This window comes from Amycolatopsis sp. NPDC006125 (assembly GCF_040614195.1).
In the GTDB taxonomy this organism is placed as follows: domain Bacteria; phylum Actinomycetota; class Actinomycetes; order Mycobacteriales; family Pseudonocardiaceae; genus Amycolatopsis_E; species Amycolatopsis_E tucumanensis.
Map to the genome: position 1 here is coordinate 56593 of NZ_JBEXTZ010000011.1, position 56533 is coordinate 113125.

The window sequence follows — 56533 nt, forward strand, 5'->3', positions numbered from 1 at the left end:
CACGACCTCGACCATCTCGACGCGTTCGAACGCGGTGCGCGGCTCGTCCTGGCGGGCCAGCTCGACGAGGTCGCCGATGAGCTGGGTCAGCTCGTCCAGCTGCGCCTTGATGTCGGTCTCGATCTCCGCGCGGTCCTTCTCCGACAGCGTCGGCGCCCCGGAGCGGCTGGCGGACAGCAGCAGCTCCAGGTTGGTGCGCAAGGAGGTCAGCGGCGTGCGCAGCTCGTGCCCTGCGTCGGCGACGAGCTGCCGCTGCCGGTCCTGCGACTCGGCTACGGCGCCGAGCATCGTGTTGAAGCTGTGCGTCAGCCGGGCCAGCTCGTCGTCGCCGCTGATCGGGATCGGCCGTAGGTCGCCGGTCCGGGCGATGTGCTCGGTCGCCGACGTCAGCCGTTCCACCGGCCGCAGCCCCGTGCGGGCCACGGCCGTCCCGGCGAGCGCGGCGACCACGATCCCGCCGCCGCCGATAAGCGCGAGGACAACCGCCAGCTCACGCAGGGTCTGTTTGGTCGCGTCGAGTGGTTGTGACAGGACGAGCGCCACGCCCGGCTGGTAGCGGTAGGGCACGGCGAGCACGCGCGAGTCGGTGTTCTGGTCGGTGCGGATCGACGACGGCTTCTGGCCGCTGGCGACCTCGCGCTCGTCCAGCCCGATCGGCGGCCGCATCGACGGCTCCGACTCGAACGCGGACGAGCCGTCGGCGACGATCAGGTCGAACCGCACGTCGACCAGCCGCGTGATGTAGGTGGGGATGCGCAGGCCGCCGGTCTGCACGACCTGCGGGTCGTTGATCACGCTGTTCGCCTGCTGGATCAGCTCGTCGTCGACCTGCTGGTACAGGTTGTTGTAGACCGTGATGTAGGCGCCGAGCGAGACCAGCGCCAGCACCCCCGCCACGCACGCCGCGGCCAGCAGCGTGACGCGTGCCCGCAGCGACACCCTCCGGGGGGCGGGGCCGCCTCCGTTGTCGACGCGGATCACGGGCACCGGTTCGGTCACGACATGGCTCACGGCGGGGTTTCCCGGAGGACGTACCCGACGCCGCGGACGGTGTGGATCAGGCGCGGCTCACCACCGGCCTCGGTCTTGCGACGCAGGTAGCCGACGTAGACCTCCAGCGCGTTGCCCGAGGTCGGGAAGTCGTAGCCCCACACCTCCTCGAGGATGCGGCCGCGAGTCAGCACGTGCTTCGGGTACGACATGAACAGTTCGAGCAGCGCGAACTCGGTGCGGGTGAGGCTGATGTCGCGCTCGCCGCGGCGGACCTCGCGGGTGCCCGGGTCGAGGGTCAGGTCGGCGAAGGTGAGCTTCTCGGCGTCCGGCGGCGTCTGGGCCTCGCGGGAGGCGCGGCGCAGGAGCGCGCGGAGGCGGGCGAGGAGCTCCTCCAGCGCGAAGGGCTTCGGGAGGTAGTCGTCGGCGCCCGCGTCCAGGCCGGAGACGCGGTCGGAGACCGTGTCCCGGGCGGTGAGCACGAGGATCGGCAGGTCGTCGCCGGTGCTGCGCAGGCGGCGGGCCACCTCCAGCCCGTCGAGTCTGGGCATCATGACGTCGAGGATCATGGCGTCCGGCCGGTCGGCGATGACGCGCTCCAGCGCCTGGGCGCCGTCGCCGGCGAGCTCCACCTGGTAGCCGTTGAACTCCAGCGACCGGCGGAGCGACTCCCGGACGGCCCGATCGTCGTCGACAACGAGAATGCGCATGTGGACAGTGTTGCGGACGGTGCTGAGACCCGCCTAAGAAGTCACTGGTCCAGCAGCCCGCCGCGGTAGGCGAGCAGGGCGGCCTGGACGCGGTTCGCGGCGCCGATCTTGGACAGGACCGCGGAGACGTAGCCCTTGACGGTGGCCTCGGACAGATGGAGTTTGCCGCCGATCTCGGCGTTGGACAGGCCCTGCCCGATGAGGCCGACCACTTCGCGCTCGCGGTCGGAAAGTGAGGCGAGCAACTTGCGCGCGGGCTGCGCGGCGCGTTGCCCTTCGCGGTGGGCGCGCACCATCCGCGCCGCGACGCCCGGGTCGAGGACGGCGCCACCACGCGCGAGGTCCCGCACCGCGCGGAGCAGCGCCGCGGGCTCGATGTCCTTGAGGAGGAAGCCGTTCGCGCCGAGCCGGAGGGCCAGGCTGACGTACTCGTCCATGTCGAAGGTGGTCAGCATCGCGGCGGCGGGCGGGCTGGGCAGTTCGAGGATCGCGCGGAGGGCGCGGATGCCGTCGTCGGGGGCGCGCATCTTGATGTCGAGCAGGACGACGTCCGGGTGCAGCCGACGGGCGGTTTCCACTGCCGAGCGCCCGTCGTTCGCCTCACCGACCACCTCGATGTCCGGCGCGCCCGCCATCATGCCGCGCAGGCTGGAGCGCACGAGATCCTCGTCGTCGGCGAACATGAGCTTGATCAACCTAAGCCCTCCGAACGGTCGGTGGAGCGGGGTTTCCGCGTCCCGGTCACGGAAGGTTACCCACTGGTAGCGCCGGCGTCGATACGCTGATCACCCGGGGCGGTTGCGCCTTTCGTCGGTTGATCGGTGCCCGCGTCGCCGGTGTTCGTGGCCGCTCGGCTGGGCGAGGCCGAGGTCACGCTCATGGCCTGCGGCCGGACCCGCTAGTCTGGGGCAGCCAGCCCTCGTAGCTCAGGGGATAGAGCACCGCTCTCCTAAAGCGGGTGTCGCAGGTTCGAATCCTGCCGGGGGCACTACACAGACGGTCCCGCTGGGGAGGTCATGCTGCATCTCCATGGCGGGACCTTTCTGTTTTGGGAACGGGATGACCACCGCCTCCTGGGTCGTGCGGGAGACGGCGTTGATGGTGTCGCCCAGCAGCGTCACGCGGCACGTGGCGGTGCGTGTCTTCGGGTCGTAGTGGATCTCCAGCCGGAGGGCCTCGAACAGCCTGCGCGAGAGTTCGTCGGGAAGCTCGACAAGGTCGATCGGAGTGACCGGCAAGTAGTCGAGCAGCGTCGGGTTCGGTGCCCGCTGTACCTCATCCTCGGCTTCGGCGAGTTGGCGCTCCAGGTCCTCCTTCTGGGACCGGAGCTCGGCGCGCCGCTCGTTGATGTCACGGATGAAGGCTTGGTCGACATCGTCGGCGATCTCCAGACTGCGGACGAGCCGCTTGCTCTTGGTTTCGGTCTCGGTGATCGAGCGCCGAAGCGCGATGATCCGCGCCTGACGTTCCTGGTTAGCGTTGTCGTCGATCGTTCGAAGACTGGCATCGAGCAGCTCACGTCGGTACGGGCCGAAGACCTGGGCGGCGAGGAATGCGGTGAGCCCTTCGAGCAGGTTGCGCTCCCGCACCCAGTACGTGGAGCTCGGGTGGCCTTCCGGAACCCACGCCTTCTTCGGCGCACAGACGTAGTAGGCGTGTTGCCGTTTCGTCTTGCCATACAGCCGTCGGCCGCACCACACGCAGAAGATATAGCTGCGGAGCTTGTAGATCCGTTTGGCCTGCGGGTTGCGGCTCCTGCTGGCGGTGCGAGATCGCTCGCGTCGTTCCGCGACTTGCTGCGCTTGGACGTAGGTCTCCAAGTCGATCAGTGCCTCATGGGCCGGCTCGGGCGACCAGACCCACTCCGACACCGGGTTCATCCGGTTCCTGCCACCGCCCTTGCGGGCCCGGCGGTTCCACACCATGTGCCCGGTGTGTTTCGGGTTGGTGAGCATGTCGCGGACATTGGAGTAGGTCCAGATGCCGACGGCCCGGTCCGGATCGATCGGGATCGGTGGCGGGTTGGTCACGAGGTCTTGGTTGAGCCGGTCGGCGATCGCTTGGTAGCCGAGGCGCTCGACGACCCGCCAACCGAAGGACTTGCGGACGACCGCGCCTTCGACCGGATGGACTTCGAGCAGAGTCTTCTTGATGCCCTTTGCGCGCTTGGCGGGCACTGGGTGAGGAATCTTCTTGGCTCGGTACCCGTAGCACGGTTTGCCGACGTTGTAGCCCTGCTCGGTGTGGGTCTCAAAACCGTCCCAGCTCTTTTCGAGCATCTCGATGACGTACCACTCGGCCACGCCTTGCTTGACCCGACGCGTCAGGACCTGCGTCGAGGTCTTGGTGCGACGCCCCGTGTTGTCCAGCCGGAACGGCTCGTCTGCGGCGATGAGCATGACGCCGGCCTTCTCCAGCCGGTGCTCGATCTCCGTGGAGGCGTACGAGCGGCGGCCGACGCGCGAGATGTCTTCACAGATCACGACGTCGAATCGTCGGTCCGGCCGATCGGCCTCGTCGAGAAGATCTTGGATGCCGCCGTCGCGGGGAACGGGGATCTGGAACAGCTCGTGCGCTTGCCCGCGTCCACGGTCGGACAGATCCTTGCGCCCGGATTCGATGTCGTAGAAGTGCGCGACGATGACGGCGGTATCCGGGAGCACGCCGTGGCAGGTACGCAGCTGCCGCGGGATCGACAGCGTGGGGTCTTGCTGGTCGTAAGTCGAGGTCCGTCCGGCGAAGGCAACGCGAATGAACGATGGCTCCGTGCGTGTCGCCGGCCCGGCGAGCGCATGCGCGCGATCTACGCGGCGCGGTCCTGCCCATGCGCGGATCGCCTCTGGGCCACCCATTCCGTCACCTCCCACAGCACTCGTGCTTGTTCCAGCCTCAGCCGCTCGGCCTCAGCGCCTTCCACGATTTGAACCTCGAACACCATCTCTGGCGGCTCGTCCGGAACGAGACGGTCTGAGTGTTCGTGCCGCCGCAGTCGGTCAGCCGCCATCACCCCGCACCTTTCACCCGAGCAAGCAAAGCGCTGGCCATGGCGTAGCGATCCTCACCCAGCGACTTGGTGACCTGCCGCCACAGGCGGTCGAAAGGCGTGGCGGTTGCGCCGCAGACGTTGTTGTAGCCCCAAGATGCATGCCGCGCGTTGCCCGGTGCTCCATCAGCGGTTCGGTCCATCTCTCGTTCCCCTTCGGCGGTACAGACCCCGCACGCGCGACTCCATGCCATCGACGGCGCGCCGCGTTGGCTGCGAGCGCGACCGCGGGCTCCGTATGACGGGAGTCGCCTCCCATTGAGTAAGGTAATGCCTAAATAGTATAGGTGAAACCTAAGAAGGTTAAGTCCTGCGCGTGTCGCGTAGTGCCATGGTTGAACACGCCATGAGGTCCGTCGGGTTTCTGGTGCCTATCCGGGAGACTGAGCGGCGACCGGCCCAGGCAGGGCGCGATGACCGGCGAGTGCGGGAAGGCGTGGCGGTGGAACTTCGATGGCGGCTTAGGCAGGTAATGGCCTCGCGCAATGTGTGGAAGGGCACAGAACTGCAGGAACTTCTCGCCCGACGCGCCAACTTCAACCTGTCCCTGCCGTCAATCTCCGCGCTGATGAACAACCAGCCGGTCCAGATGAAGACCGAAACGCTGCAGGCGTTGTGTACCGCCCTGAACTGCACGCCGGACGAGTTGTATGGGGTTACGCCTCCACGCGAAACCGCACTGGCCGACGAGCCTGGGGTCAACGATTCTCCGGCCAGCTGGTGACGAGTATCACTGAGAGCTGCGGTCCCATTTCACGCGACCTGAACCTCGTTGTCGTGCATGTCGCGACGTAGAAGGTCGTCCAGCATGAGACGGACGGCGAACTCTGCCTGTTGAGGAACGACGCCGTTGCCCAGTGCCTTCAGCTGGGCGGCCCGAGGTATGTCGGCAGCGGTTACCCAGCCTGGGTCGAGGCCCATGAGCCATTCGACGAACAGTGGTGACAGGCGGGGACGGCTCCTCGTGCCAGGTTCCGTTGGATGCGGAGCTGCTATGCCGCGGATGAGTTCCCATCGCCGAATTGCTGGCGCGTAGGGGCCCCAGTCGACATGCGAAGCCTCCGGCTCGACATGACGAGCTTCTACGGTTCGGGAAGCACGGGGAACAGCGGGAGAACCTCCTGGGACAAGGGGGGACGGAAACCTGCCCCTGCTCTCCTGCCGGCTGTGCCCGTGTCGCTCGCTCGTGGCGTTGGCAGCAGCCTCACTGCGATCGATAAGGGCATGCCCATTCCGTTGCCGTTGATGCCCCGGGCACGGTGATGTGCCTGGCGCTGCAGCCAACCGGCGGGGTCCTCGCCATCGTTGGGGTTGCTGCTCGCTGGCGTCGGCAGGAAGGTCGTGACCGTATCGGTGAGGTTCACCTGATGTCCCCCTGCCCGACGCGACTCGGGCGAGGATCCGCCGCGCGTGTCGTCCCGTGCTTGTGGTGTCGGGAGCAGCCTGACGGACTCGGATGGATTCGGGCTGGGCCGGGCTGCCGTCACCGTCGCCTTCTGTCGTGACCGGCTGCGCGGTGAAGGTGGTCTCGGCTGGGTAGGCGAGCAGGAACACCCGCTCGCGTCGGTGGGGTGCGCCGATGTCGGACGCTCGAACGCTTGTCCACTGCGCGTCATACCCGACTTCGGCCAAGTCGCCGAGAACGATGTCGAGGCCGCCTTGACGCCAGCGGAGGGCGGCGACGTTCTCCACGACGAGGAGCGCCGGTCGTAGATGGCGAACGGCTGTGACGACCTGGTGCCAGATCCCACTGCGGGTTCCTTTCCTGATGCCGGCTCGGCGGCCGGCTGCACTGATGTCCTGACACGGGAATCCGGCAGTGAGGACATCGACGGGCTCGACCTGTTGCCAGTCGACGGTTGTGATGTCGCCCAAGTTGGGCATGTCCGGCATGCGAGCGGCGAGGACCTTGCTCACGTGTGGGTCCGGATCTGCCACCCACATCAATCGTCCGCCGCCAAGCGCAGTTGCGACACCGAGGTCCAGGCCCCCGTATCCGGTGCAAAGCGAGCCGAACGTGAGGTCGGGTTTCGCCCGTGCGGAGAAGTGGTCAAGCTGCACTGTCATGGCCACCTTCCCCAGCCACGCGCTTGGGCTGTGCTTGGTGGAAGGTGCGCTCGTCGACCAGCGGCTCGTGCACCTTTGCTGCCGAGGTGACCCACTGCTCCATCGGCGCAGGGCGGCCGGCGACGGTGCGGGCCCAGACCTGGCGCCCCGTGTACTTGGCGTTGGTGACGATGCGACGGACGGCCTTGGCGGTCCACCGCCCGTTGGGCACCGGTGCCGGGTACTGGCGTGGGTCGCTGTTGAGTCGTGCGGCGATGGCGGCGAACGTCAGGCCGTGGTCGGCGCGCCAGGTGAAGATCTGCTTGACGACCGCGGCGGTCTGCCAGTCCGGGACGAGGACTGCCCGCAGCTTGCTGTGTCCGCTGGGGTCGGTGACCCGGATGCGCAGGGCGCGGTAGCCGTAGGGCGGTGGCCCGATCTGGTAGCCGGCGCGGACGAGTTCGACCATCGCGGCGCGGGCTCGGCGGGTGGTCTCGGCGTGGTGCGCGGCGAGCGCGGCCCACTGGATGCGGTTGCCGTGAGCATCGACCAGTACGTCGTCACCGGACTGGTCATCCGCTCGTGCGTCGGTGTCGACGGCGCGAGTACCCGACTGGTTTGTCCACAGGCGGGACCACCATGGTGGACGGGTCTCGGCCACCGGTGTGCCGGTGCAGTGGTGGCGTGCGGCGGCGCGGAGCGCGGCGCGCTTGCGTCGGAACTCGGGGTGCCAGCCGCACTCGCGGCAGTACAGGCGGGTGGTCATGCCGATCGCCTCCAGCGGGGGTAGGTGACGCCGTTGATGGCGGGTCGGATGACCTCGTCCTCGGTCGGCCACGGGATGCCGGCTGCCGCGGCAGCAGCGAGTTCGGCGTCGTGGGCGAGTTGGAAGACGAGTACCTCGTGGTGCGCGGTGAGCGCGGTCGGCGTACCGGCGACGCGGGCGCGGGCGGCGGCGCGCCGCTCGGCGAGTGAGGCGCGGGTGACCAGTCGACTGCCACGCAGTCCGGCGGTCAGCGCGATGCACCGCTCGACCGGCGCCAGCCCGGCCGAGATTCCGGCGGCGATGAGCGGAGTTGTCAGGTCGACCAGCGAGCCGTCCGGGTTCCGCAGGGGTCGCGTCACGATGGCGACGTGTCCGCCGGAGCGCAGCAGCGGCTCGCAGTAGAGCAGCGTCGTAGCGAGGTCTACGAGAGCGGACTCGACCGGGCCGCGGTCCGGACTGCTCTCTCGGTCCGCGGTGCGCAGGGTGGTCAGGACGAGTCCGACTCGCCCGATCAGCCCGGCGGCCCGGACGGTCGCGAGCACCTTCGGCCGCGCGTCGAGGACCGAGCCGTCGCGCCACGCGCCCGCGGTTTTGGCGGCGGTGACGTTGGCGCGAGCGAGGGTCCACCACCGGTTGCGGGAGGTCAGTCCGAGCGCGTGACGGCCGGTGCGCAGCGCCTCGACGAGGACGGTGCCCACGCCGCAATCCGGGTCGAGAACGAGGTCGCCGGGGCGGGTGTAGGTGGCGATCGTGTGGGCGGCGACGGCGGGCGGAATCCGGTCGAGATCGGTCTCGGTGCCCGGCACACAGCCGGCGTCGCGCAGCTGCGCGAGCGGGTCGCGCTGGCCGGTCGGCCAGACCGACATTGCCCGCATCGGCGGCTCCTCCCCCGGCGGCAGGGGGAGCGGCCAGGGCGACGTGGGACGGTCAGTCACCAGAGGTCTCCTCTCCGTCGACGGCGTCGGTCAGGGCCGGCTGGCGGGTGAACACCAAGAGGTCGTCATGCACCTGGGTGTGGCGAGCGGGCGTCGTGAGCGGTCCCGCTGGCCCCTGCGGTCGGGCGTGCGGGGCCGGGGTCGTGACCGCGAGGGCGCCGCCGCGGACGGGGACGCGCAGCAGGGCGATGCGATCGAGGTAGCGCAGCCCGGCGTGCTGCGCGGCGCGCACCAGCGAGCCGGCGGGGTCGGTGAGCCGACCACGGGAATGGTCACCGTGAGTGATGACGGTGAGCATGCCGGTCGGGGTGAGCAGACCGGCCCAGTCGGCCGGGCGGAACCAGTTCAGAGTGCGCGAGTCGGCCGCGGTGATGACGAGGTCGTAGCGGTCCGGACCGGTGCCGGTCGCAGTGGAGTCCGGTCCGGGACGGCGGTGTGTCGACGGTCCGGCGGGCTGGTCGGTGGTCGGACTGTCGGTGCGCGGTCGGAGTCCGGACTCGGACTCGACCGACGCGTCAGCGGAGTGTTCGTCGACCGGGTCGGGGTGCGCGACGGCGGTCTGGGTTTGGACGCCGCGGCCGAGTCGGACCACGGTCCAGCCCGCTTCGTGCAGTCCGGCGTACGGGCCGGGCCGGGACTGGTTGCGGCCCCCGGCTGGCGACCACGATGAGGGTGGGGCGAGGTAGGGCGCGGGGTCGAGCAGGAGCACCCGCTGGCCGGGTTGGGTGTAGGTGGTGACGATCTTGATCACCGCGGTCAGCAGCCAGTTGGCGAGCAGTCCGGTGCCCTCGCGGAGGTCGTCTTGAGCGCACGGCCAGACGGTGCTCGGCCGGGCGGGACGCGGGTGGCGCAGGGTGCGCAGGCGCGATGTTCGCCGCCGCTGCGGGGGCGGGAGCGGGTCGGTCGGTGGGTCGGTCGGGCCGTGCTCCTGGAAGCCGTCTCCCGGTGAGCCGTGGCCGTGTGTCGGGGTCATCGCGGGGTCTCCTCCGACGGATGGGTGCCGTGCGTTCTGACGCCCCTTAACTCCGTATTTCGACCCCGTTTTGGACACGCCCCGCCAAATTTACTTGCGCCGCGCCGACTCGGATCAATCGCGACTCGACGCGATTCGAATAGTTCTGCCGAATCCGCGCATAAGGAATCGCTTGATCGGCCACCTCACGTCGCTGCGGGCTGCTTCCTGGACTCAGTAGTGGCCAGATTTTTCAAGATCTTTTCGGGAGTGATACGTGGATCTTGTCGCCGGTCCGCATCGGAGCCCGCGGTGACTACTAGCGCCGTACTAGCGAGCGACTATAACAGCAGTTCAAAGGCTACTAGAGTTGATCAACTCTCGTAGTTGACCAAGCTCATTTTTGATCTTGACTCGACGCGTTCGCGGGGTGAAATAGTAGTTCGCTAGTAGTCCCGATGTGGTTTGCGTAGTTGGCGCCTAGTAATAGCGTGGTATTTCCGTGGTATCGGTCGTGGCTTCCTGATGGCGTTGTTGTTCGCATCGACGCCGTGGGAGTTACGACATGGCAGCACAATCCGTTTTTCGTCGCGGTAGCGACGAGGTTGTCCCGAACTCGTTGGATATCGCGCGGGACACGTTTACCTGGTTGGTGACCGGGCCGCATCCGGTGTCGCTGAACGGGCGGCTCTTCCCCGGCCTGCCCGACCGGTACATCCCGCTGGACGAGGTCCGCGACCGGTTGCTGGCGCGCCGGTGCCCGCAGGCGACGCGGGACGCGGTGTGGGCACATTTGGTGCTGCGCTCGCGTACGGAAGGAGCGACCTGGACGGTCGCCGCGGTCGGGGTCGCATTGCCCGCGCTGACCTCGGTCGCGGCTACCCTGTCCGACCGGTTCGCCGGCGATCCGGCCGATGTCCACGCCGAGGTGTTGCGCGGCTTCCTGACCGCGTTGTCGACCATCGATCTGCGTCCGCCGCGGATCATGCTGCGACTGCGGTGGGCCGCCTACCGGTCCGGCTACGACGCGCTCGCCGAAGCCCTCTCCGGTCCGACTCCGGTCGCGCCGGGCTTCCGCTCCACCCCGCCACACTCGCCATGGGGTCACCCGGATCTGGTCCTCGCTCGCGCGGTCGCGGACGGAGTCCTGACCCAGACCGAGGCCGCACTCATCGGTGCGACCCGGTTGGAAGAGGTGCCCGTCGCGGACTGGGCCGCGGCGCACCAGACCGGCGAGTGGGCGGTCTACAAGACGCGCAAACGCGCCGAGCTCCGGCTCGCCGCGTACCTGCGCGACAGCGCCGCCGAGACCGATCCGACCGACCCGCTGACCGACCAGGTGGCCACCGCGGTGGCCCTCGCGCGCCCGGTCACGTCCGACCGCGACGTGCCGCGGTCGTCACTGTCCGTGTCTGTCGCTGGGGTCGGATCGGGGCAGAAAGTTCAGGATCGCGTGTCCAAAACGGATGCGAAATCCGGAGTTCAGGGCTGCGGGACACACCCGCGCTCAGCCCGACCTTCGGAGGTGCCGCAATGCGCCTGATCCATCGTTTCCACCGCGCCGTGAGCGGGCCGCGTCATATCCGGTTCCAGGGTGATCCGCAGCCGCCAGCCCAGGCACGGCGCTGTCGGTGCTCGCACGTGACGCTGGTCGTCGAACTAGCGGTTGTGGCGTTGCTGACATCGGCGTCGGCGGCGCACGCCGACACGATGGTCGTCGCCCTTGCCGGCTCGGTCACCGATGTCCTGAACAACGTCCGCAACTGGATCATGGGCATCTTAGCTGGCTTGGCCACAGTATTCCTGTCCATCGGCGGCGTCCGCTACGTGATGGGCGGCGGCGACCCCGGCGAGATCGAGAAGGCCAAGACCGCGTTCAAGTCCGCAGGGTGGGGCTACGGCCTGGCGGCACTCGCGCCGCTGGTCGTGGAGATCCTCAAAGGGATCGTGGGGGCCTGACCGATGGCCGTCAGCACTCCGCCTACGGGGCACCCGGGCCGCCGTCCCGGCGGCCCGGTCGCGACCCCCGCAGTCGCAGACCGAGCGACGCCCTTCCCGGTCTCCGATGCTGGTGCCAACCGGCCGCCGGCCGGTCTGCGGCGGCGGCGCTGGCCCGCGGGCTGGATGCTGGCGCTGAGCATCGCCGTGCTCTTGGTCGGCGCCCTCGTTGTGAGCGCGTGGGCCGCACCCGCCGCCCCGCGGCAGCCTTCGCCGCAACCACCTGTGCCGATCCCGACCGTTGACCCCTGCACGCCGGATTCGCCGCTACCGGTGTGTCACCTTCCCGCGCCGACCACGAGCCAACCGCTTCCCACCGGGCCACTGACCCAACCGACCGGGCTGCCCGCGCCGACGACCTGCAGATTCCCCGGCCAGGTCGGGTGCTCCTCGTCCACGCTGACCACGACCCCGAGTCAGCCCTGCACGGGTGAGGACTGCATCCCGCAGCCGACCTCGCCGCCGCCAAGCACGGGGCCGGAGCAGCCGGACATCGGCAGCGGCGAGAGCGACTCGGACTGCGGGATCACCGACCTTGGGGCGTGTATCACCGAGGCCATCAACTCGGCGTTCCGCGGAATTGTCGACGCCGCGCTCTCACCGATCCTGGAATTGATCGGGCACACCGCGCTGTCCACGCCGACCATCAGCGACCTGCCCGGGATCGGCGAGTTGTGGAACAACTCCTGGGAGATCGTGGTCGCCGCCTACGGCCTGCTCATCCTGCTCGGCGGCATCGTCGTGATGAGTCACGAGAGCGTTCAGGCGCGCTACTCGATCAAAGAGATCGGGCCGCGGATCCCATTGGCGTTCATCGCGTCGGCACTGTCGCTGTTCGCCGTCGACAAGTTCATTCGGCTGGCCAACGGCCTCACCCTGGGAGTCCTCGGGGATGGGGTGAACGCGCCCTCGTTGGGCAACACCCTTCAGGACGCCGTTCAGGGCATCGCCGCCGGCGGCTTGTTCATCATCCTCGTCGGGCTGGTTCTAGTGGTGCTCGGCCTCGCGCTGCTGGTCGTTTACGTCGTTCGGATCGTTATCACCTTGGTTCTGATCATCAGCGGGCCGCTGTTCTTGATGTGCCACGCACTGCCGCACACCGACCCCTTGGCGCGCTGGTGGTGGAAGGCGATGACCGCGACCCTGGGTATCCAGGTCGCCCAAGCGCTGGTGCTGATCACCGCGGTCCGCACGTTCCTGTCCGGCGGCGTGCACCTGTTCGGCTCGACGCTGTCCGCGCTCGGCACGCTGGTCGCTGCGATCGCCCTCTTCTTCGTCCTGTTCAAGATCCCGTTCTGGCTGTTGAAGGCGGTCAAGGTCAGCTCCGGCCATTCCTTCATCGGCGGCTTGGTCCGCGCCTACGTCGCGGCGAAGACCTTCGGCATGGTCGCCGGCAAGACCGGTGCGCTCGGCAAGGTCGGTGCCGGCGTCGGCGCGAAGAGCGGTGGCGGAGGTGGTGGCCGCGGAAGCGGGTCGGCGGATCCGCCGTGGCCTGCTCAGCCGCGCCTCGCACCCACTCCGGAGATGGTCAACAAGCGGCTCAAGGCGGCCCATGATGCCGAGCGCGCCCGCGCGGCCCGCCGGTCGCGGCTGCCCTCGCAGGCGCCGCAGTTCCTGCAGCCCTCACCCCAAGACACCACCCACGACCCCGCCGTCACCCCGGCGAACCAGGGACCAGCCATGCCTCCTGAGTTCAGTTCCGCACCCACGCCCGCCACTCCGGTATCCCCGCCGCGGCGGGGGCCGCGGCCGGGATCGGCACCCCAGTTCCAAGCCGCCGGAGGACCGCGTCGACGCGGCGCCACCCCACCGCCGGCTCGCCCGATCCGCACCGCGTCGGTGCCGCCGCAGTTGCAGTTCCGACCCGCCACGCCGCCAGCGCCGCAGCCGTCGTCGCCACCCAGGCCGGCGTCCGCGCCTGCCGCGCCGGTGTTCCGGCAGGCGCAGCCCGAGCCGCGCATCGGCGACGCCTACCGGCGCACCCACACGGTTCCGCCGCCGGTGTTCCGCGCACCGAAACCCGCTCCAGGAGGTGAAGGGAAATGAGTCAGCCGGTAAGGATTCCCGCCGACGTCGATCGCGAGGACCGCGTGATCGGTCCGCTGACCGCGCGGCAGCTGCTCATCCTCGCCGTCACCGGGATCGTGCTGTACGGGGCGTACACGCTCACCCGCGAGTTCGTGCCGCTGGTGGCGTTCCTCATCGTCGCCATCCCGATCGGGGTGACCGCCGCGTTCCTCGCGCTGGGTCAGCGCGACGGCATCACCCTCGACCGGTTGGTGCTGGCGGCGCTGCGGCAGCGGATGAGCCCGCAGCACCGAGTGGCCGCGCCGGAAGGCATCCGCCCGGCTCCCGAGTGGCTGGGCAGCCAGGTCGCGAACACCAGCAGCAAGGGCCGCGCCAACCGGAAGGACGGCGCGGATGCCGCGGCGTCGGCGGTCTCACCGGCCGCGCTGCGGCTGCCCGCCGAGGCGGTCACCGACACCGGTGTCATCGACCTCGGCAAGGACGGCGTCGCCGTGGTCGCGGTCTGCTCCACGATCAACTTCGGGCTGCGCACCCCGGCCGAGCAGGAGTCCCTCGTCGCCTCCTTCGGTCGGTATCTGCACTCACTGACTGCACCAGTACAGGTGCTGGTGCGGGCGGAACGACTCGACCTGTCCGGACAGATCGCCGAGCTCCGCGACCAGGCCGGCGGTCTGCCGCACCCGGCGCTGGAACGGGCGGCGCGCGAGCACGCCGAGTACCTCGACCAACTCGGCCGCGCCACCGACCTGCTGCGCCGCCAGGTCTTGCTGATCCTGCGCGAACCACTGCTCACCACGCGGCCGACCGACGGGCTCGGAGGAGCCTCACCGCTGGCCGCGTTGACCGCGAAACGCCGGGCCGCCAAGCAAGCCGCCTCCGTCGACGACGCCACCCGCCGTGCCGCCGAAGCCCGCCTCATTCGCCGGCTCGGCGAGGCAGTCGAGCTGCTATCCCCGTCGGGGATCGTGGTCACCCCGCTGGACGCAGGCCAGGCCACCGCGGTGCTCGCCGCGGCCTGCAACCCCGACAGCGTGATCCCGCCGAACTCCGGTCTCGCCGGCTCGGACGAGGTCATCACCACCGCCCCGGATGAGGGCTGGGACGCAAGCGCGTTCGGCCGTGCCGCGTTCCCCGACGACGACGCGTTCGGCGAGGCCGAGGACGCCTGGGACGACGGCTTCGACGACACCGCCGAGCACCCCGACGACTACGCCAGCTCTGCGGGGAGGTACCGCCGATGAAGACCACAGCCAAGCGCCGCGGCCGGAAGACTCAGGCTGTGCAGCCGCCGCTCGGGCGGGCCAGCGCGTTCACCCCGGACGCCATCTCCGTGCGCCCCCGCGCGCTGGAAGTCGGCGGCGAATGGGTCGCCAGCTTCGCCGTCGTCGGCTACCCCCGCGAGGTCCACCCCGGTTGGCTGCAGCCGCTGCTGACCTACCCCGGCAGGGTCGACGTCTCCCTGCACATCGAGCCGATCGACCCGGTCACCGCGGCGAACCGGCTCAAGAAACAGCTGTCGAAACTGGAGTCCGGCCGGCGGCACACGAGCGAGAAGGGCCGGCTGATCGACCCGCACGTCGAAGCCGCCACCGAGGACGCCTACGACCTGTCCGCACGCGTGGCCCGCGGCGACGGCAAGCTCTACCGGCTCGGGCTGTACCTGACCGTGCACGCCCCCACGGAGGAAGCCCTCAGCGACGAAGTCGCCGCGATCCGGTCGCTGGCGGCGTCGCTCCTGCTGGACTGTAAACCCACCACCTACCGCAGCCTGCAGGGCTGGATCACCAGCCTGCCCATGGGCCTCGATCTCGTGGGCATGAGGAGGACGTTCGACACCTCGGCCCTGTCCGCGGCGTTCCCGTTCACCTCGCCCGATCTGCCGCCACCGGACCCGACCTCGGTCGGCGCGCCGAGTGGCGTGCTCTACGGCTTCAACGTCGGCAGCCAGGGCCTCGTGCACCATGACCGGTTCGCGCTGGACAACCACAACAGCGTGATCCTCGGCCGCTCCGGCGCAGGCAAGAGCTACCTGGTCAAGTTGGAGCTCCTCCGAAGCCTGTATCGCGGGATCGAGATCCACGTCATCGACCCCGAGGACGAGTACGCCCGGCTGGCCGCCGCGGTCGGCGGGACGTATGTGCACCTGGGCGCCGAACAGGTCCGGCTCAACCCGATGGACCTGCCGATCCACACCCGCCCGGACGGGCGCCGCACCGCGCCCCGCGACGCGCTGATCCGGCGGTCGCTGTTCCTGCACACCGTGATCTCGGTGCTGCTGGGCAGCGAGCTCGAAGCGACCGAACGTGCGGCGCTGGACCGGGCGATCACCGCGACCTACCAGCGTGTGGGGATCACCTCGGATCCGCGGACCTGGACGCGCCCGGCGCCGCTGCTGGCCGACCTCGCCGAGGTCCTCGCCGGGACCGGTGACCCCGCCGGGGTCGAGCTCGCGGCCCGGCTGCACCCGTACGTCACCGGCGCGTTCTCGGGGCTGTTCTCTGGCCCGACCTCGACCCGCCCGGAAGGGCACCTGGTGGTGTTCTCGCTGCGGGATCTCGCCGACGAGCTCAAGCCGATCGGCACCCTGTTGACGCTTGACGCGGTCTGGCGGCAGGTCTCCAACCCGGCCATCCGCAAACCCAGGCTGGTCGTGGTCGACGAGGCGTGGCTGCTGATGAAGGAACCCGCCGGTGCCGAGTTCTTGTTCCGGATGGCCAAGGCGAGCCGCAAGCAGTGGGCGGGCCTCACGGTGGCCACCCAGGACACCGCGGACGTCCTGGGTTCGGACCTCGGCAAGGCCGTCGTAGCCAACGCAGCGACGCAGATCTTGCTGCGGCAAGCCTCCCAGGCGATCGACGAGATCACCCGCACCTTCGACCTGTCCATGGGTGAGCGCCAGTTCCTGCTCTCCGCGGACCGCGGCCAGGGGCTCCTGTCGACCGGGACGCAGCGAGTGGCATTCCAGTCCATCGCCTCCCCGGTCGAGCACGAGTTGGTCACGTCCAACCCCGCCGAAATCGCCGGATATTCCGACACCTCGTCGGGAATCGAGAACTCCTTCGTCGAACTCGGCGTGGACGACACCGCAGGAATCGCGGACTCGTTCGACGACGGCGACGCGTCGCAGATCGAACTCGACGCCGCCTAATCGCCTCATCGCGGGCATCAATCCGTTCACACCGAATCGCACCCAGGGGATACCCATGTCTACGTCACTGCCCATTTCCGCCACCGTCCGCCGGCCCGCTCGGCTGCTCACGCAAAACAGCGAGATGCGCCAGATCGGCGTGTGGAACTGGTCATTGCCCGCCTGGGCCGGCCGCTTGCCCGACGGCCGCACCTACAACACCTGCCCCAGCGCCGGAATCTGCGCCCGCGCGTGCTACGCCCGGCACGGCACCTACACCTGGCCGGTCGTCCGCGCCAAGCACCAGGCGAACCTCATGTACGTCCTCGACGACCTGGCCGGCTGGCAGGCCGCAATGGTCGCCGAACTCGGCGCGACCAAGTTCCACGGCGCCTGGATCAGAATCCACGACAGCGGCGATTTCTTTTCCGACGCATATCTTCACGCATGGTTGGATATCTGCCGAGCTCGACCCGACTCGAATTTCTACGCCTACACCAAAGAGGTATCCCGATTCCGGGCCCTCGTCGAGCCTGACCCGCCGCCGAATTTTCTGTGGGTCTACTCCTACGGCGGTACGCAGGATGCCGCGCTGAATCCCGCCGTCGACCGGATCGCGGATGTGTTTCCCGACGAGTCCGCGATCGCCGAGGAGGGCTGGGCCTCGCAGGAAGCCAGCGACCTGCTCGCGGTCCTGGGCCCGCGGCTGGTCGGGGTGCCGGCCAACCGCATTCCCGCCCACCTCAAGCGGCTGGCCGGGCGCCGGTTCTCCGAGTGGCAAGCCGAGGTCGACGCCGAACGCGCCGCCCGCCGAGGCCGCCGGCACCTGCGGCTCGTCGTCGACAACACCCGCCCCGACCACAGCCAGCAGCCCACGGCCGAGACCAGCCCGGCGCAGGCCGACCAGCCACGCGCTGCGTGACCCCAACTCGCGCCCGTCTCGCCCACCGCATCCGTGGGGAGGTTCCCGATGTCCTGGCCAATCACCGCCACCCCCCTGTCCGCCCTCGTCCCTCCGCGGGTCGAGCAGACCGCGGCCGTGCTTGCCTCACCGGTCGGCGACTACCTCCGTGACCCGCTCGGCGCATTCCAGAACGTGCTGGCTCACCTGCGCGACCTCGCCCTGACGTGGGGCCCGATCGTCGGGCCGGTGCTCGCGGTCGCCGTCACCGCCGCGGTCATCGCGCGCCGCCGATGGCGCCGCCGCTACCACCAGCGCCTGGCCACCGATGCCCGAGTGGTCACCGTGCTCGCACCACCCACGGTCGACCCCACGGGCGCGATCACCGTGTGGTCCAACCTCGTCGGCCTGCTGCGACCGGGGTGGCTGCGCCGCTTCGGCGAGCAGCCGCACGTGGCCTTCGAGCTGACCTTCACCGACAACGGCGTGCAGATCCGCCTGTGGGTGCCCGGCCTGGTGCCGCCCGGCATGGTCGAGCGCGCGATCGAGGCCGCCTGGCCCGGCGCGCACACCCGCACCACCCCCGCCAAGCCCCCGATCCCGACTACCGCAGCGGCGGGTCGGCGAGTCGAAGCGGTCGGCGGCGAACTGCGGCTGGCGCGCTCGGAAGCACTGCCGATCCGCACCGACCACCCGGCCGACCCGATCCGCGCGATGCTCGGCGCACCGGTCGGGCTCGGCCCGCACGAACGCGCCTGCGTGCAGATCCTCGCCCGCCCGGTCGCCGGCCACCGCCTGACCAAAGCCCGCCGCGCCGCCCGGCGGGTGCACGCGGGCGGGTCGGTCCACCTGGTCGGCCGGCTGCTCGACGCCATCACGCCGGGCAAGACCCCGAAGCCGTCGACCAGCACACGGACGCCGGGACTGGATCGCCAGACCAGCCTGGAGTACGCCGCCCAGGACCGCGCCGTGGTCGAGAAGTTGCGGGCGAACCAGTTCGAGACCCGCATCCGCTACGCCGTGGCCACCACCGTCCCCGAGGACGCCACCTCCGGTGAGGTCCAGGCGGTCCGGGAGGTGCTGCGGGGCCGCGGGCACGCGATCGCCTCGGCGTTCGCCGCCTACTCCGAGCACAACTACTACCGCCGAGTTCGGATCCGCCGCGACCCGGTCGCCGTGTTGGCCGAACGCCGGCTCGGCAAGGGCGACCTGCTCTCGATCCCGGAGCTGGCCGCGATCGCGCACCTGCCGATCGACGAGTCCACCCCCGGCCTGCAGCGGGCCGGCGCAAAGGCCGTGCCGCCCCCGCCAGGTATCGCCACGGTCGGCGAGCAGATCAAGCCACTCGGGCTGTCGGACTCCGGGCACTCCCGCCCGGTCGGCCTGCACGTCGCCGACGCCCGCCACCACCTGCACATCCTCGGCGCCACCGGCAGCGGCAAGTCGGAGCTGATGGCCCGGATGATCCTGGCCGACGCCGAGGCCGGCCGCGGCGTGGTCGTGGTCGACCCGAAGGGCGACCTCGTCTCGGACATCCTGATGCGCCTGCCCGAGGAGCTCGGCGAGAAGGTCGTGCTCTTCGACGCCGACTCCCGCGCCCGCCCGCCGGTGCTCAACCCCTTGGAAGGAGCGGACAAGGCCCGCGCCGTCGACAACCTGGTGTCAATCTTCTCCCGGATCTACGCCTCCTCGTGGGGTCCACGCACCGACGACATCCTCCGCGCCGGGCTGCTCACCCTGACCGCGATGCCCGGTACCCCGACTCTGGTCGACCTGCCCAAGCTGTTGACCGTGCCGGCGTTCCGGCAACGAGCCTGCGACCAGATCGACGACGAGGTCCTCAAGGGCTTCTGGTCCTGGTACGACGACCTGTCCGAAGCCAGCCGCGCACAAGTGATCGCGCCGCTGATGAACAAAATCCGCGGCTTCCTGCTGCGCCCGTTCGTCCGCGCCGCCATCGCAGGCGGCACGTCCACGGTGGACATGGACGAGGTGCTCAACACCGGCGGGATCTGCCTGGTGCGCATCGCTCGCGACGCGCTGGGGATGGAAACCGCGCGGCTGGTCGGTTCCATCGTCGTGGCCCGCACCTGGCAGGCCGCCACCCGCCGAGCTCGCGTCCCGCAGCGCCAACGTCGCGACTGCGGGCTGTACGTGGACGAGTGTCACAACTTCTTGAACTTGGCCTATCCGTTGGAGGACATGCTCGCCGAGGCCCGTGGCTACCGGCTCTCCATGGCGTTGGCGCACCAGTACCTCGGACAGCTACCGAAGGAGCTCGAAGAGGGCATCAGCACCAACGCCCGCAGCAAGATCTTCTTCAACGCCAGCCCCGAGGACGCCAAACGCCTGGCACGGCACACCATGCCGCGGCTTTCTGATCACGACCTGTCCAACCTCGGCGTCTACCACGTCGCAGCCCGGCTCGTCCTGGGCGGCGAGGAAGCACCGCCCTTCACCGCGGTGACCGAGAAGCTCCCGCCCGCGATTCCCGGACGCGCCAAGGCAATCCGCAAAGCGGCCAGGCTCAACACCCGCCCGCCCATCACCGACGCCGACACAGCAACGCGCCGCGTCGATCAGCCCACTGTGGACCCGCGCCGCGCGGCCTGACCCAGCAGATCTCCTTTCCCCGCAACGCATGCCGGCTCACCTACTGCGCACGTCCGCCCCGGTGATCCCCGCATGCGTTGCCCTTCGCCTTCCCCCAATCCGGCCAACGCCTGGGAGGTGCCTACCCATGATCTCGAATCCCACGCCTCAAAGGGCATTGCGCGGGCACATGCCCCAGCGCCCCACGCCACGGGCAGCCACCACCGGGGAGCACCACGCCCAGCTCGCCGGGCGGCTCACCCTCCGGGACCGCTGGCTGGCCCGGATGCTGCACGAGCACAAGGTCTTCACCACCCAGCAGATCGTCGAACTCTGCTACCCGACCATGCGCGCGGCTAACCACCGCCTGCTCGACCTGTTCAAGTGGCGCGTCGTCGACCGCTTCCAGCCGTTCGTCAGCTCCGGCACCGCCCCGATGCACTACGTGCTCGACATCGCCGGAGCGGTCGCGCTCGCGTACGAGGACGGTCTCGACCCCAAACAACTCGGCTACCGCCACGAAGACGCCATCGGCATCGCCCACTCCCTGCGCCTCGCGCACACCGTGGGCGTCAACGGCTTCTTCACCACCCTCGTCGCGCTCGGCCGACGGCCCGGCGCCCGCGGACGCCTCACCGCGTGGTGGTCCGAGCTGCGCTGCGGACGGCTCTTCGGCGACATCGTTCGCCCCGACGCCTACGGCCGCTGGCGCGAAGACGGCCACCAGATCGAGTTCTTCCTCGAATTCGACTTCGGCACCGAAGACCTCGGCAAGCTCGGCCGCAAGCTGTACGGCTACGAAAAGCTCGCCACCGCAACGGGGATCACCACTCCCGTCCTGGTGTGGCTGCCCACCAACCGCCGCGAAACCACCGCGCGCAGGGCACTCGCCGACGCACTGTCCCAGTTGGACCGCCCCACGCTCGCGCCCGTAGCCACCAGCACCGCCGATGTCGCTGGCGTGGCCGGCGAGGACAACCCTGCCGCCGCGCGCTGGCTGCCGATCTCCGACCCGGCATCACGACGACCGGGCCGGCTGCGCCTTGTCGAGCTCGCGCAGATCTGGCCCCACGTCGACCAGCCCACCGCAGCGCCGTCCTCGACCGCGGCCCAGGCGCAGCAGGCGCCCGCGGAACTCACCGCGCCGGACCCGCTCCCGCCACCCCTCCCCACCAGCCGCTTCCGGAGGTGACCCATGAAGATCGCCGTTGCCGCTGTCGCGGCCATCATCGCCATCCCCATCCTCATCGGGGGCGTCGGCAAAGCCATTGTCAGTGCGCTGTTCGGCACCGGTGGCACTGAGCCGAGCCAGGCCGCGATCGCCGAGATCCCCAGCGACTACCTGTCACTCTACCGTGCAGCAGCCTCAGTGTGCCCAGGACTGGACTGGACAATCCTCGCCGCCATCGGCGATGCCGAATCCAAGCACGGCCGCGGCTCCGGCGAAGGCATCAAGGAAGGCGAGAACTACATGGGAGCAGGCGGACCCATGCAGTTCCTCAAGCCCACCTTCGACGGCGTGATCGCGCGCCACACGATCCCGCCCGGTGGCTCGAACCCGCCGTCACGCTACAACCCGCACGACGCCATCTACGCCGCCGCGTTCTACCTGTGCGATTCCGGCGCACAGAAGGACATCCGCAAGGCCCTGTTCGCCTACAACCACTCCGAGGAGTACGTCAACGGTGTTCTGGCACAAGCAAAACGGTACGGCACCGCCACCGTCGGGACCGGCGACTGCAACAAGATCCAGGCACCCAACCCGGCGGCGATCATGGCGATCAACTTTGCCTGCGGCCAGCTCGGCCTGCCGTATGTCTGGGGCGGCAACGGACCAGCCGGCGGACACGCCGGATTCGACTGCTCCGGCCTCACCAAAGCCGCCTACAACGCCGGCGGCATCAACCTGCCCCGCACCGCGCAAACCCAGTACAACGCGGGACCACTGGTACCCGCCGGCCAACCACTGCTTCCTGGCGACCTGGTCTTCTACGGCACACCCGGCAACGTCCACCACGTGGGCCTGTACATCGGCGCGGGCAAGATGGTGCACGCCCCGACGTTCGGCGAGCCGGTCCAGGTCAGCAACTACCGCTGGAACGGCGACGACTATCTCGCGGCGAGCCGTCCAGTTAGTTAAGTTTTCACCAGTTTGCGAAACTTCTTAAACTGGTGCCCGCGGATCGGACATGGCGCTCAACTTCCTATTCGAGTGCCGTCCATATGAATTCTTCAAGTTCGTGCATGCTTCCGCCTTGAGCGGCGTGTAGTGCACTAAAATAGATATCACGATCGGCGATCAGGTCAAATGACACTCGCCTCCGGATGAGTTCCCGGGCCGCCTGATCCGTGATGAGGCGTGCAAGGCGGTCATTGGCATCCAGGAACGGGAGCGGGGCGACGATTCCATAGTGCAGCTTCGCCAGCGACTGGACGACCTGCTTGGTGTCTCCCACGGAAAGAGCAAGTGCATACGAATTGCGCCACCAGATAAAGAGTTCGGCAAGGACGCGAGGAACATCTTCAGGGCGTGGTGGAGTGTAAATGACATCTCCCGCACCATTTCGCACTTGAGTATGCATCGTGCGGAGTCTCCCCGTGACCTGACCAAGCAGTCGGTCATTCGTGAGCATGGCGCGGTGTAGCAGTTGCAGCAGGGAAAAGTTCAAGTTTGCGATAGGGGCTGCCTCAGCGGCGATCCGTGGCACGAGATCGTCGTTATCGATAAGCTCCTGGAGGTGACTATGCCTCAGTGTGCTGAAGAAGGCCACCTGCTCCTCGGTACTCATCTTGCGGTTCAAGTACTCCAAGCGCAAGCCGTAGCCTCGTGGTGAGTCGAGAATCGAACGTATACGTTCCAGGTGGAAGATCTCGTCAACGACTGTGCCTTGGCGGAGGAGGTCTCGCCGTTGTCCAAGCGACAGGTGCTGGTTGACGAAGAACAGGAAGCCGTCGGCATCATTCCCGTCGACGCCCCGTCGGTCGGTAACGTACTTGGCCTCGATTTTTGCGAAGGACGGGCTGGTTGGAGGAAAATAGACTGCGGCGACGTAAAGCCTGCCGTCACGCCTGGCAAGGATATCCTTCTTGCCATCTGGCCCGCCAAGAGTCGCTTGCGGGTCGACGTCTGAATAGCCCAAGATCTGAAGCAAGTCCGCGCATAGGCGCTCGGCATTGACAGGGCCGCCACGCCAGTCCCTGAGCCTGCTCTCCGTCGTCATCGAGTTGGCAATCCCCACCTGATAGGCGCACCGCGGACGCTTGCAATGAACTTACACCTGTGGACGACGCCCACTTTCAGGTGGCTAGGCCCGCATCACGCCAGCGATGCCCACGAGGCACCCGCACTGTTGGTACCCCCTGCCAGTGACCACTCTTCGGCAAAATGTGATCGCTCCGATTCGATGTCAACCCTGATCATCGGCCGTTTTCGTGGACCGGCGTCGCGCCTTGAATTCCTCGAATCGAGTCGCATAAACGTATACATAGTCGAGGATGGCTTCCGTTAAAGCAATAGCATCGTCGACATCTTCGCGATTTATCTCTTCGCGATGACCGAAGTGGGCCGCAATATTGCGAAGCACGCGAAGTTCCGAGGCCCACTCTCGCATTCCGTGGTCTATAAGGCCCCTTTTCTGCAAACTGTGCAGGCTGCTCATCAGGTTGCGCTCCTTGATACCGTGTAGTTGTGCAAGTCCTTCTAGTACTCGACCGCACATGAGAACGGCCGGCAAGTTGAAGCCAGCGAGCGCTAACCGTTTAGCCTCTGCCAACTCGATGCTGAGCACGCTTGGAACTCGCGGGTTCAGGTCGTCAACGGCGGGATAGAGCCAAATCGGATCGGAGAACGATACTCCATCCTCTCCGTACATCACCAGCGGACCGCCGCATGAATCACAGATTAAGATTGAAAAGCGCCAATTTGGCGCAGATGAACCCCCATCGGTATGGATGACATGCGCTGCTTCGCGTGCAATGACGTGAGTGCGACATTGGGGGCACGTGCCCACAACGGACCGCACTCCGTTTTCATCCGTACCCATTAGTTGCCCCCTTGCACGATTGATCGGCGACTGTTCGAGTGTACTCGTCGAGCGTTCGATCGTGTTAGTAGCTCGTGGAGCTGGCCATAGATGCCGAGGAGCGGCTCCTACGCCAGCACCTGACGTCAATGTCCGTGTTGTCGTGCCAACTCGAATTGGTAACGAATCCAGGTTCGCGTAGGCTTCTCGACCTATGGAGCACAACGGTTGAGAATTAGGTTCATAAGGCGCCACTGGAACCATTCTTCGATCACGTCGTACTGTTGGGATTCGAGCCAGGACCGATACTGAGGTGAGATGGTGGCCAGAATGCTTGCCTCGTCCCCGTTCTCGGCCATCGAGACCAGTTCCTGGATTCCCGACGCTATGCGCTTTCCAGGTTCTACGTCGATGCCGGACGCCGTCCGAGCGTAGAAGGCAGGGCTGCGCGGCGAGCTTCGAACGAGGAGGGGTGGCCTGTTCTCGGGGAATCGGGCCACCGCGTGCCACGGGCATTTAACGGTCACCATGCTGGAGCACCACTGCATGAAGCTCAGCGGGTCTGCGTGCTCCGCGTCCCAGCCCCAGTCCGCGACACATCCACAGGTGTGCGCGATCGGAGTCCAGCTGATCCCGTCGTTCAGGTCTCCGAGGTTCAGAGGTCTCATGGTCACCGCTGGCCTGGCGTCCGCCCCGAGTACTGCCACGAAGTACATGTCGGCCACTGGGTCGCCCGCCTCACGGGCCTTAGCCAGCCACTCCAGCGCCTGAACGGAGTCGCCATGCTTGTGAAGGTAGATCGCGTAGCGGCCAATGGCCAACGGATGCCCTTCGACCGCGGCCCTCTTGAGCCAGGTCAAGGCCAGTTCGTGTTCGCCTTCGTTCCAAACCAGAGTGCCGAGGTCGAGCATCGCGTCCACGCGTCCCACGTTCGCGGCGCGTTGAAGCCAGGTCTTCGCCTCGTCGGAGCGCTCCTGCGATAGGTAGATCTCGCCGAGGCAGAACGCCGCGCTCGCATACGCGGTCGTGAAACCGTGGCGGTATTTCCCGATCGCGGCGTCGGTTGCCCCGACCGGCATCGCCATGTGGTGGAGATCGGTGCCCGCGAACGTGAGCCCGGCCTCAGCCGCCTCGTGCAGGCTTTTACAGGCTGCGTCGAGATCTCCTTGATTGCGCAGCATGCAGCCGAGGAAGAGCTTGCCCATGCCGTTGTCCCCGGCTTCCGACGCGGCTTCGTACCAGTGCCGCGCCATCTGGTAGTCGCCATCGTCCTCCAGTATCTGGCCGAGACCGACCATGGCGCCCGGGACGCCAGCCTCAGCGCCCCGACGGATCCAGGTATGAGCCTCGCCAGTTCGACCGAGCTGCTGCAACGCGACCGCGAGGATCGCCATCGATTCCTTGTCTCCGGCCTCGACCGCACGGCGGTACCAGGTTGCCGCGCCCTTGTCGTCTCCATCGTCGAGGCACGCCATCCCCAGGGCGGTCATGGCGCGGGTATCGCCAGCCTCCGCTAGCCGGCTCAACGCGGCTTCAGCGTGGTCGCGATGGCCGCAGGTGCTGGCGAACATCCCAATGGCGAGGGACGCATCATGATCCGCGTGCTCAACCAGCACGCCCCAGGGTTTGTCCGGGGACTGCCTGCGCGCACCGTAGCGCTGCGCCGCCCGGTGCGTGAGGATATCTGATGCCTGGTAGCCACCAAGTTCTCCAACGCGGCGCGCCATCGGAGTGAGGGGGGCAACGTTCCCGCGAACCGGATGTAGCGCCCACTGGAGCGCTGAGTCGAACCAGCCCGCCGTTGCTGTGGCCCGCTGCGCGCTGGTCAGATACTCCGCGGCCAGCGACTGCAGAAGACCCGGTGGGATTACCGCAGGGTGACCGCACAGCCGCGCCTCGACGGCAGCGGTGATGACGGCCGCGCCCACGGGGTCGCTGGGCTGCTCCCAACGGCGGATCAACTCAGGCGCGCACGCCAGACACGATGGAATCGCCGCGTCCGCCGAGCGTTCGACCGCCTCGCGGACACGGGGATCTCGTTCACCGACCGTCGCCGCGCGCCGGTATTCAGGCTCCGTGAAGGCTGAGGCGAGATCGAATCTGGTGGCGAGGCGGAGGATCGCGGTGGCGTCGGCGTTGAGATCCAGCGCGTGATCGTTGATGGGCGGGACGCAGAAACGGTCGAAATCTGCGGGCCACATAGTCCCTATGACAAGAAGAGGGCCGTTCTGCTCCGCGAGAACCTTGCGGATAGCTCGCAGACTTAGCGCGCCGGAATCCAGGTGGCGGGTTAGCTCGTCGAGCCAGATGACCGAGCGGTCCAGCGGGATTCCGGAGAGCAGCAACTCGTCCAGGTCGCTTGCCGTCGGCGGAATGATCATGCGCCAGCCAGAAAGCTTGGCGCGCACCGCCTCGTACACCGATCGCGTCTTGCCCGATGCCGACGGCCCCACTACGACGATGAAGCCACTTCGGCGCGCCGCGTCGCCAACCGCCTCCCAGAGCTCGGCGTCCACGTCGCGACGCACATACTCAGGCAGCTGCGCCGACAGCGACTCAGACGGTCCAGGTGGGAGCGGCAGTGCGGCATGGATACCCAGAAGAGCCCTTTCGATCGAGGAATCAACGACGGGCCAGCGTTCCGCCTCGGTGATGAACCACTCGATGAAGTCACCTCCGGCTTGGGCGCCTCGATCGGCCGTGCCCGTCACGGGATCGATCGAGCCGAGCCGGGACCGCACCCATTCCTCATGGGTCCGCTTCATCGCCTCAAGTCGCGAGACAGTCCAGGTAGCGGGATGCGAATCGATGAGCTGATGGTGATAGTTGCAGAGGAGAATCAAATTCTCGTACCGATTGCGCTCGCGGGACGTCAGCGGGGAGGCGCCACGAGGGCCGTGGGCACTGGCGCCCACGATATGGGCTATCTCGCCCAAGGACGCCACGGGGTCGCTGTCTGTCTGCTTCGCCGTGAGCGCCTTCTTGCAGCCGGGGAAAGCGCACATGTCGCCAGAGCGCTGGAACAGCTTGCGCTGTTCCGTTACAGGAACCCCCATCTGATCCCCCTGGGAAGCGTTCAGCTAGTACGGCTAATGCCGTTTCGTCGTCGGCTCGCTGCCGAGGCCGCGCGTGCGGCCCGACCAGCCTGCGTCGCCCCGTCATGCCTACTTCGGGCTGGCCCTGGCGGCTTGGAGCAAGTCGGACAGCCGCGCTGGTCCCGCGGTGCCCATGTTCTTCGACACCGGCCCTCCCACGCCACCCACGTCTTGCCGGTCGCTGACTATCGCCAACTGCCGCAAGCTCCCTCGCGCTCAACGACGCCAGTCGATCAATCAGGTGGTTCCACACGAAGGCGAGCGCTTCGGTTCTGACCTGCGCGAGCCGGCATTACGCAGACGGTCACGCAACGCGGTCACGCGTCTGCGTTGTCGTCCTTGCCTTCAAGCAGCTTGTAGAGGTTGGTGCGGTCCATGCCCAGTTCGCGGGCGACCTGCGCCTTCGGGACCTTGTCGTCGATCGCCGCAGTCATGCGTTCGAACCGCGCGTCACGGGCCTTCTTGAGCTCTTCGAGCGTTGTGACACGCTGGGCTTGTAGCGCCGCCTCTTGATCACGGATGCTCTGGAGCCGCTCTTGGAGCTCCTTGACCTTGGCCGCACTCTCCCGGAGCAGCTCGAAGTGCTGTTCCTTGTCCACTTCCTTGCCTCTTTCCGGGTCGTGTTGCCAAGCTGACGCAGCGACATGTTGTATCACACTGTAGACGGCAACAGTCCAGTTCTACACCTTAGTGGGGCCTCGCGTCGGGCACGACCGAAGCCGGCCGTCCCGAACGCGAGAGCCCAGGCAACTACGGGCAGCATGTCGGTGATGCCCTCGGGTTCTAGTCGCCAAGCCAGGCGTGGCGGCCGACCTCGGCGAGTTGGGTCCGTCGCTGTTGCCAGTCCGGCATCCAGAGGTGCATCCGCCGTTGCCATGCGCGGCCGTGTGGGCGTCCGCTGGGCTGGGTGGCGTGACCCTTTCGTGGACGAGCACATACTCGATCAACGGGAGCGGCAGGCCGAACACGGCCCAGTGCAGCGTCGTCGTGTGCTTCGGCGGTCCCTCGTAGATGCCCCAGCGGCGCCGTCCGAGATCGCGAACTGCGTAGCTCAGGCCGGTGATGTGGCCATCCAGTTCGTACTGGCGTCCCTCGCGGCGCAACCAGGCGAGCCCGACCTGCTGGTACAGGCCGATCACTGCCCGGCGGACCAGCTCTGGTCGCTGTCTCCGCGCGGACACGACGCCGTCGGACGTGATCACAGGCAGCTGTGCGGCACCCGCGGGCGAGGCTTCGACGAGCTGGAGCCGGTAGTGCCGGCCGAGCAGGTCGAACTCCTCACCGTCGCCGAACTCCTTGACCGCGTGATCCGGGTCCAGCCGGGTGGCGATGTCCACCTTCTCGGTGATCCATCGACGATGGCCGGCGACAAACCGCGCCACCTGTTCCGGGGCGGCCGTCGGCGGGATCAGCACGGCGACACCGCCTCCTGGACTGACCTGGATGCCTGTCTTGCGCCGTCGTGGACGGATGGCCACCTCGACCTGCCACTCGGGCGGCAGGTCGAGGGCGGCCAGGGCGGTTCGGAAGGCGTCAGGGCCGGTCATCGCACTCCCTCCTGGTAGTTGATGTGCTCGACTGAGCTGGCCACGGTGGCGGCGCCGGTGCGCAGCAGTTCGTTGACGCCCTTCGACGGGGCCGAGTGAATCGGACCGGGCACGCCGTAGACCCGGCGGCCGAGCTCGCCAGCGGCTCGGGCGACGGCGAGGGCGCCGCTGCGCTGCCCTGCTTCAACGATGACGGTCGCCGCGGCGAGCGCAGCCAGCAGGCGGCACCGTGCGTGGAATCGGATGCGGGTCGGTGGTGTGCCGATCGGGTACTCGCTGACCAGCAATCCGCCCTGGTCGATCACGGTTTGGTAGAGCCGGGCGTGCTGGTGTGGATGGGTTCGGTCGACGCCGTTGGCGAGCACGACGATCGTCCTGCCCTCGGCCGCCAGTGCGCCACGGTGCGCCTCCTCGTCCACACCGAGGCCGCCGCCGCTGACGACGGTCACCCCGGCGCGGGCGAGCTCGTAGCCGAGGTCCGCGGCGATCGTGTTTCCGTACGCCGAGGAGGCACGTGCGCCTGTGACGGTGACGGCAGGGCCGGTGAGCTCGGCCAACGAGCCGTTGCCGCGGACCCAGAGCGCGAGCGGGATGCCGAGGCTGGCCAGGGCGGTCAGCCGTCCGAGCGGCCAGTCGCCGTCTTCGGGCGTGAGCAGGTGTGCCGTGCCGCTGTCGAGGGCCCGCAGGTCGTCATCGATCTGGGCGTCGGGCCGAGTGATCTCGTTGAGCACGGCGGCCGGGGCGGTGCCGTGTCGAATCTGCGCGACGGCGTCAACCGGCCCGTGGACGGCGACGTAGTGGTGAAGGGCGGGTGCGGGTGGTTCGGCCGCGCGCAGAAGGAACAGGCGGGCGTGCAGTTCGTCGTGTGCAGGCATGGTTCAACTCCTCGATGGGTAGGGCTTGCTCGGGTCGGTGGGCTTCGCTGGTGCGGTTGGCGGGGCCCGACTAGGGCTCGGTGCGGTCGTGCAGCGGGATGGGCAGGCTGTGCCCGATCAGTTCGCGCCAGCGGGAGTCGCTGGTGTGGATGTGCGCACCGGAGGCCATGAACCACTTGCCGGGCGGAGCGTCGGCTGGGCGTGCGACGTAGCGGCCGTACTGGAACAGCAGGTAGACACCCGGTGCGTCGTCGGAAGGTTCGGAGATGCGGGCGAAGGCTGGCAGCGTCCGGTCTTCGCCGACGCCGAGGATCGTCACGTAGTGGACGCGGGAGGACAGGCCCTTGTTGGGGCAGTGGATCGGGCCGGTCAGAATCTCCGCGCGCAGTCCTTTCCGGACGACCGGAACCTTGATGACGCCGTCCCCTACTTCGGGGATCTGGTCGAGTTCCGTGATACCCCACGGTGTTTCGGTGTAGGCAGCCAGAAGCCGGTAGGCCGGGACACGATTCGCTCCATGGCGCACGTTCGCTGTGGCCTCGGCGGGCAGCCGGGTCAGCACGGTCTCGCGCAAGCGGCGCGTCCAATCGTGCGCCTCGCTGGTGTGCCAGCCGATCGTGCCGCTGGTCTGGTATTCGTAGCATTCCAGCAGGCACAGCACGGCGATCGGATGCAGCGCGCGGTCGGTCACCGTCGCGACGTAGTCCGGCGGCTCGCCGTCCTGTTGCTCGACGTCGCGGTGGGGTCGGTGCTGTTGAAGCAGCATCTGGCCGACCGGGGTGAGATCATCGAATACGTCGATCAGGCCGAATTGCAGTCCGGCGTTGACGAGTCCGTCGATGTGGGCAGGGTGCAGGTCGAACCGAGACATGGCGGTATCCCTTCAAGAGAACAGAGATTTCGGTGCGTGGTTCAGGCCGCGTTGCTGCGGCCTTGGCTGTCAATGAGGGCTTGCTGCACGGCGGTGATGGCCGTGTCGACGCGGCGTTCCAGCCGGCCCAGCGCCTCGTCGGTGTGGTCGGCCCAGGCGTTGGCGAAGCTGTCGAGCTCCTTGTCCTGTGCCTGGGCGGGAGCGACCGTGTAGAACTCCTCCTGGGTCGGATAGATCCCGTCGCAGCGTCTGCGGAGCCACAGCCGGCGGTGGGTATCTCGGTCACCGTCGCGGACCGGTGCTCCGGCGATCTCCTCGTTCTTCGTCAGCGGGATGTCGACGAGCCGGCTGACTTCTGTCAGCGCGGTGTGGACGGTGCGGTGTCCACCGAGCAGGACGCTGTCCACGGATCGGATCGCGTTGGCCGGCGCGTAGTAGAGCCGGCGCACGCGGTAGATCGCCCACGGCATCGTCTTCATGCGGGCGACGGCGAGCGTGATGGGCTCGGTCACCTGGTCGCGGTGAAGTCGCGTGATGAGTGACTTGCCGGGCCCGAACAGCCCTGATCGAGGGTTGAGCGCCAGACAGACGTACTCGTCGATGATGTGTTGTGCCGCTCCGGTTGGCAGCGCAGAGAACCGTGCGAGTTGCTCGGGCCAGCCGAGCGGGTTCCCCGATACCTGCCAGCCGACCAACTCGAAGCCGTCGAGGACGCGATACGGGTGCTGCCCGACCCCTACCAGCGTGCGGCCAACCTCGTTGCCCGCTGGGTCCATCCCGAAGCCGCCGACGCTCTCCGGGAGTGTGTCGCGGCCACCCGCCAACGGCAGCAGCGGCCTCTCGTCGACGAGGTCACCGGCAAGCCGACCCGCTACGTCTTCCAGATCAGGGGACGACTCATGTCGGAATACCGGCTGTTCGACACGGCCCTGCAAGCCGCGTGCGAGCATGCCGGTCTCGTCGACGAGACTGGCGCCAAGCTGGTCACCTCGCACCGATTCCGGCACACCGTAGGCACCCAACTCGCCGAGGAAGGCGCCCGCCTGCAGACAATCATGTCCGTCCTGGGCCACCGCAGCAGCACGATGAGCCTGGTCTACGCGCGCATCACCGACACCACCGTGCTCCGGGACTACAAAAATGCCCTCCGACCGGGCGCCCGCATCGCCGGCCGCGCCGCCCAGGCGCTACGCAACAACGAGCTACCCCAGCAGTCGCTGGACTGGCTTACCAGCAACTACTACACGACCGCGCTCGAACTCGGGCACTGCCTACGCCTCCCCGAAGAAGGCCCCTGTGAGTGCGACCTCTTCCTGACCTGCACAAAGTTCCTCACCACCGTCGAGTACACCCCGCGCCTCAAGGAACGGCTCCGCCTGGAACGTACGCTCGCCGAGGACGCCCTCCGCCGTGGATGGCCCCGCGAAGCCGAACGGCACGGCACCGTTGCCCGCCGCCTGTGCGACCTGCTCGACGAACTAGACCAAGAAGCCGATGTATGAAAAATCCGGACCCCGCCAGCCGTTGTCGCGGTCGGCGTGGGTCTTGGCTGTGCATCGTCGGACTGGCAGCCCGAGCGGCCAAAAATGTCAGACCCTGCTGACAAGATGCTGCCCGTTCACTCCACTAGCGACCACAAGGACACCAGCCCGCATGCGAGCACGTGCACGGATCCGTCGACAACACCCTTTGCTCCCCGCTGCGCTGGAAGGCCGCACCCTCCGCCCACTCCGGAATCTCACCCGCCCCAGCTTGGGGGACCAAGTGACAGCCGGATCCAGCGACCGATTCTTATGGGAGTGCTTGAGCTGCCACCACGAGTGGGAAACCAAAGCAAGCAAGGTGGCAGCAGAAGGAAGCGGATGTCCACGTTGCGCCGGTCGCATTCATGAGTCACTGGCATCAGCCATTGCTTCCACCACATTAGAAATCGTCAAAAATCTCACGAATCCACATCAATCAATCAGTGAGGTTAGCTGCCGTTCTAGAAATATTTGCCTATGGAAATGCCGAGCATGTGGACACCAATGGCAAACACGGGTATCACGCGCTATAGACGATGGATGTCCTTTGTGTGCGCGTCGATCAACCTTACCCGCAGAACCAGTAGCAGCACTCCGTCCCGATCTGGTCCCCGAATTCGTCGATAACCTTACTTCTGGGCGCAGCCTCACTCAACTCACGCGAGGGTCACGTGATCGGTGTCAATGGGAATGCTCAACCTGTGGCCATCGCTGGATTGCCACGGTGGCAACACGAGCGACCGCCGGTTCCGGATGCCAAAAGTGTGGCCGCATAAAAACCGGAGAAAAGCTTATGAAGCCACTCGGTGCCACCTTTCCCAGGCTTGCGCTTGAATTCCAACGAAACCTCACTCGACCCGATCGGACCGCGGACACAACACCCTCCGCCGGAACCGATCGAGTCGAATGGAGATGCACGTTCGGCCACGTGTGGCAAACCACAGTTTGCCAGCGAAGCAAACAAAAAACAGGATGTCCAACCTGTAAAGCCATGACACGGCGAAGTCGCTTCGAGTTGGAAGTTGGTCATCTACTTTCGGCAGCGACTGGCCTCACCGTGAGCTATGACTTTCTTGTTCAATGCAGCGTAAATGGTCGAACTCGAAATTATCGAGTCGACCTACATCTACCAGAAGTTGGGATTCTGATCGATCTTGACCCATTCTCCTGGCACAAGTCAGCCGACAATGTCCTACGGGATCAGCGCAAGGCCGACCGCCTAACTAGCCGCCACTACATCCGTGTTCGACCTCGCATCCTTGCGTCACTGCGGGCGACTACGGTCACCGTAGATGACCGCGGTACCGATCCAATCCTCTGGCTGGATGCCGTGTGCAGCTATCTCAAGCAACATAACGTTTCTGCGCGCCAGCTGAATGACAAGCAAATCAAAGAATGCTTGACTGCCGCAGCACGCGAGTGGATCAACCTGGTGGGAACACCCCCATCGCCCTCGCTCGCATCAGCCTTTCCCGATATCTCGCGAGAGTTCGTCAGTAACTGCAATAGGCCGGGAATAACGCCTGAACTGATGCATCCAGGGAGTAACGATCGATGCAAATGGAAATGTTCAAGATGTGGCCACGAGTGGGCCACCAACGTGAATAGTCGCACTGCCGACTCCTCCAAGTGTCCCCTCTGTGCCCGCATTACTGCTGGACGACTACGGGCGCTTGCGATCGCCGGGAAATCACTGGCGGAGCTCCGTCTGGACGTGGCGCAGTGCTTTCTGGAGAACTTGAGTAATCCCGATGCAGGACCAGACCGGCTCTACGTCAGCAGCGGAGACCGATGCCTGTGGTTGTGCCCAGGTTGCTCCAATACTCGCATCTGCCGCGTTGCCGATGCGGTCAAGGCGATAGCCTGCGTCAAGTGCGGATATGAACGAATCGGTGCCGCACGTATTCTCGATGCCTCGACACGGGGCCGTGTTCTGTCAGTAACCCACCCCGAGCTTGCCGCCCAGGTCGATGTCGACGGAACCGGACGCACACCAGAAGAGATCCCGACTGCAGGGCGAGCAGCTATCTGGTGGAAGTGCCCAGCTGGCGATGATCACCGCTGGAGCGCCCCGCCATACAGTCGAACTAGCCCCTCGTGTCCCACAGGATGCCCGTTTTGTTCCGGCCGCCGACCTTCGTCAACGACCCAGCTTGATGTCACTCACCCAGAACTCGCCGCTCAACTAGATCTGACGAAAACAACAATCTCTGCTGCACAGCTTACTGCTGGAAGTAACAAAATTGTCCCCTGGTTCTGCCCAACGGCGCCCGATCACCGCTGGACAGGATCACCCGCATCGCGAATAAACAAGGGGCGAGTCGCAGGCTGTCCGTTCTGCGCCGGCAAGAGACTCTCAGCGTCTAACAGACTGACAACCAGGGCGCCCGAGGTTGCCGTCTACTTAGATGCCGAACAATCGGGAAAGACTGCAGATCAGCTCTATTTCAGGTCCCGATTTAAGGCAGTTTGGACCTGCACTGCAAACCCAGAACATTCCTACGCATTACCGGTCCGCGATCGTCTCGTCACCACTGGACGATGTCCGCAATGTCGGAATTAGCCAGGCGCAGAGTAGCGAGTGGCGAGTTGGGGGGTACGGCATAGCCAAGTGCAGGCAAAGCTCAAGGTCACGCACTGGTCATCACGGATGGTCGACAGCGTCAAGGTGTCCAGATAAGCGGGTGCAGCGCCGGTTCGCTCGTGCATTGGCGCGGCAGGTCGGCCAGTCGCATCATCAGCACGGCGCGGTGCTCCCAGCGGCCGACCGCACACTCCGCACCATCGGTTGACCAAGGCGCGGCCCACTCGATCGCGATCGACCGAGCCGAAGAGGTAGCGGCCGTCGGCCGTGCGGGGCGTGATCCAGGGCATGACCAGTCCGCCCACGGTCGGGAGGTGCTGTACCGACCACGGAATCGGCGGCACGGTGACGTCGTCGGTCATGATCCTTTCCTGTTCTCCATGGGGTTGTCGCGTCGCGCACGCACGCGAATGCCCGTGCGCGACGCTGAAGGTGGGGAGTGACGGTGAGGTGGATGTTCACGTCGGGCCTGACTGCGGGCGGTCAGGCCGCGCGTGGCCTGGTGTCGCGTGCGTGCCTGTTGGCGTGGCTGCCGGTGCGGAGTTCGAGCCGCACGGTTTGGTTGTGGCAGCGGTACAAGGCGCGTGGGTCGAGCCAGTCGGTGTCCCGGTTGTCGTCCGGCGCGAGGCCGACGGCGGTGGGCACGCCGAGGTCGGCATCGGTGTCGGTGAACAACGTGCCGGCGCCGAGCGTGATCTCCTCGCCAACCGTCGGCGTGGTGGTCGCCAAGGCCCGCGCAATGTCGCCACAGTGGCCAGAGCGACGTGTCTCGACCACGACGGCGACCAGTTGCCCAAGTTGGCCGACGGGTGCGTTCTCGAACGAGACGTAGTCCTCGGCGTCCGGGCCGGTGAGCAGGAACACGGTGCCGTAACGGTCGGACTGGCGCTCGAATCTCGGTCACCACAGTCGGCCCTGGCCGAGCTCGATCGTGGCCGTCTCCTCGTTGTGTTCCGTGTTTGCGGGTTGCTCGGCGGTGGCGATGATCTCGGCCATGGACAGGTCGTTGCGGAACCGGTGCCCGATCTCGGCTTCCAGTTCGGCGTACTCGGCGGCCAGTGACGGGCGTAGTTGTGCGGCGCGAACGAGATCCGCGCGGCTGCCGAGCACGCACAGCGAGCACGACAGTCGGGTCATGCCCTGCTCGTAGGCCGGGTGGTACGGCACGCCGGACGCCCGGATGCGTTGCCACACTTGGCTTTCGGTCCAGTCGTGGATCGGAAGCCAAGTGTCTACAGTGCGCCGGCCACTGCTGGCGGCCTCGTCACGGCTCAGGCGTGCCTTCTTCAGCCGAGCGCGGGACTCCTCGGCGCGCAGGCCCATGCAGTTCAGCACGCGGGCCGGACGGCCTAGATCGCCGAGCTCGGTGACCAGTTGCGTGATGAGTTTCCTTGCTGGGCCTCGCTTCTGATCCGAAGTGCTTATCTGCACCTTCCGATGGTTGGACGCTCGGGGGTGGCATTTCGGGTCTGCCCGCTGGTCAGCGGGTCGTTGTAGGGCGGCGACGCTGAGAACACCGGAACGCTTACTGCCGCCCTCGTGCGCGGCTTGGATCGATAGGGTTCCGGTATGCCCCACCTGATCGCGCCCACCACGCAGCTGCATGACGCCTGGCTTGACGCGCATGCCGAGTGGGGCCCTGGCCTCCACGAAGACGGCTTTGGACTGGCGCCGACCGATGAGGTTGACTCGCCTGAAGGGTTCGCGGCCTGGGTAGCGCGGCTGGCCGCGGAGTCGGATCGGGCCACGTGCCGGTGGATCGTCGAGGACGACCAGGTACTCGGCGGGATCGCGCTGCGGCATGAGTTCACCGACTACGTGCAGTGGGCCGGTCACATTGGGTTCGGTATCCGGCCGACCGCGCGACGGCGTGGGCTGGCCGCTTGGGCGCTGGGCCAGATACTCGACGAGGCGAAGGCACTCGGCATGGATCGGGTGCTGGTTGTCTGTGCGACCCACAACGTCGGCTCGGCGAAGACGATCGAGCGCGCCGGCGGTGTCTTCGAGGGGATCCGGGACACCGAGCATGGCCCCGTGCGACGGTACTGGATCATGATCAGCGAGCCGAGCGTATGACGTCTCCGCAGGCAGCCACTCACGGTCGCACGCGAGTGCAGGTCTGTCCCGCTCGCTGAGTTCGACGGCGTCCTCGGCAATGGGTCTTGGTGCGGAGCGACGCCCGCGACCACCAACGCGGATCTCTACTACGACCGATCGTTCACCTGAGGGAATCATTTTGGCTTCTCCTGCTGGTCGGTGGCACGGATGAGGGCCGGTATGCCGAGGTCGACGGTTGGTCGTCGGACCCGGCGTTGGGTGTCGTCGCGTTTGGCTCGCAGGAAGGTGAGGGTCATGTCGATGCCTTCGATCTCGCCGGCCCAGTTCTCGGTGGCGGCGCGGGCTCGGCGGTCGAGCAGGTCGGTTTCGAGTTCATCGAGTCGGGTGAGCATCTTGGGGTTGACGTGCAGCATTGGGCAGCGGATGCAGGCGTGTTCGTGCTGGCAGGGTGTGCCGTAGGGGCGTCCGCAGGAGCCGAGTTCGACCTTGCGTTTGTCGAAGTGCTCGTCAAACTCGGCCCATTCCTCGCTAGTGGCGTCGCGGTATTCCTCGACGGGGCGCAGCTCGCGGCGCTGGTCGAGGAAGGCGACGTAGTGGCGGACGATGTCTTCGTCGAAGACGGCGACATAGCCGCGGGTCGTTTGGATGTTGAGGTGGCCGAGCAGGGCTGCTCCGATGTGGATAGGCAGGCCGCTGTTGACCAGTTCGGTGGCGAAGATCCGGCGGAAGTCGTGTGGTGTGAAGCGGGTCGTGCGGAAGCCGGGATGCTGCTCGGCGAGCTCGTGACAGCGCCGTTTGATCATGTTCAGGACGGTGCCGCCGGCGATGACGCGGTTGGTGGACCCGATGCGGCGTTGGAACAGGAACGGCAGGTGCGGACTCCAGACCTTGTCGTGCGGGTCGAACCGGCTTAGCAGCGGGATGCTGCGTCCGGCTTGGGTGTGGCGGCGGATGACCGAGGCGATGACGTGGAACAGTTCGGCGCTCATCGGGATGACCCGCTCGCGGTCCGTTTTGGACGGTGCGATCACCAGGAGCGCGATCACCTCGCCGTTGGACCGGTGGTATTGGCGGATGCTGAGGTGGGTCAGCTCGCAGAGTTCCTCGATGCGGACGCCGGAGTGGCGCAGGGTTTCGACGCAGGCCCAGTCCCAGAACGCGGCTTCCTCGTCGGTCTCGATGTGGATCAGCTCGCCGGTGGCCTCGTCGAGCACCCGGACCGGGCTCTGACCACCGGACCGGCGCCGCTGGTGGAGGTCGCTTTTGGTGACCACCCGCTGGTAGGAGCGCCCGTCCAGCAGGAACGTCTCGCCTGGCTGAGCCTGGCGGGCGTGTTCGAGCAGTGTGCGCGTCTTGTCGTAGCGTTCCTCGACGTGCTGGACCAGGATCGGCAGCAGGGGTTGACGCTGGCGGGTGCGGTCGGCGGTACGTTCGTTGATCCGGCGTCGTCGTTTGTCCAGGCCGCGGATCTCGCTGGGTGGCACCGGGCAGGGCGCGACCCACTGTGCCCAGCGTTCGGGCTCGTCGGTGGCCCAGGTGTGCAGGTCGTAGTAGAAGCTGCGGACGCAGATCACGATGCCGTCGACACCGGCGCGGGGTTTGCCGTCGTCGCGGGTGCTGATCATGTGCCGCCAGCTCGCATAGACCTCTGGGGTGATGTGCAAGTCCGCCTGGCCGGGGTTGATCCGTTCGATCTTCTCCCAGAAGTGGTGCGCGACCTCCAGGACCATGTGCGAGATCGAGGCGTAGTCGGTGTCCGCGGCGCGGCGAGTGAAGTAGTCGATGAGCAGTTGCCGCACCGACCGGTTGTGGATCGGGTAGCGGTCGACCAGCTGCTCGATGGTGAGCTGACCGCGGGAGAGCGCCGCGCGCATGGTGGATGGCGTGTCGGGCGGGAAGTGGCCCATCTGGTGCAGGATGTTCCAGGCCGACAGGCCGACGAACCGGTTGGAGTACTTCTTGCCAGGGTGGGTGATCGCGCGGACGCGGCGGGTCTCGTGCCCGTAGTGCAGCAACGCGGCCGGTGTCAGGTCGGCGAAGCTGACGCCTTGGACGGTGAGCAGGCAGCACACGTCGAACAGTGCCTCCCGCCGGTGCGCCCAGGACACCTCGGCCGCGGCGGTCTGCTCGGCGTAGTTCTCCAGCAGCGGATCACCCTGCGCCGCAACGAAAAACTGCCCGTATTCCTTGAAGTCGTTCATCCGGAACGCCAGCAGCGACGGCTGGACGACGCGCAGGCAGAACAACGACCGCAGGCCCTGTCCGATCGCCATGCCGGTCTCGCGCCGCGAACCGAGGATGCCGACGCGTGCCTCGCCCCGGCCCAGCGGGCTGGCGTCCCACCGCTGCTGCCAGGTCCGGCCCGGATAGTCGGTCAGGTAAGTCAAGATGATCCCGGCGGCCTGTCCGCGCTGCTGACGGGTCGCTGGCGCGCCGTCCCAGGCCGTGGCCACCAGCCGGGCTATGTGGTCGATGGAGGCGCTGCCGAGTTCTCCGGCCGGGCGCGGAGGCGTCGCCGCGACGGCCGGTTGGGGTTCGATCTTGCCGGAGACGAACCGGCTGGCGAAGCCCAGCTCGTCCAGGACCGGTCCGTGGCGGTGCCGTCGGCTGTGCCCGGTCGTGGGGCTGGTCTGCGATTTAGGCACCGAACACCGCCTCGATGTCAGCGGCGGCGTAGCCGGTCGGGAACTGAGTTTGTGGCTTCGGCCGGGTGTAGTGCTCGGTGAGCTTGTCGAACAGTTCCTCAACACCGACCGACAGGTAGCGGCTGGTGGTCTCGATGTTGGCGTGCCGCAGGATGGCCTGGACCTCGGGCAGGGTCAGCGTCCCGCTGTTGGCCATCCTGGTCGCGGCGGTGTGCCGGGCGTCGTGCCAGGTCCAGTTCGTGCCCAGGACCGCGTTGGCGCGCTGCAAGATCCGCCGCAGCGCCCAGTAGGTCAGTGGCCGGTCTTCGCCGCGCCGGGTGCGCCAGATCGACTCGCCGGGAGCGGGCGTGCCGATCTCGTCGAAGTAGAGCGCCAGCCGGACGAACGCCTGCGGCGAGGCCGGGATCGCTTCCCGCTCGCGGGTTCCCTTGGACACCACGTAGATCCGGCGCCCGGCCCAGTCCAGGTCCTCCGGTGTCACACCGAGCAGTTCGGCGGCGCGGGCACCGCTGGAGACGAAGAACTCCAGCAGCGCGCGGTCGCGCTCACAAGCCATCGCGTCAAACAACTCGTCCCACAACCGGTCCGGGATCGCCCGTGGTGGCCGTTGCACCACCCGCTGCCGCAGCCGAGCCCGGCTCACCACGGGCTTGGGCTCCAACGGGCTCAAGTGCGTCAACGCGCGACGGCGTTGCGGCGAGGACGGCACCGGGTTCACCACCGGGCCTCGGCCGCTATGGCCGTGGTACTCGTAGAACCCGCTCACCGACGACAAGGCGTGGTTGATCGTCGTGCGCGCGTAGCCGGCCGCCAGCGTTGGCTTGCCGGTCCGCGGATTGATCGCGCCCGGCCCGCCCGTGCCGGGGTCACTCCGCCGGCGTTGGGGGTTCGGCGCGGTGCGCAGCCAGCCGACCAGGACGGCGACCTCCCCCTCGGTCGCCTTCTCCCAGGCCACGCCCAGCAGCCACAGCAACCTGAACCACCGCAACAGCCCGAACGCGTAACTACGGCAAGTCAGTGGGCTTCCGTCTCCCAGGGCCAAATCCCGCAGGTACTCGGTGACGTCCACGACCTCGACGCCAGCCGGGTCGAGCACGACGAACGGTGGATGGACACGCTCCACCTTGATGACTGATCCGATTCGGGGCACGGACGCACGGCCTTCCATGAGCTGACGGCGAAGGTCCACTGGCTTCTCCTTGATCACGACGTGAAGCGCCATGATCAACCAGTGGGAGATAGTGCAGATAACTGAGCAGTAGCGAGCCGAGGCGGAAGGCCAGCGCCCGCGGCGGCGTACTTGGTCGAGGAGCAGTCCTTGCTCGCGGTGGCGTTGTTCGTAGCGCACCCCGTAGTGCTCGGCCTGTTTGCGGGCGAGTTCGCTGGTGCCGGGCCACTCGACGTGGCCGAGCGCGCAGTGCAGGACCGTGATGCGATCGAGGACTCCCGCGGCTTCGGCGAGGGTATAGACCTCGTCGAGCATTGCTTGTAAGTCCTTTCCGCCGCTGCTGTTGACGAGGATGACGTCATAGGCGGCGAGGTCCGGCATGTCGGTGGTTGACGCGTGCATGAGTCACCTCTTCATCAACGTGACGCGATGAGATGTCCTGAGCGGACGATCAGCGGAGTCGTCCGACGATGCGCGAATGGCGCGAGCGCGGGCCGACGCTCGCGCGATGGGTGTGTCAGCCCTCGAACGTGACGTCGCCCTGGACGCAGATGCGCAGTGGAACCGTGCTGTCGTTGTCGTTGCGCAGTAGCCACGGTTCGGTGTCGTCGAGATCGATCGAAACTCGGACCTGCCGGCTGGCCGGGTCGACGTAGAGCGCGACGTGGACTCCGGCGACGGTGATCGTCGGCCGTTCGTCCTCGTTCGTGATCGGCTCGAAGGTGGCTGCACGGTTGGCCGCATCGGCGACGCCGGACAGATCGGTGTTGCCGGTGCTGTTCATGATGATCTCCTCGGACGGCGGACAGCGTCAGCGCCGGCCCGCGCGGACGCGGACCGGTGTGGCGTGGGTGTGGGGTGGGGTGGTCCGGCCGCTTGGCCGGGGAACCGCCGATGCCTGGTGCTAGCGGTCGGCGTCTGGGTCGCGCTGCGCCGTGGTGATGTCGCGGTGGTCCGTGCTGCGGTAGCTGGTGTCGCGGTCGGTCGTGGGCGTCCAACCCAGTGCGGCCAGCAGCGGCCGGACACCGGCCCACCAGCCGCCAGGAAACCGCCGGAAGAGCCATTCCTCGGCGGTGTAACGGTCTAGGTCGGCATTGGGCCGCGGGATCACGATCGAGGTGGGACGTGAGGTGAACAGGTCGATCGTGATCACGAGAGCGCGGAAGGTGCCGCCGTGCGCGGTGCCGATCATGGTGGCGCTGGGTGCTGCGTTGATCAGTGTGGCGTGGTAGCGGGTGGCGTCGCCGGGGGCCCACCACGCCCAGCGCGGGCGTTCCGCGGGGACGTCGATCTCGGCGATGAATTGCCTGGCGTCGTGAATGTCGTTGGTAGTCATGGCGGTTCGAGGTCCTTCGGATGTGTGTCAGCCCTTGCAGCGCGATGCCCTCCCCGTGGCGAGTTGGTGCTGGGGAGGGCATCGCGCCGATGTCGCGTAGCTGGTTGCCGGAGTGGTCAGGTGTGGCGGTGTCGCCGGACGGCATGCGCGACGGCGTTGGTGATCGTGTCGCCGTTGGTGTGCGCGCTCGCGTGCTGGTAGAGCGGCCAGGACCAGACGCAGTCGCGGCCGTCGCAGTAGATGCGGATGTGCCCGTCGTCGTTTTCCTGGAGTACCAAGGGAAGGCGGTGTCGCTCGCGCTCCGGCCGCTTGGGCGTGCTGCCTGATGTGGTGAGGCGTGAGCCGTCTTGTAATCCCACGTCGACCCCGCGTTCGGTGAGGTGCTGCACGACGTGGCTGACGAGGTCTTGCGCGTTGACCTTGCCGACGGCCGAGCCGGGCCGGGCGGGATTTTCGAGATAGTTGTGCACCAGGTCTTCCAGCGTTTCGACCAGAAGCATCGGATGAGTCCTTTCGCGAGAACGGGTTGCCTGACGGGAGCGATTAGTCCCAGTTGCGGTGTTCGCGGTTCCACTTGGCTTCGACCTTGGGTGCCAGTTCGGCGCGCAGGTCGTCCTCGGTCCGGCCGTGTTTGGCGGCCAGCGCGGCCAGGATGAGCTGCGCATCCTCGTGGTACTCGGCGATGGTGTCGCGGTGGAACGCGACGTTGCGCTTGGTTAGGCGCCGGGCGTAGGACAGCGCGTCGACGTAGGAGCGCCGCGCGGTAAACTCGGTGTCGATCTGCCCGTATTGCTTGGTGCGCAGGGGCGTTCCGTCGGGTGCGGTGATCGCTTTGGCGGCTTTGGCTTTCGCGCGTTCGGCCTTCTCCGCTTCCCGCGCGAGTTGCTCGGGGGTCTTGATCCGGCTGGGCCGGTTGCGGACGTCGACCGGAGCGCTGGGGTAGCACTCGGTGCACGCGGCCTTGCCGGCCTGCTCGACGATCTCGGTCTCGTCGTGCCCGGAGAGCTGGGTGAGCCAGGCGAACCGGGTGGAGGGGAAGCAGGTGCGGCACTGCATGGTGCGGTGGACGTGGCCTCCGGTGTTGAGGACCAGCCAGGCGCGGGTCCAGCCGCCCCGGCGTTCGAACTCCGTATCCAGGGGGCGCGCGGCGGCCTCGCACTCGGCGATGGTCTGGCGGGCCTGCTCGATCCGGGGCCGCAACTCGGTCGCGTACTCGGCCATGCCGTCGTTCACCAGGCGCTGGACGCGGGCGGTGAGCCCGTTGACGGCGTCGGTGGCCTTGGCATGCTCGATACCGAGCCGGGCGAGCTCTTCGTCGATCTCGGACGGGGTTGCGGTCGTGGGGTCGTCGATGGGCATGGTGTTCACCTCGGAGTGGGTACGGGTTCGGGCCAGGCCGTGTCGGCCAGGCGGGGGTGTGGGAAGGCGTCGCCGGTGCGCCAGGCGCGGATGGCGGGCGCGAGTTCGCTGGTGATGGCGCGGCCGAGGTCGCGGATGTCGATCGTGGGCCGGCCGGTGCGGTGGGCGTCGGCCCACAGGTCGAGGACCTTGGTGAGGCTGTCGGCCAGCAGCGCGGTCAGCGCGGTGGGCGGGTAGTCCTCGGCGACCGCGGCCAGCAGCCCGGCGATCTCGGTCAGCGGCATGCCGGGGGTGGTGTAGTGGTCGAGCTGGCGGACCGGCAGCGTGACCACGTGCTCGGGTCCGGGCTCGGCGCCGGCCAGGGTGACCGTGCCGAGCTGGACGTCGGCGCCGAGTTGGAAGACGTAGACCCAAAAGCCCATGCGGGTGGTCGCGCGGGTGAGCGACTGACGCGGCAGGTGGTGTTCGCGTGCCACGTCGAGCGCTTTGGCGCGGTTCGCGGGCACGGTGAGCACGTCGTCCAGGCGCGCCCGTGACAGGTCGAGGCGGTCGTAGAACTTCACGAACACGAGGGACTCCCCTTTCGGTGTGGTGGCGCGGTGTCACGCGCTGGTCTGGGCGAGCGCGCGGGGTGGCAGGGCGGTGGTGGTCCAGCCGAAGAGGTCGAAGACCTGGCGGGCGTGGGTGTGGCAGTAGAGGTCGAAGGCGCCGCCCTGGCCGGAGGAGGTCCGCCACGGGAGCGGTGGAGGAGGTGGTCATGGCGGTATCGGTCCCTTCGGGCCAGGTGGTGAGCGGAATCGGCAAGGGCGCAGGTCGGCCGTTCGGCCACCGGAGACGGCTCGAACGGCTGGAGGTGATCAAGGGAGGTGTCCGAAGGTGGCCAGCAGCCGGGCGAACTCGGCCACCCGGTCGTGCGGGACGCGGACGGTGAACACCGAGTCGGACGCGCCGGGCCGCACGCAGACGCGGCCGTGGACGCCTGCATCGACCGTGCCGAAGTGGAAGTCGGTGGCCTGGTCTCGTCGCTGCACGCCCAGGCGGGCCGCGACGGTCACCGCGAGTTGCTCACGGGCTGCGGCGATGCCGTCGCTGGCGTGCTTCTCGTCCCAGGCCGCGTGCAGCGCGGCCTCGTAGTTCGGCAGCAGCCGGCGCCGGATCTCGTAGGCGATCACGTCGGGCGGTTTGCCCTGGCCCACGGTGATCTTGTGATCCTGCTTGTGGTCCTGCGGGACGTGGTTGCGCAGGAAGCCGAGGTGACCGGTGATGATCAATCGGCCCTGGTCGGTCTTGCGGCCGGTGGTGGTGCCGTCGATCAGGTCGAGGACCTGATCGTTCGGGCCGGCGAGATGGGCTTCCGAGCCGTCGTCGGCCTTGCCAGTGTAGGCGCGCCACCCGGTTCCGAGGTGCTCGGCGACGGTGTGCGCGAGGTCGAGGGTGGTCATGGCGTTCTCCCGTGGGTCGGCGGCCAGCCCGAGACGCGCCGGCCGAACTGGTGGTGAGGCGCGGCGGTAACCGCGCACGACGGGGCGCCGGCCGACCGTCGACGGGGACGGCCGACCGGCGGGAAAGGAGAAACGGAGGTCAGCGGCAGTGCCCGGTGATCTGGACCAGGTGGGCCATGTCGACCACGGGCCCGGCCCAGTAGCGGACGTAGGCCGGTTCGTTGCCGATTCCCCAGACGCAGAGCCGGAAATCGGGGTCGCTCGGGCAGGCCCACACGGAGCGCTGACCGGGCCCGTCGGGCGCGGGGCGCCGTGTTCGTCGCACCGATCATCGACGACCAGGCCCCCACCCCAGGACGACCGCAGGTGCGCGAACACCCGGACGTACGGGGCATCGAACGGCACCGTGTGCGCCTGCTGCCGGGCCGCGACCCATTCGGCCAGTGCGTCCGCGGACAACGGGCGGCGGGAGGTGATCACGGCACGTACGCCGTCGACGTCGGTGAGCCGGCCGTGGTCGCTGCTGTCCGCATAGGCCAGTGCGCACGGCCCGGTGAACCACAACGTGATCCACTGCGGGCCGCGATGCCAACCACGGGCATAGCCGCGCCGGTCGCCCAGCTCGGTGATCGGGATCGGCGGCAACACGCCGTCCAGGCCCCGGTCCGGTCGGGGCGTCCACCCGTGTGCGCGGAGATCGTCGTCTACGGTCGGGTAGATCATGTCCGTGGTCCGGGCGCCGGAGTAGCCGCGTGCCGCGCGGCTCAAGGTGGTCGCCAAGCCGTCCATGCGGCCGGTGACGTTGCGCAGGCCCGCAACCGGCATCGGGTGGGAGCTCAGCACGTCGTCGTGCAGGTCGGCAACCTGGCACCGGAGTTCCTCCGCGAGCCTGGCCAGGCTGGTGAGGCTGCCGGCCTGCACACGGTGCACCGCCTCCAGGGAATCGGCCCGTGCGCGTTCCCGGTCGAGCTCCGCGCGCAGCGCGTCCAGGGTGGTCGAGTCGTTAGTGGTCATCGTGGGTGCTCGCTTTCCTCGGTCGAATTGCGTGAATGTGCGGAGGTGATGGGAACGGGCGTCACTGTTCGGCGAGCACGCGGTCGAGCTGATCAAGGAAGTAGTCGACGTCCGTGTTCGGGCGCATCGCGTCGCCGGACGGCCTCCAGTCGGAGGCGTCGACGTAACCGGTGCCGGCGACCTGGTCGAAGGTGTCGACGTAGTCGGTGTGATCGCATTCGCAGCAGTCCGGCGCGGTCACCGGGTACAACTGGCTTCCGACATTCAGGCGCGCGGTGGCCAACGCGCGTTCCCGGAACGTGGGCGCGGTATAGGTGGCGATCGCGGTCACCACGCGGGCGGCCGGGAATCGGGCGAACAACTCAGCCAGCGCGTCGTAGTGGGCGTGCCAACACGCGGAAATCGTGCGGCGCCTGCCGTTCGGTCCGGTGCCCTTGCCGAACGCGGACGCGCTTCCCTTGGCGCCGGAACCCGCTGTGTCGGTGGTGCGAAGGGTGAACGTGGCGCGGGGGCCGACGCGGTTGCTGCGATCCTCGCCCGTGCGCACGGTGATGTTTCCGTCGTAGAGCGCGCTGGATACGTCGCGTACGACGCTGTGAATATCGGCGAGGGACACGCCGTACACGAACATGGTGAACTCCTTTGCTCATTCAGGAAACGGTGGCGATGACGTGCGCGCGGATGAGTCGAACAATCCGCAACGGAAAGCCGAGCCGTTGCAACCGTTGCGCGCGGGTGAGAGCTGCGCGGCGCCCGCATGAACGGGCGCCGAGACACGCGGCTGGTTATCGGTGAAATGTTCGGGGATGCCGCACGTGTCGTCTGTCATGACGTAGCCGTTATGGGCGTACTGAAAGTAACGCTCTACGACTTCGTCCGCGTCGGTGGACATGTGATCTCCCCTTGGCGTTGGCCGATCGGGTCGGTTACGTGCGCGGGTTTCAGGCCCAGCGCGGTTGGAATTCGTCGCGCAGTCCGTCAAAGGTCCACGCGCCGAAGATGCGGAACTGTCCACAACGCACGCGCACGTGTGCGCGTGGGACACAACCGCTCGGGGTGAATGTGGTGTGTTCGCCACGGCGATAGGCGCCGCGCGTGGCGGTGACCAACACGGCGATTTCGCCGCGCGAGGTGTACCCGGTCACCTTGGCCGGTACGAGTCCGGAGAAACTGTCCAGGAAGATAAGATCACCGCCCCGAATAACAGTTGTCGGAATTGAACGGTTTTGCGTGTCAGTCATCGTGAGACCTCACTTAGGCAGCCGACTGGTATCCCGTACCGGGGCACGTGCCCAGATCAGGCAGGTAGGCGGTCCGGAAGTCGTTCCACGCGCGTTCGGAATTCGCGCGGGCCCGGTTGCGTCCCCGGTCCAGCCGGTTGGGGCCGCGCCGTTGCTCGGCTTCCTGGTTGAGCCGTTGACGGGCGAGCCAGGTCACGGCCTGCACCTGGTGCGCCGAGACCCGTTCTCCCGTGCGTGTGGAGATCAGCTCCGCGGCACGGCGGTACAGGTTGACCACGTGGTCGTACTGCCGACGGGAAACCGTTCCGTCCTTGCGACGGAACCCGTTGACCGGTGCGGAGTCGTACTCCTCGGAGGTGAGCGCGCGACCGTGCGCCACTGACAGCGCGTGCCGGTCGATCACCACGCGCGGGTCATCCGGGTCCTGATCTCCGCCGAACTCGATCAGGTGGGCAAAGTCGCGGATCTTGGGACCGTTCAGGATGTCCTCATACCGCTCACCGGCGAGCAACCGGTCAGCCGCGCGTTTCTGGCCGGTCGTGGCGAACATTCCGGAACCGGGCCCGCCGATTCCCTTACCCTCGCGCAGTACGCGAGCGGCATTAAGTACGTTGCCGATCCACCCTTGCTGGGGCGAGTAGATCGCGAGCATTCCGGCGCCAAGATGGGCGTCACCGTTCGCGATGGTGGTTGCCACGTGGTGAGCATCGGCATACCAGCGCATTCCTTGCGCGATTTCGTCGGGTGTGGCCCGTTCCCAGTGCCACACGATATTTTCGTGGCTCACAGGGTGCGCCCGGAACCATGGGTGATCACTGGGGGCAGGCATGACAATTCAGTCCTCTTAGGTGTGATTCAAGGTCACCGGCGAGTCGTCCCACAAGCGGGACCATCCCGATTGCACGGGACGCGTGCCGGCCATTCGTGCGTATTTGTCCAGGGCGAGCAATTCGCGTCGCACTTCTCCGACGTCCAATTTCCGCAGCTCACGGGAGATTTCATCCCGCACGCGGTCAAGGTCAATCGCACCCGATGACGCGAGGGAATACAGAGCGGACGACATACCGCCGTGCCACTCGGACGCGATGCGTCGCGCTTGTCCGTCACTGATCATGACGATGACTGCACTCATCGGTTTCACTCCTTGACTCACGCCGCGACTGTGATCGGAATGGATTCCATGGCGGAAAAGTCGAAAATGGCGAGCTGGGCGGTTTGCCGCGCGAGGGTCATTGCCTCGGGCAGGTTCGCGGTCACGACGGAAACGTCCAGGTAGACGCGACCGGTCGCAGGGTCGCGCCATCCGCCGAGAACGCGACCGGGCAGCGAAAGAGCGTCTTTCGCTTGCGCGATGTACTCGTTTAGGTCGTTGCTGGTCACGGGACCGTCGAAAACGCGTTCGTGTTCCGGATGCACGGCAACCGCATAGCCGGTCCGGACGTCCGAACCGTCGTCAGGCTTGACGGAAAAACCACTGTCCGGAACGGACAGAGCGTCCGCCAACGCGCTAATCCGGGCGGACCAATCGATCAAAGACATAGCCATGGCGGTACTCCATTTCGTGTACGAAAGTGGTTAACTGGCAGCGATTCAGGCCAGTTGTGAACTGGCACCGAAACGCGCAACCCTCGCCCTTGTGAGATCTCCGCAAAGGGGACACATCCTGTATCCGGGCAATACGGCACTGCTCACGGATGAGGGTTGCGCGTTTCGATGGCACATTCCCTGAATCTCTAAAACACTGTTGGGATAAGCCGTTATGTCTAGTGCGCAATGCAAGGAACCATGCCCGTAAGGGTTTGGCGTGCTATGGGCAGGCGAGAGCGACGCTCTCAAGCCAGAGAAACCCAATGTCGGCAACCGCCTAAAACAACCCCGAACGCCTACACATTGCGACGTCTTTCGGTGCTAGACCACCATTGAATTATCTTGGGGACACACCTGTGGCAGGCATGCCATTTATGCGCGCTTCTCCGCTCTATAGCAAGAGCTTTACGTCGCGAAGCTGCAAGCGCAGTTACTACGCACTCCAGATTAGAAATGCGCGTTTGGCTACGCGTCGTTCTTCACGCTGCTCTGCACGGTTTCGCTGCTGTCCGCACGGCCCAAGCCGTTGCCCGCGCTTTACGGGACTACTGTCATCTCGACACTCGGAAGGAGGTACTGGCCGAATCGGAGAGCTCGCAGGGACGCCGTGCCCTGGTCCTCACCCTCTCGGCTCGCTGTGTTGACTTCCTGGTGTGGAGTCGACATGTAGAAGTACACACCTTGGGTCGACACTTTGCAAGCCCAAGAGGCCCCGTCGTTACCGTGCCGTTACCTTGTGACGCAACGTCGCTGGTCAGAGCTGCGCAGAGTCAGCCGCGCCCCCTGGTGGTGGCTGTCCAAACCGGGTATGGAAGAGCCCCACAGCGGCCGGCACGGCGAGGCCCAGCGGAGCGGACAGCGGCCGGCACGGCGAGGCCCAGCGGAGCGGACAGCTCATCTCTTCGCTTTTCTGAGTTTATGAATGGCGAAATGCCAAGAAATGGTAAATCGCGAGCGCGTCTATTCCTCATTTCACGCTCATTGCGATTCACCCCGAGAGAACTTAAACCAAGTTCGAGTATTGACATGCAGTCGAAATTGTGATTGTCAAGCGCAAGCGGACGATCGGGTGCGAATTGATGCAAAGTGTGAGATTCGGACGGAGTTGATCAGCGGCGAATGCGCAACAGGGGGACGCGACCCGAACAGCGGAGCAGCGAGAGTCGGGCCAATGCATGGCCATCGAACGGCGGGAAGAGGGGGTACGGACCGGGTGGTGAGCAACGCAGTCAGGGTGACCACGGGGTCCCAAGTAGCGGCAGGCGACCACCCACCCAAATCGACTTTTCATGTGCCTGCCGGCCACCGAGTCGGACGCTGCATCGGTAGCCCCCGCGGATGGCGTGACCAGCCGCTGTGCAGGGTTGGAGGGCTACCGCTCTAACAGGTAGCTGAATCGGACCGTCGCCGGGTAGGTGACCAGGACGCTGCAAGGCGATTACCGAGGGTGCTGTTGATCTGCCGCAGTGTCACTCGATGCAGTGACACTGCGGCGTCCTAAGTAGAATTGCTCTCCTGCCTCCAGTCGCCTGGGCGTACCGTGAGCGATCATGTCGGTGATTGACAGCGGCCTTTCGGCGACCTCCTCAAAGCGAGGGGCGAGGGCATGCGAGCCGCGTCTCGGGGCGGGGGGAAGTGAAGCGTTGAAGGGGTCTTCGCAAATTTAACCATGGAGCGGGGAATATGGCGACGGGGGACACGGGATACTACCTCGATAGATGGCGAGATCTTCGGCACCTCTTGAATGGCGAGTGGATAATCCACGTTTTGGTGACGTTGAGCGCTGGTCCGTTGCACTACAAGCAGCTATATGAGGCGATCCAAGAGAGCAGCACCTTCGATCCGTGGAGCGGCTCGATTCGCAGGATAAGTGGCCGTGCGCTCGGACGAACACTTCGGCGACTGGAGGCTGGCGGGCTCGTCGTCCGCACCGAGGAACGAGTTTTCCCTAGGTCAGTTGTCTATTCTATTACTCCGGCCGCGGTCGACCTTCTTGCGAAGGCGCGAGCGGTGATGGACTGGGCCGAGGAGCACCCCCAGCTGTTCGAACAGTTGAGGAAGGCGCAGGCAGACAACGAGCGGGACCAACGGGCTTGGAGTGAGGAACTCGACGAGGAAGACGAGTAGCTCCGCTGTCTGGGCAGAGCACCGCGCGAGTCAACTCGCGGCGGCGTCGTCAGCGGTGAACGGATGCCTGGCGGTGCTGCGCCGTTGAAGGAAGTCGGCAAGGCTGATTGTTCCTGTGGTGGGTTGCTGATCAATCTCGTCGAGCGTGGTCGTGAGCAGCGCTAGGGTGCGTGGGATGGCCGAGTACTGACCGAGGATGGCTTGCGTACGCATGATGTCGCGATAAACGCCTTCGTTGAACCTGTCGAGCGCCCTGATGCGCTCCAGCAAGGCGAGCGTGGCTTCCGGATCAGCGTCGCCTTGCGCGCGGATCAACGCGCCGAGCGCGTCCAGGACGTCGCGCCGGGTGGCCTCGCGGAACGGTTCGATCCAGGGCACGAGCAGGTCCTCGGCGAGGTCGCCCTGGTAGAGCTCGACGGCGTCGCGCAGCTGAGCGTGGGCCTGGGCGTCGGTGGGGCGTGGCGCCTGCAGGGCATGCTGGAGTTGCCAGTAGTCGACGACGACGAGTTCGTCGTTGAGCTGGTAGCGGCCGTCGTCGTTGAGGACGAGGTTGTTGATCCTGCCATCGGTGGCGTCGGTGAGCGCGCGGCGCAACATGGACAGGGTGTTGTGGAATGAGTTGTACGGCCGCGGGGGCCGGCTGTCGGGCCAGACGGCCTCGTTGAGGACTTCGCGGCGGACGCCGTGGGGGTGCAGCGCGAGGTAGACGAGCACTTCCCGTTGCTTCGGTGTCAGCACGCCGCTGAGCTCGCGGTCTCCCTCGTCGTCGCGCAGGGCCAGGTGCAAGCGTCCCAGCACGCGCACGACCAGCGGGCGCTGCGATGCTGCCCCGTCACCGCTTCTCGGCGGCGGAGTTTCCTCGGCGGCGGCCGGTGCCTGATCGGCGGCTGGTTTGACGTCCTCGGCGGCCGTGCGGCGGTCCTCGGTGTCATCCCGGCTGGCTGAGGCCGGGCCCTTCGGCTGGACATCCACGGGGATGGGCTGGGCGTCCAGCAGTTGCAGGCTCGGGCCCGGTGGGGGCTGCTCGTCGGCTTCGTGTTCCGACGGGCGGGTGGATTCGAGCTGGGTCATCTCGTCGACCGAGCGTTGCTCGGGGACGGGTGGCGTGGGTACGACGTCGTGATCGTCCGCGGGCGGTGCGTGCTCGTCGCCGATGAGGCCACTGGTTGCGTGGTCGGGTGTGGCCAGGTCGGCGGGGCCTTGAGCATCGTGGAGCACGGCCAGCAACTCGGTGGCGTCGGTGGCGGGCAGGTTGAACAGGCGTGTGTCGGCGAGGGCGTCGCCCAGGCCGGGGCTGGTCGCGCTGACGGTGCCGTCGTGGCGGACGCGTACGGTCGCGCCGGGGCGCCACTGGCCGAGGAGTACGCCGGCCAGGCCGAGGGTCGAGCCGTTGTCGAGCACGGCTTGCAGGCGCCGTTCGGCGTGCGGTGCGGGACTGGCGAGCAGCACGAGCGAGGCCGGGGTGGGTTGGGATTCGGTCTCCTCGATCGCGTGGCGGGCGCGGGTGAGCAGGGCCGCTTCCATCTCGTCGAGGGCGGCGTCGAGCGTGGCGACGACGTGAACGGTGGACGGCAGGTTTTCGACGTCGGCGCCGTCGAAGACGAGGTGCAGGTCGTCGGCGGGTACGAGCACGCGGATGCCGTCGCCGGGCTGCTGTTCGGTGAGCAGGTGCAGCAGCAGAGCGCGGGCGGCGGCGGTGGCGCCGGGTCCGGCGAGGCCGAGGCCGCGGGTGCTGGCGAGGTTCACGGCGAGTTCGCGACCGCCCCGCACGCCCACTCTCGTCGGTACGGGGACTGGTTCGTCGTCGGGTTCCCGGGCCCCGGCCGCGGTGATGTGGATCCGCTGTGGGGCCGGCGCGAGGTCGACGAACTCCACGTCCTCAACCGGCCTGCGGTCACTGTCTTCTTCCTGGTCGTACGCGGCCCGCAGAGCGCGGACCACGGGCGCGATCGGCCGCTGCAGGTCGGCGCGGTCGCCGCTGCCGATGCGATAGCGGCGTCGACGCCACATCCTGGCTGACACCGTGGCCGCGGTGACGGCTCCGGCGAGGCCGAGACTGACGAACACGCCCGTCAGCAGGTCCAGCCCCGGTTCGGCCTGGTCTTCGCGGTGCTCGCCAGCCTGGTCTGTCGTGGCCGGCGCCGGAGTGGTGTTCGGTGCAGGCTGTGTCGAGGGTGGCGTGGTCGGCGCGGTGCTCGTCGGTGGTGGTTGCTGGGGCGGCACCGGCGGCTGCTGCTCGCCGGGAGGACGCTCTTCGGCTGGGGCGGGGATGTAGGCGGTGATCTTCCAGCCGGGCCGCACGAGGTTGGGCTTGGTCAGCGCGCGGCCGTCGGGCTGCTCGACGCCGCGGTTGAGCTGGAACAGCGCTGGCCAGCGGCTGCCGCCGCCGGGACCGTAGATGCGTTCGGCGACGCGCCACAGGCTGTCGTAGATCCCGTCGTGCGGGAGCCGGACTTCCTCGGTCACCTGGACCATGCCCGGCGGGGCGGGCGCTGTCCGATCGACCACCAAGGTGGTCGCCGGGACGACGGTCGCCTGCGGAGCCGCGGCCGGCGTGGCCGGGCCGGGCGTCAACGGTGCGACGACCGCGACCGGCGTGAGATCGGCGGTCAGGGCTGCGGTGGTCGGGGTGGGAGCCGTGTACGGGGCCCGGTTGCCGAGCAGGGTCAGCACGATGGTGCCGATCAGGGCCGCGGCGAGCCCGTGCGGCGGGCCGGGCGGGCGGACCTGCGGCCAGGTGATCCCGCGCGCCGCGTCGATGGTGCAGCGCAGGACGTCGAGCGCGAAGAAGAACCAGACGATCCAGCACAGCACCGCCAAGATGTTGAGCAGGAACTGCGCGCTCATCGGGTTGAGCAGCATCGCCTGGATCTCGTCCCAGGTCGGCACGTGGTCGGGCAGGGGCCACCCCACGAAATGCACCAGGGCCCAGGGCAGACCCGCCACGAGCGCGAGCAGGACGACGAACGCGAGCAGACCGCGCACGAACCGGAGCGTGGCGGCCAGCGCCCACCAGGCCGGCCGGCCTGTGGTGGGCCGTATCGGCTTCCGGCGAGAGAAGTGCGAGTGTGCGGTCACGACGTGCTCGATTCCTTGGACGTACAGGTTTTACGGCTCCGCGGTCGCCACCCGAGACAGCGGGGAACGGTGAACGAGCCGGAGTGGGGGTGTCACGTCACCGCCGCGGGAACCCGGCTGGGCGTGTCCGCGGCAGCAGCGCGAGGCCCGGCGAGCTCGGGTGAGGTGGACGTCTGGCTGGCTGGCGGTGTCTTCGCTGTGGTCTGTGGCCCGCTCGCGTCGCTCTTGGTGCTTGGCGTGCTGGCGGTGGACCGCTTGCGCTTGGGACGAGTCGTCTTCCGGCCGTTGAGCCACTGGGTGAGGTCGGCGGCCGGTACGTCGGTGAACTTGGCCAGCTCGTCGACGCCGATGACGTCGCTGGACTCAGCGAGGACGTCCCCGAGTTCTCGCTCGATGTCGCTGAGTTTCTCGGCCACCTCTGCCCGCAGCTGTGCGAGTTCGCCGACGCGCTTGGCCGCAGCGGCCCTCTTCGCGCTGCGGGCCGCGTCGGCTTCCTCGACGCGGCGTTCGATCTCTTCAGTCGTCGCCATCCTGGTCTCCTTCCCCGTGGTGGCACTGAATTGGGTACGAGCGTGTGAAGGTGGTCATGGGAGTACTCCGGAGATTCCGCGCTGTGGCTGGGCTTGCCCTGTCGCGGTGACCGTGATCGAGCCGATGCTGACCAGTCCGAGCAGCTGGGTGGGCTGGTTGATGCTGACCGTCACGTTGACGGTGTTGCCGGCGACCGACACGGTGCCGGTGTGGCCCGCGGCGGCGAGGTAGCTGTCGGCCGCTGCGCTGGCTTGCTGCGGGACCAGGCGCAGCGTGCCGTCGGCGCGGTAGGCGGCCAGGTCGATTTCCTGGGCGCCGGCCCGCGCAGCTTCCTGTGCCTCGCCCATCGCGCGGACCTTTGCGGCCAGCGCGAGCCCGCCGTCGAGCACGAGGCCCGCGAACAGCAGGGCGGCAAGTGCGATGATGACGACGAAGGCGGTCACCCGCCCGTCCTGGTCCTCGCGCAGCCGGCGCGTTCGGCGGCGCAGCGATGCGGTGACCGTCATTCGGCACCTCCCGCCTGGTCAGGTGCTGAGGTGCCGCGCCACACATCAACTGGGGAGGAGAAGCTGGATTCGAACGTCCGAGTGCCGGGCACGCCGAGCGAGGTCAGGTCACCGAGGCCGACGCTGCAGGACACGGTGACGGTCACCGTGGAGCCCGGCTTGAGTCCCTGGGTGTCGGTAGACACCGACAGCGACTGGCAAGTGATCCCGGCCGAGGCGAGCGCGGCGCTGGCGGTGGCTTGGGCGTTGGCAGTGGCCTGCGATGGGGTCCGGGCCACGGTGGCGGCACGGGCGGCTTGGTGCGCGACGTCGTTGATCCGCAACTTGGTGTCGGCCAGTCGGCCGCAGAACACCACGAACAACAGCAGCAGGATCAGCAGCGGAGTCAGTAGAGTGAGCTCGGCTGCGGCGGAGCCCCGTTCGTCACGGCGCAGCGCGCGGATTCGCGCGCACGCCGAGCGTGCGAAAGCGGAAACCCACGGGGACGCGGTCATGGTGACACCGCCCCGGTGCCGGTCGGCGGGGTGAATTTCTCAACGGGCCCAACGGCTTCGGCGTGAACCGTAAAGGTCGCGAACGGGATCACGTTGATCACAGTCCCCGTGACCGTCACGGATGCCTGCGTCGGTCCTCTCTGGATGTTGACCAATGTTCCTTGCAGCGGGCCACTTCCCAGTTGTGTGAGGATTCGTTGCCCCTCGGTGTTGCCCGCGGAGGCGCTGCCGCCGTACACCCGTGCCGCGGACAGTGCTTCCGATGCTGCGGCTTGGGCGATGTGGGTGGCGTGCATGTAGAGCGCGAACTGCGCGATCAGCAGGATCAGCAGCAACAGCAGCGGCGTGGCGATGACGAGTTCGACCGTGCCGGCGCCACGTTGATCCGTCCGCAGCCGGCGCAGCGCCGCCCGCACACGTGTCCGGTGTGGACGCTCGCGCGTGTTCGGCGTGCGGGATCGGCTGGGGCGTCGAGACATCGTGGTCACCGGCCTACAGGTTGATCCCGTTGGCCTTCTGCGTGACCTTGATGACTATGATCGCAATGACCGCGATGGCCAGCGCCGCCAGCAGGGCAGTGACCACGACCGCTTCGGTCGAGTAACCGCCCTCGTCGCGGCGCAGCCGCTCCAGCTCGGCCCGGATACGGGCGATGAGGATTTGAACTTCGGTGGACATCAGCTTCTCCCCTGTGGTTCGGGGTCCGGTATGGACAGTTCTTGTGGAACTCAGAGACCTCCCAGCACGCTCGCGAGGGCTGGGAACCCGATGAAGATCAGGAATCCGCCGAACAACATCACCACGGGTAGGCTCATTCGTTCGGTGGCGGCCTGGGCTTCGCCCTCGGCGTCGGTGAGCTCGCGCGTGCGCAGCGCCGCGGCCTTGGCCGCGAGACTGGCGCGGACGCGGGCGCCTTCGGTGCCGGCGAGGCTGACCGACGCGGCCAGCTCGGACAGCTGGTGCACGTCGAGTTCGGTGCCGAGCTGACCGAGGGTCGACCACGGGGTGGTGCGGGTCAGTTTGGCGGTGACGAGTGCGCGGCGCAGCTGTTGGAAGGCCCAACCCTTGCCGATGTTCACCGCATCCGACAGCGCGCCGTCGACTCCGGCGCCGCCGGCCAGTAGCACCCGGATCAGGTTCAGATAGGCCGACAGCGCGTGCCGGAAGGTGGAGCGGCGCCGCTCGGCTTCCTGCCGGACGCTGATGTCCGGCAGCAGGAACCCGCCGAGCGCGAACAGCAGGCTGGCGACCGCGGGGACTTCCCAGCCGAGACCGACATCGGCCACGACAAGCAGGAGGTGCATCAGGATCGGCAGCAGCAGCCCGGTCAACGCCAACGTGG

54 protein-coding genes, 1 tRNA gene and 1 pseudogene (2 of these 56 running past the window's edge) are annotated in these 56533 nt (G+C 67.3%); 15 read left to right on the plus strand and 41 right to left on the minus strand.

All coding sequences use genetic code 11. From position 1 onward, the window contains the following. The 3 genes in view from ABZ193_RS08475 to ABZ193_RS08485 are tightly spaced (at most 41 nt apart) and all read right to left on the minus strand, a layout consistent with a single transcriptional unit that may run on beyond the window. Positions 1–987, minus strand: partial view of a HAMP domain-containing sensor histidine kinase gene (locus tag ABZ193_RS08475; protein ID WP_162146059.1) — the 5' portion only. Its footprint begins 420 nt before the window's first position; only the first 987 of its 1407 coding nucleotides appear in the window; it begins with the start codon at positions 985–987; the stop codon falls past the left edge of the window. A gap of 20 nt (positions 988–1007) precedes the next feature. Continuing rightward, a complete protein-coding gene (locus tag ABZ193_RS08480; RefSeq protein WP_020421613.1) occupies positions 1008–1700 on the minus strand; it encodes a response regulator transcription factor in 693 nt (230 codons plus the stop codon). Positions 1701–1741: 41 nt separating this feature from the next. Continuing rightward, on the minus strand, positions 1742–2395 hold the full coding sequence (locus ABZ193_RS08485; RefSeq protein ID WP_017984995.1) for a response regulator transcription factor: 654 nt from the start codon (positions 2393–2395) through the stop codon (positions 1742–1744). Positions 2396–2615: 220 nt separating this feature from the next. On the opposite strand from ABZ193_RS08485, the gene ABZ193_RS08490 reads away from it, so the two are divergent. Next, a tRNA-Arg gene (locus tag ABZ193_RS08490) sits at positions 2616–2688 on the plus strand. Positions 2689–3538: 850 nt separating this feature from the next. Here the strand turns inward: ABZ193_RS08490 and ABZ193_RS08495 are convergent. Both ABZ193_RS08495 and ABZ193_RS08500 read right to left on the minus strand, forming a co-directional pair. Further along, a pseudogene (locus ABZ193_RS08495) lies at positions 3539–4552 on the minus strand (recombinase family protein); the annotation flags it as partial. 151 nt (positions 4553–4703) lie between these two features. Continuing rightward, a complete protein-coding gene (locus ABZ193_RS08500; protein ID WP_354709380.1) occupies positions 4704–4886 on the minus strand; it encodes a hypothetical protein in 183 nt (60 codons plus the stop codon). A gap of 293 nt (positions 4887–5179) precedes the next feature. Between ABZ193_RS08500 and ABZ193_RS08505 the strand changes: the two genes are divergently transcribed. Then, positions 5180–5467: a helix-turn-helix transcriptional regulator gene (locus ABZ193_RS08505; protein WP_354709382.1), complete on the plus strand. Its 288-nt coding sequence runs from the start codon at positions 5180–5182 to the stop codon at positions 5465–5467. Positions 5468–5496: 29 nt separating this feature from the next. Here ABZ193_RS08505 and dcm read toward each other — a convergent pair whose 3' ends face one another. From dcm to ABZ193_RS08525, 4 genes are read right to left on the minus strand one after another with little or no spacing between them, the layout of a single operon-like run. Further along, positions 5497–6810 carry a DNA (cytosine-5-)-methyltransferase gene (gene dcm / locus ABZ193_RS08510; protein ID WP_354709383.1) on the minus strand — a complete coding sequence of 438 codons (1314 nt, stop codon included), beginning with the start codon at positions 6808–6810 and terminating at the stop codon, positions 5497–5499. Further along, positions 6794–7555: a recombinase family protein gene (locus ABZ193_RS08515; RefSeq protein WP_354709384.1), complete on the minus strand. Its 762-nt coding sequence runs from the start codon at positions 7553–7555 to the stop codon at positions 6794–6796. The genes dcm and ABZ193_RS08515 overlap by 17 nt, the downstream gene beginning before the upstream one ends. Further along, positions 7552–8490, minus strand: coding sequence for a DNA methyltransferase (locus tag ABZ193_RS08520; RefSeq protein WP_354709385.1), 939 nt, complete (start codon positions 8488–8490; stop codon positions 7552–7554). The genes ABZ193_RS08515 and ABZ193_RS08520 overlap by 4 nt, the downstream gene beginning before the upstream one ends. Continuing rightward, complete coding sequence (locus ABZ193_RS08525; RefSeq protein WP_354709386.1) at positions 8483–9463, minus strand: hypothetical protein; 981 nt, start codon at positions 9461–9463, stop codon at positions 8483–8485. Before ABZ193_RS08525 ends, ABZ193_RS08520 begins: the two co-directional genes overlap by 8 nt. A 631-nt stretch (positions 9464–10094) precedes the next feature. Between ABZ193_RS08525 and ABZ193_RS08530 the strand changes: the two genes are divergently transcribed. From ABZ193_RS08530 to ABZ193_RS08570, 9 genes are all read left to right on the plus strand, one after another. Beyond that, complete coding sequence (locus ABZ193_RS08530; protein WP_354709387.1) at positions 10095–10985, plus strand: hypothetical protein; 891 nt, start codon at positions 10095–10097, stop codon at positions 10983–10985. A gap of 167 nt (positions 10986–11152) precedes the next feature. Next, positions 11153–11401, plus strand: coding sequence for a pilin (locus tag ABZ193_RS08535; RefSeq protein WP_221338764.1), 249 nt, complete (start codon positions 11153–11155; stop codon positions 11399–11401). A gap of 165 nt (positions 11402–11566) precedes the next feature. Then, complete coding sequence (locus ABZ193_RS08540; protein WP_354709389.1) at positions 11567–13486, plus strand: hypothetical protein; 1920 nt, start codon at positions 11567–11569, stop codon at positions 13484–13486. Continuing rightward, a complete protein-coding gene (locus ABZ193_RS08545; RefSeq protein ID WP_354709391.1) occupies positions 13483–14709 on the plus strand; it encodes a PrgI family protein in 1227 nt (408 codons plus the stop codon). The genes ABZ193_RS08540 and ABZ193_RS08545 overlap by 4 nt, the downstream gene beginning before the upstream one ends. Then, a complete protein-coding gene (locus ABZ193_RS08550; protein WP_354709392.1) occupies positions 14706–16616 on the plus strand; it encodes a DUF87 domain-containing protein in 1911 nt (636 codons plus the stop codon). The genes ABZ193_RS08545 and ABZ193_RS08550 overlap by 4 nt, the downstream gene beginning before the upstream one ends. Positions 16617–16671: 55 nt before the next feature. After that, positions 16672–17517, plus strand: a complete 846-nt coding sequence (locus tag ABZ193_RS08555; RefSeq protein ID WP_354709393.1) for a hypothetical protein — start codon at positions 16672–16674, stop codon at positions 17515–17517. A 48-nt stretch (positions 17518–17565) separates the two neighbouring features. Further along, positions 17566–20109, plus strand: coding sequence for a DUF87 domain-containing protein (locus tag ABZ193_RS08560; protein WP_354709395.1), 2544 nt, complete (start codon positions 17566–17568; stop codon positions 20107–20109). A gap of 127 nt (positions 20110–20236) precedes the next feature. Continuing rightward, positions 20237–21280, plus strand: coding sequence for a replication-relaxation family protein (locus tag ABZ193_RS08565; protein ID WP_354709396.1), 1044 nt, complete (start codon positions 20237–20239; stop codon positions 21278–21280). A gap of 3 nt (positions 21281–21283) precedes the next feature. Then, positions 21284–22228 carry a bifunctional lytic transglycosylase/C40 family peptidase gene (locus ABZ193_RS08570; protein ID WP_354709397.1) on the plus strand — a complete coding sequence of 315 codons (945 nt, stop codon included), beginning with the start codon at positions 21284–21286 and terminating at the stop codon, positions 22226–22228. A 64-nt stretch (positions 22229–22292) separates the two neighbouring features. On the opposite strand, the gene ABZ193_RS08575 is transcribed toward ABZ193_RS08570, so the two are convergent. The 8 genes from ABZ193_RS08575 to ABZ193_RS08610 all read right to left on the minus strand — a co-directional run bounded on the left by ABZ193_RS08575 (position 22293) and on the right by ABZ193_RS08610 (position 31193). Then, entirely contained in the window at positions 22293–23309 is a 1017-nt protein-coding gene (locus ABZ193_RS08575; protein WP_354709398.1) for a Fic family protein, read from the minus strand. 186 nt (positions 23310–23495) lie between these two features. After that, positions 23496–23960, minus strand: coding sequence for a DUF4145 domain-containing protein (locus tag ABZ193_RS08580; protein WP_354709445.1), 465 nt, complete (start codon positions 23958–23960; stop codon positions 23496–23498). A gap of 362 nt (positions 23961–24322) precedes the next feature. Next, positions 24323–27166, minus strand: a complete 2844-nt coding sequence (locus tag ABZ193_RS08585; RefSeq protein ID WP_354709399.1) for a tetratricopeptide repeat protein — start codon at positions 27164–27166, stop codon at positions 24323–24325. 356 nt (positions 27167–27522) lie between these two features. Then, the gene (locus ABZ193_RS08590; protein ID WP_354709400.1) at positions 27523–27804 is read right to left on the minus strand and encodes a hypothetical protein; all 282 of its coding nucleotides are present in this window, start codon (positions 27802–27804) and stop codon (positions 27523–27525) included. Positions 27805–27885: 81 nt separating this feature from the next. Then, positions 27886–28752: a YgjP-like metallopeptidase domain-containing protein gene (locus ABZ193_RS08595; protein ID WP_354709401.1), complete on the minus strand. Its 867-nt coding sequence runs from the start codon at positions 28750–28752 to the stop codon at positions 27886–27888. Then, positions 28749–29483, minus strand: a complete 735-nt coding sequence (dprA, locus tag ABZ193_RS08600; RefSeq protein WP_354709402.1) for a DNA-processing protein DprA — start codon at positions 29481–29483, stop codon at positions 28749–28751. The genes ABZ193_RS08595 and dprA overlap by 4 nt, the downstream gene beginning before the upstream one ends. A 214-nt stretch (positions 29484–29697) precedes the next feature. Continuing rightward, entirely contained in the window at positions 29698–30498 is an 801-nt protein-coding gene (locus tag ABZ193_RS08605; protein WP_354709404.1) for a hypothetical protein, read from the minus strand. Between the two features lie 41 nt (positions 30499–30539). After that, the gene (locus tag ABZ193_RS08610) at positions 30540–31193 is read right to left on the minus strand and encodes a hypothetical protein (protein ID WP_354709406.1); all 654 of its coding nucleotides are present in this window, start codon (positions 31191–31193) and stop codon (positions 30540–30542) included. 27 nt (positions 31194–31220) lie between these two features. Here ABZ193_RS08610 and ABZ193_RS08615 point away from each other — a divergent pair, with 27 nt between their 5' ends. Together ABZ193_RS08615 and ABZ193_RS08620 are read left to right on the plus strand one after the other, a co-directional pair. Then, positions 31221–32000 (plus strand): tyrosine-type recombinase/integrase, encoded by a 780-nt coding sequence (locus ABZ193_RS08615; protein WP_354709407.1) that lies wholly within the window; start codon positions 31221–31223, stop codon positions 31998–32000. A gap of 151 nt (positions 32001–32151) precedes the next feature. Beyond that, entirely contained in the window at positions 32152–34584 is a 2433-nt protein-coding gene (locus ABZ193_RS08620) for a zinc-ribbon domain-containing protein (RefSeq protein ID WP_354709408.1), read from the plus strand. Here the strand turns inward: ABZ193_RS08620 and ABZ193_RS08625 are convergent. The 3 genes from ABZ193_RS08625 to ABZ193_RS08635 all read right to left on the minus strand — a co-directional run bounded on the left by ABZ193_RS08625 (position 34581) and on the right by ABZ193_RS08635 (position 35928). After that, the gene (locus tag ABZ193_RS08625) at positions 34581–34967 is read right to left on the minus strand and encodes a hypothetical protein (protein ID WP_354709409.1); all 387 of its coding nucleotides are present in this window, start codon (positions 34965–34967) and stop codon (positions 34581–34583) included. The genes ABZ193_RS08620 and ABZ193_RS08625 overlap by 4 nt on opposite strands. A 121-nt stretch (positions 34968–35088) precedes the next feature. Further along, on the minus strand, positions 35089–35469 hold the full coding sequence (locus tag ABZ193_RS08630; RefSeq protein WP_354709410.1) for a hypothetical protein: 381 nt from the start codon (positions 35467–35469) through the stop codon (positions 35089–35091). 36 nt (positions 35470–35505) lie between these two features. Next, positions 35506–35928, minus strand: coding sequence for a phosphoadenosine phosphosulfate reductase family protein (locus tag ABZ193_RS08635; RefSeq protein ID WP_354709411.1), 423 nt, complete (start codon positions 35926–35928; stop codon positions 35506–35508). 246 nt (positions 35929–36174) lie between these two features. Here ABZ193_RS08635 and ABZ193_RS08640 point away from each other — a divergent pair, with 246 nt between their 5' ends. Next, on the plus strand, positions 36175–36681 hold the full coding sequence (locus ABZ193_RS08640) for a GNAT family N-acetyltransferase (protein ID WP_354709412.1): 507 nt from the start codon (positions 36175–36177) through the stop codon (positions 36679–36681). A gap of 155 nt (positions 36682–36836) precedes the next feature. Here ABZ193_RS08640 and ABZ193_RS08645 read toward each other — a convergent pair whose 3' ends face one another. The 14 genes from ABZ193_RS08645 to ABZ193_RS08710 all read right to left on the minus strand — a co-directional run bounded on the left by ABZ193_RS08645 (position 36837) and on the right by ABZ193_RS08710 (position 48413). After that, a complete protein-coding gene (locus ABZ193_RS08645) occupies positions 36837–39413 on the minus strand; it encodes a tyrosine-type recombinase/integrase (protein WP_354709413.1) in 2577 nt (858 codons plus the stop codon). Next, positions 39301–40878 (minus strand): tyrosine-type recombinase/integrase, encoded by a 1578-nt coding sequence (locus tag ABZ193_RS08650; protein ID WP_354709414.1) that lies wholly within the window; start codon positions 40876–40878, stop codon positions 39301–39303. Before ABZ193_RS08650 ends, ABZ193_RS08645 begins: the two co-directional genes overlap by 113 nt. Before the next feature lie 115 nt (positions 40879–40993). Further along, the gene (locus tag ABZ193_RS08655) at positions 40994–41260 is read right to left on the minus strand and encodes a hypothetical protein (RefSeq protein ID WP_354709415.1); all 267 of its coding nucleotides are present in this window, start codon (positions 41258–41260) and stop codon (positions 40994–40996) included. A gap of 120 nt (positions 41261–41380) precedes the next feature. Continuing rightward, positions 41381–41812: a hypothetical protein gene (locus tag ABZ193_RS08660; protein ID WP_354709416.1), complete on the minus strand. Its 432-nt coding sequence runs from the start codon at positions 41810–41812 to the stop codon at positions 41381–41383. Positions 41813–41928: 116 nt separating this feature from the next. Beyond that, the gene (locus ABZ193_RS08665; protein WP_354709418.1) at positions 41929–42312 is read right to left on the minus strand and encodes a hypothetical protein; all 384 of its coding nucleotides are present in this window, start codon (positions 42310–42312) and stop codon (positions 41929–41931) included. A gap of 43 nt (positions 42313–42355) precedes the next feature. Continuing rightward, positions 42356–43171 carry a hypothetical protein gene (locus tag ABZ193_RS08670; protein WP_354709419.1) on the minus strand — a complete coding sequence of 272 codons (816 nt, stop codon included), beginning with the start codon at positions 43169–43171 and terminating at the stop codon, positions 42356–42358. Between the two features lie 5 nt (positions 43172–43176). Beyond that, positions 43177–43740 (minus strand): hypothetical protein, encoded by a 564-nt coding sequence (locus tag ABZ193_RS08675; RefSeq protein ID WP_354709420.1) that lies wholly within the window; start codon positions 43738–43740, stop codon positions 43177–43179. 288 nt (positions 43741–44028) lie between these two features. Beyond that, the gene (locus ABZ193_RS08680) at positions 44029–45627 is read right to left on the minus strand and encodes a hypothetical protein (protein ID WP_354709421.1); all 1599 of its coding nucleotides are present in this window, start codon (positions 45625–45627) and stop codon (positions 44029–44031) included. Between the two features lie 61 nt (positions 45628–45688). Further along, positions 45689–46258, minus strand: a complete 570-nt coding sequence (locus tag ABZ193_RS08685; protein WP_354709422.1) for a hypothetical protein — start codon at positions 46256–46258, stop codon at positions 45689–45691. Positions 46259–46273: 15 nt separating this feature from the next. After that, positions 46274–46519 carry a hypothetical protein gene (locus ABZ193_RS08690; RefSeq protein WP_354709423.1) on the minus strand — a complete coding sequence of 82 codons (246 nt, stop codon included), beginning with the start codon at positions 46517–46519 and terminating at the stop codon, positions 46274–46276. A 49-nt stretch (positions 46520–46568) separates the two neighbouring features. After that, positions 46569–46868 carry a hypothetical protein gene (locus tag ABZ193_RS08695; RefSeq protein ID WP_354709425.1) on the minus strand — a complete coding sequence of 100 codons (300 nt, stop codon included), beginning with the start codon at positions 46866–46868 and terminating at the stop codon, positions 46569–46571. A gap of 13 nt (positions 46869–46881) precedes the next feature. Beyond that, entirely contained in the window at positions 46882–47565 is a 684-nt protein-coding gene (locus ABZ193_RS08700; RefSeq protein ID WP_354709426.1) for a hypothetical protein, read from the minus strand. Positions 47566–47712: 147 nt separating this feature from the next. Continuing rightward, positions 47713–48000: a hypothetical protein gene (locus ABZ193_RS08705; RefSeq protein WP_354709427.1), complete on the minus strand. Its 288-nt coding sequence runs from the start codon at positions 47998–48000 to the stop codon at positions 47713–47715. 17 nt (positions 48001–48017) lie between these two features. Continuing rightward, on the minus strand, positions 48018–48413 hold the full coding sequence (locus ABZ193_RS08710) for a hypothetical protein (RefSeq protein ID WP_354709428.1): 396 nt from the start codon (positions 48411–48413) through the stop codon (positions 48018–48020). Between the two features lie 1725 nt (positions 48414–50138). Between ABZ193_RS08710 and ABZ193_RS08715 the strand changes: the two genes are divergently transcribed. Further along, complete coding sequence (locus ABZ193_RS08715; protein ID WP_354709429.1) at positions 50139–50582, plus strand: helix-turn-helix domain-containing protein; 444 nt, start codon at positions 50139–50141, stop codon at positions 50580–50582. A gap of 30 nt (positions 50583–50612) precedes the next feature. On the opposite strand, the gene ABZ193_RS08720 is transcribed toward ABZ193_RS08715, so the two are convergent. The 7 genes from ABZ193_RS08720 to ABZ193_RS08750 form a co-directional block, all read right to left on the minus strand. Continuing rightward, the gene (locus ABZ193_RS08720) at positions 50613–53567 is read right to left on the minus strand and encodes a BTAD domain-containing putative transcriptional regulator (RefSeq protein WP_354709431.1); all 2955 of its coding nucleotides are present in this window, start codon (positions 53565–53567) and stop codon (positions 50613–50615) included. A gap of 185 nt (positions 53568–53752) precedes the next feature. After that, positions 53753–54190, minus strand: coding sequence for a hypothetical protein (locus tag ABZ193_RS08725; RefSeq protein WP_354709432.1), 438 nt, complete (start codon positions 54188–54190; stop codon positions 53753–53755). Between the two features lie 54 nt (positions 54191–54244). Beyond that, positions 54245–54697 carry a pilus assembly protein TadG-related protein gene (locus ABZ193_RS08730; protein WP_354709434.1) on the minus strand — a complete coding sequence of 151 codons (453 nt, stop codon included), beginning with the start codon at positions 54695–54697 and terminating at the stop codon, positions 54245–54247. Beyond that, the gene (locus ABZ193_RS08735; RefSeq protein ID WP_354709436.1) at positions 54694–55191 is read right to left on the minus strand and encodes a TadE/TadG family type IV pilus assembly protein; all 498 of its coding nucleotides are present in this window, start codon (positions 55189–55191) and stop codon (positions 54694–54696) included. Before ABZ193_RS08735 ends, ABZ193_RS08730 begins: the two co-directional genes overlap by 4 nt. Next, complete coding sequence (locus ABZ193_RS08740; protein WP_354709446.1) at positions 55188–55670, minus strand: TadE/TadG family type IV pilus assembly protein; 483 nt, start codon at positions 55668–55670, stop codon at positions 55188–55190. The genes ABZ193_RS08735 and ABZ193_RS08740 overlap by 4 nt, the downstream gene beginning before the upstream one ends. Positions 55671–55683: 13 nt before the next feature. Further along, the gene (locus ABZ193_RS08745) at positions 55684–55869 is read right to left on the minus strand and encodes a hypothetical protein (protein ID WP_354709438.1); all 186 of its coding nucleotides are present in this window, start codon (positions 55867–55869) and stop codon (positions 55684–55686) included. 50 nt (positions 55870–55919) lie between these two features. Continuing rightward, positions 55920–56533: the 3' portion of a type II secretion system F family protein gene (locus tag ABZ193_RS08750; protein ID WP_354709439.1), read on the minus strand. It continues 280 nt past the right edge of the window; the window shows 614 of its 894 coding nt (coding positions 281–894); its start codon lies off the right edge, out of view; its stop codon occupies positions 55920–55922.

Coding starts and splice junctions, on each gene's coding strand:
- ABZ193_RS08570 (WP_354709397.1), top strand. CDS start 21,284: ATGAAGATCGCCGTTGCCGCTGTCGCGGCCATCATCGCCATCCCCATC.
- dcm (WP_354709383.1), bottom strand. CDS start 6,810: ATGACAGTGCAGCTTGACCACTTCTCCGCACGGGCGAAACCCGACCTC.
- ABZ193_RS08715 (WP_354709429.1), top strand. CDS start 50,139: ATGGCGACGGGGGACACGGGATACTACCTCGATAGATGGCGAGATCTT.
- ABZ193_RS08660 (WP_354709416.1), bottom strand. CDS start 41,812: ATGACTACCAACGACATTCACGACGCCAGGCAATTCATCGCCGAGATC.
- ABZ193_RS08655 (WP_354709415.1), bottom strand. CDS start 41,260: ATGAACAGCACCGGCAACACCGATCTGTCCGGCGTCGCCGATGCGGCC.
- ABZ193_RS08620 (WP_354709408.1), top strand. CDS start 32,152: ATGCGAGCACGTGCACGGATCCGTCGACAACACCCTTTGCTCCCCGCT.
- ABZ193_RS08670 (WP_354709419.1), bottom strand. CDS start 43,171: ATGCCCATCGACGACCCCACGACCGCAACCCCGTCCGAGATCGACGAA.
- ABZ193_RS08515 (WP_354709384.1), bottom strand. CDS start 7,555: ATGACCACCCGCCTGTACTGCCGCGAGTGCGGCTGGCACCCCGAGTTC.
- ABZ193_RS08640 (WP_354709412.1), top strand. CDS start 36,175: ATGCCCCACCTGATCGCGCCCACCACGCAGCTGCATGACGCCTGGCTT.
- ABZ193_RS08710 (WP_354709428.1), bottom strand. CDS start 48,413: ATGGCTATGTCTTTGATCGATTGGTCCGCCCGGATTAGCGCGTTGGCG.
- ABZ193_RS08665 (WP_354709418.1), bottom strand. CDS start 42,312: ATGCTTCTGGTCGAAACGCTGGAAGACCTGGTGCACAACTATCTCGAA.
- ABZ193_RS08500 (WP_354709380.1), bottom strand. CDS start 4,886: ATGGACCGAACCGCTGATGGAGCACCGGGCAACGCGCGGCATGCATCT.
- ABZ193_RS08575 (WP_354709398.1), bottom strand. CDS start 23,309: ATGACGACGGAGAGCAGGCTCAGGGACTGGCGTGGCGGCCCTGTCAAT.
- ABZ193_RS08730 (WP_354709434.1), bottom strand. CDS start 54,697: ATGACGGTCACCGCATCGCTGCGCCGCCGAACGCGCCGGCTGCGCGAG.
- ABZ193_RS08580 (WP_354709445.1), bottom strand. CDS start 23,960: ATGTACGGAGAGGATGGAGTATCGTTCTCCGATCCGATTTGGCTCTAT.
- ABZ193_RS08705 (WP_354709427.1), bottom strand. CDS start 48,000: ATGAGTGCAGTCATCGTCATGATCAGTGACGGACAAGCGCGACGCATC.
- ABZ193_RS08550 (WP_354709392.1), top strand. CDS start 14,706: ATGAAGACCACAGCCAAGCGCCGCGGCCGGAAGACTCAGGCTGTGCAG.
- ABZ193_RS08625 (WP_354709409.1), bottom strand. CDS start 34,967: ATGACCGACGACGTCACCGTGCCGCCGATTCCGTGGTCGGTACAGCAC.
- ABZ193_RS08560 (WP_354709395.1), top strand. CDS start 17,566: ATGTCCTGGCCAATCACCGCCACCCCCCTGTCCGCCCTCGTCCCTCCG.
- ABZ193_RS08565 (WP_354709396.1), top strand. CDS start 20,237: ATGATCTCGAATCCCACGCCTCAAAGGGCATTGCGCGGGCACATGCCC.
- ABZ193_RS08480 (WP_020421613.1), bottom strand. CDS start 1,700: ATGCGCATTCTCGTTGTCGACGACGATCGGGCCGTCCGGGAGTCGCTC.
- ABZ193_RS08725 (WP_354709432.1), bottom strand. CDS start 54,190: ATGGCGACGACTGAAGAGATCGAACGCCGCGTCGAGGAAGCCGACGCG.
- ABZ193_RS08540 (WP_354709389.1), top strand. CDS start 11,567: ATGCTGGCGCTGAGCATCGCCGTGCTCTTGGTCGGCGCCCTCGTTGTG.
- ABZ193_RS08685 (WP_354709422.1), bottom strand. CDS start 46,258: ATGTTCGTGTACGGCGTGTCCCTCGCCGATATTCACAGCGTCGTACGC.
- ABZ193_RS08695 (WP_354709425.1), bottom strand. CDS start 46,868: ATGACTGACACGCAAAACCGTTCAATTCCGACAACTGTTATTCGGGGC.
- ABZ193_RS08525 (WP_354709386.1), bottom strand. CDS start 9,463: ATGACCCCGACACACGGCCACGGCTCACCGGGAGACGGCTTCCAGGAG.
- ABZ193_RS08585 (WP_354709399.1), bottom strand. CDS start 27,166: ATGGGGGTTCCTGTAACGGAACAGCGCAAGCTGTTCCAGCGCTCTGGC.
- ABZ193_RS08680 (WP_354709421.1), bottom strand. CDS start 45,627: ATGACCACTAACGACTCGACCACCCTGGACGCGCTGCGCGCGGAGCTC.
- ABZ193_RS08555 (WP_354709393.1), top strand. CDS start 16,672: ATGTCTACGTCACTGCCCATTTCCGCCACCGTCCGCCGGCCCGCTCGG.
- ABZ193_RS08535 (WP_221338764.1), top strand. CDS start 11,153: ATGGTCGTCGCCCTTGCCGGCTCGGTCACCGATGTCCTGAACAACGTC.
- ABZ193_RS08735 (WP_354709436.1), bottom strand. CDS start 55,191: ATGACCGCGTCCCCGTGGGTTTCCGCTTTCGCACGCTCGGCGTGCGCG.
- ABZ193_RS08740 (WP_354709446.1), bottom strand. CDS start 55,670: ATGTCTCGACGCCCCAGCCGATCCCGCACGCCGAACACGCGCGAGCGT.
- ABZ193_RS08690 (WP_354709423.1), bottom strand. CDS start 46,519: ATGTCCACCGACGCGGACGAAGTCGTAGAGCGTTACTTTCAGTACGCC.
- ABZ193_RS08545 (WP_354709391.1), top strand. CDS start 13,483: ATGAGTCAGCCGGTAAGGATTCCCGCCGACGTCGATCGCGAGGACCGC.
- ABZ193_RS08745 (WP_354709438.1), bottom strand. CDS start 55,869: ATGTCCACCGAAGTTCAAATCCTCATCGCCCGTATCCGGGCCGAGCTG.
- ABZ193_RS08605 (WP_354709404.1), bottom strand. CDS start 30,498: ATGTCTCGGTTCGACCTGCACCCTGCCCACATCGACGGACTCGTCAAC.
- ABZ193_RS08650 (WP_354709414.1), bottom strand. CDS start 40,878: ATGCACGCGTCAACCACCGACATGCCGGACCTCGCCGCCTATGACGTC.
- ABZ193_RS08635 (WP_354709411.1), bottom strand. CDS start 35,928: ATGGGCCTGCGCGCCGAGGAGTCCCGCGCTCGGCTGAAGAAGGCACGC.
- ABZ193_RS08595 (WP_354709401.1), bottom strand. CDS start 28,752: ATGACCGGCCCTGACGCCTTCCGAACCGCCCTGGCCGCCCTCGACCTG.